The sequence below is a fragment of the Bradyrhizobium tropiciagri genome, assembly GCF_018130545.1.
Classification (GTDB): Bacteria; Pseudomonadota; Alphaproteobacteria; order Rhizobiales; family Xanthobacteraceae; genus Bradyrhizobium; species Bradyrhizobium tropiciagri_A.
Genome location: NZ_JAFCKF010000004.1, coordinates 197,501 through 254,121, shown reverse-complemented (window position 1 = coordinate 254,121; position 56,621 = coordinate 197,501). Strand labels below are relative to the sequence as shown.

Sequence of the window (56,621 nt, the reverse complement as noted above, 5' to 3'; positions counted from 1 at the left end):
TCGAGCGAACGGTTCTGCGCCGGATCGGGGTCGCTGGTGACGATGTCGCCGCGCTGCGAACTCTCGATCTCGAAGAGGATCTGCTGCGCGGCAGCGGCCGAGATTGCGCCGGACAGCACGCAGGCATTGCAGATGTCGGTCGCGCTGGCGCCGCGCTGCACGAAATCCTCCGACAGCTCCATCATCTCGATGAAGCGGTGGTTCATCACCGCAAGGCGACCATCGGCGGAGAACATGCACAGGCCGTGCGGCATGTTGTTGAGCGCGGTATCGAACTGGCCCGCCAGCGCCGCCTCGCGCTCCTTGGCGATCCAGGCATTGACGTAGATGCGCTGCAGGCTCGTGGTGAGGTGGCGGATGGCGCTGAAGAACACCAGGCTGAGCAGCGCAAGCGCGATGTGATAGGGACCGCCGACATACATCAGCCCGGCGATCAGGGGACCGATCGACATCAACAGATGCAGATGAAAGATCTGCGGCCGGCCGAAGGTGCGCCCGACCCCCGCCGAGGTATAGGCGACCACCGTGGTCACGCAGAGCATATGGGCCGCGGCATCGTTGGTCGTGACCAGGACGGCTGCGCCCCACAGGCCGAGCGCAATGCCGTAGGCGAGGCTGCCGATCCGGTAGCGCTTCTCCCAGGCCTCGGACTCTTCGACGGTGAGCCGGGAATTGCGCTGCTGGTAGCGGTACATCTGCCACGCGCGCGCCAGGCCCACCACGATGAAAAGCGGCACGCACAGCCAGGACAACAGATTGCCGGTGACGAACGCAATCACGGCGCCCGCAATGGCGGGGCCGAAGGCGCCGAAGATCATGGGCGCGGGGTTCATGAACAGGGAATCGACCAGCGCCGCGGAGATCGTCGGCGACATCGACTGGTCCGGTTCTCCCGTCTGACTTGCAAACTGCATTGTGAGAGCGCGCGTCCTTTTCAGCTCGCACTCTTACTGATGGCAGGTGAAGTCTTTCTGAGGGAACATCGTTAGCGAGTCGTTGCCGAAGCCAATCGGCTACCGAGATTCACAATAAGAAACAATGCGCTAGGTAAGAACTGCCGGTCGACCCCAGGGTTCCCCGGGGTCAGCCCTGCATGGCTCACGACAACAGCGGCGACCAGGCCGGGTCGGAGGCAAAACCCGGGGTCGGCACCCGCAGCTCGTTGCGCCCGGAGACGTCGATGGTGAACAGCGACGGGCCGCTGTTGCCGCCGGGATCGCGGAAGAACATCACGACGCGTCCGTTCGGCGCAAAGGTCGGGCCTTCATTGTGGAAGCCCGAGGTCAGGATGCGCTCGCCGGAGCCGTCCGGCTTCATGATACCGATCGCGAACTGCCCGCCGCCCTGCTTCGTAAACGCGATGTAGTCGCCGCGCGGCGACCACACCGGCGTCGAATAGGTGCCGTCGCCGAACGAGATGCGCTGCGCCGCGCCGCCGGTTGCCGGCATCACATAGATCTGCGGCTTGCCGCCGCGATCGGATTCGAAGCAGAGCCGCGTGCCGTCGGGCGCGTAGGACGGCGAGGTGTCGATCGCCGGCGTGTCGGTCAGCCGCGTCATCGACTTCGAGCGCAGATCCATCACGAACAAATTGGAGTTGCCGCCCTGCTGCAGGCTCATGATGACCCGCTGGCCATCGGGCGAGAAGCGCGGCGAGAACGACATGCCGGGGAAGTTGCCGACGATCTCACGCTGGCCGGTCTCGATGTTGAGCAGGTAGACGCGCGGGTCGCCCTGCCCGAACTCCATATAGGTGATTTCCTGGGTCGACGGCGAGAAGCGCGGCGTCAGCACGAGATCCGAGCCGCGGGTCAGATAGCGCACATTGGCGCCGTCCTGGTCCATCAGCGCGAGCCGCTTGACGCGGCGATCCGCCGAGCCACTCTCGTCGACGAACACGACGCGGGTATCGAAATAGCCCTTCTCGCCGGTCATGCGTTCGTAGATCTGGTCGGAAATGATGTGCGCGATACGGCGCCAGTATTCGGCCGAGGTGTCGTACTGCTGGCCCGCAAGCTGCTGGCCGGTGTTGACGTCCCAGAGCCGGAACTCCGCCTTCACGCGCCCATTGCCCTGGCGCGTCATGCGGCCGGTCACCAGCGCCTGTGCGTTGATGCTCTTCCAGTTGTTCAGGTTCGGCGGCGCATCGATATTGATCTGCTTCTCGAGATAGGCGGCCTGGTCGATCGGCGCGAACAAGCCGCTGCGCTTCAGATTGTTGGTGATCACCTGCGTGACGCCGACGCCGACTTCGGCATCGCCGGGCGTACCCGCCGCAAAATTCGGGATCGCGATCGGCACCGGCGCAAACTCGCCTTCCGGAATCTGAATTCGCTTCGGGCCAGCCTGCCCGAAAGCGCTCCGGGTTCCCGCAAGCGCACCGAGGGCCGCAATTCCGGAGATCATCTGTCGGCGGTCGAGGCGAAACATCATTGCACGCAAATCGTTGTTGTCGGTCATTGTCCGTAGACTTTGTTTGCTATTGGCCAAGCGACGCGGTCGCCCTCAGGTCTTCCGTTCTGTGAACACCGGCGCGAAATACTTCCATTCGTCGAAGAAGGCCGGCGGCAGTCTATACGGCTGGCATTCGATAATCGCCCGCAGCGCGCTCTCTTGATAGACGCGCAAATAGGGCGTTCCGGGCGAGCCTTCCGGCACCGGCGGCGCTTCGAGCTTGCCCTCGCGGTTCAGCTTGATCTCGAAAACGGCCTCGGTTTGCTGCGCCTCGATGCCGCCATAGGGCTTCTTCCAGCAACGCTCGACCTGCTGCTTGAACATCGCGCCCCAGGTCGCGGAGTTGTCGGCGGCCTTGCCCTTTGCCGTGCCGAGCGCGGCGTTGGCGTTCAGCGCATCACCAGTCATCGACGCTCGCGTCGGGTCACGCTTGTCGAGCAGTGCTGCGATCTTGCTCTGGTCGAACACGCGATCCTTTGGCTTCTGCTCCGGCGGCGGCTTGGCGGCCTGCTGAACCGGCTTCGGCGGCGGCTTCTTCTCTTCCTTCTTGATCGCTTCCGCGATCGGGTCGGGCTTCACCGGATCGGGCTTCTTCTCGACCGGCTTCGGCTCTTCCTTCGGCTTGTTCTCGACCTTCTTCGGCGGATCCGGCTTCTTGTCTTCCGGCTTCTCCACCTTCGGCGTCGGAGCCGGCGCGGTATCGGTCACGACCGGCGGCTTCTTGTCGTCGATCTTGCCGACGGCATCATCCATCGGCTTGGCTTCGGCAACCTTCTCGACCAGAGGCTTGGGATTTTCCTTCTTGCCGTCCTTCTGGCCGGCCATGGCTTTGGAGAGCTGATTGGCGTCGATCACGTCGACCGCGACCGTATCCTCTTCGGGCATCACGTAGGCCCTGGTCGAAAACGACACGAGGCCCCACCCGATCACGAGGACGTGCAGGACAATCGATGCCGCCAGAGTCTTGTCGACCTTGACCTTCAAATCAGGCTTCCCCGTGCCGCTTGCCGCACATGGTTGTTAGCCACCCTCCGGGATGATGACGATATTCGCCTTGAATCCCGCGGCCCGGACCTCGCCGAGCAATTTCATCATATCCGTGTAGCAGACGTCCTTGTCGCCACGCAGATAGACCACTTTTTCGGCATCCGACCGGGCATCTCCGATCGCCTTGATCTTGGCCGGAAAATCGGCCGCCGTGACCGGCGCATCACCCAGATAGAGCTCGACATTCGAGTTGCAGCCGCCGCCGGTGCGCTTGACCGACAATGTCAGCGGCGGCTGGTTCGACGAGATCGACTTGCCGCCGCTCGCGACCGGCAGATCGATGTCGATGTTCGACGTCATCAGCGGCGCCGCGACCATGAAGATGATCAACAGCACCAGCATCACGTCGACCATCGGCGTGACGTTGATCTCGGCCATGACCGGCTTGCGTCCGCGGCGGCGTCTGCCACCACCTCCGGACCCTGCCATGCTCATCGCCATGATCGCACACTCGCCAAAGTGACCATCATTATCTCAGCCCCTCTCGTCGATCTGACGCGACAGGATGGCGGAGAACTCGTCGGCGAACCCCTCCAGGCGGGCGGCCTGCCGGTTCACCTCCGAGGTGAACTTATTGTAGAAAATAGTCGCCGGAATTGCGGCAATCAGGCCGATAGCGGTGGCAAACAGCGCTTCCGCGATGCCGGGCGCCACCACCGCCAAAGAGGTGTTTTTTGAGGCCGCGATCGACTGGAAGCTCGACATGATGCCCCAGACCGTGCCGAACAGGCCGACAAAGGGCCCGGCCGAGCCGACGGTCGCCAGCACCAGGAGCCGCCGTTCCAGCCGCTCCACCTCCCGGGCGATCGAGACGTTCATGACCTTCTCGATTCTCGCCTGCAGGCCGGCAAAGGACCTCGATTGGCTCTCGAAGGAGCGCTTCCACTCCCGCATCGCCGCCACGAAACAGGCCGCCATCGATTGGGTCGGCTTGGCCGAGAGCGCCCGGTAGAGCTCCTCGATCGACTGGCCGGACCAGAAGGCCTGCTCGAACTTGTCCATCGCCCGCTTGGTACGGGCATAGAGCAGGATCTTGTCGATCGCGATTGCCCAGACCCAGACCGAGCAGGACAGAAGTCCCAGCATCACGCATTTGACGACCCAATGGGCCTGCCAAAACAATGCGATGAGCGACACATCGCTCGATGCCAGTGGCAGAGTTGACTGCGCCACGTCGGCGGGATTCATCGGCAATATCCTCTCAACGCAAGTGTCCCAATTCGGCGGGCCGCCAATCGGCACCCCTTCCACGGCCGCGCGCCCGGCGCGGCAAAACTGCGCGAGAGCCTCTTACATGTGTCGCATGGGGGGCCCGTCCAAAGCCGGGCCCTGCTTCCCCTGCCAACATGTCAAAACGAGGGCTTTTCACGCGTCATTCCGACCCTAACCAAACGCTAATCATGGTTAAGGCGAGGTTACCAAAGGGAAATTTGAAGGCCGGAAATGCCGCCGGCGGAGCCGGTTGGCGGGTTCCGGAAATGAACGGATTTCCCAGCGCATGAGGGTAGGCGCCGCCCCCACCGATGTCGTCCTGGCGAAGGCCGGGACCCATACGCCGCGGCGGATGTTGCCGACGGGACTCGTCGTTCCAGCACCGCGCAACCATTTGCAGCGGTGGTTATGGGTCCCGGCCTTCGCCGGGACGACACCGATTATGTTGCGCGGACCCCTTGGCGAGCCCCGGAATGACGATTCAGGTCAAATGCCTGATGATCGCGAGCCCGGCAAACAATCCCGCGATCGACAGCGCCACCGAGCCCGCGACATACAGCGCCGCCAGCCCAAGCTCACCGCGCTCATAGAGCAGCGCGGCGTCGAGCGAGAACGCGGAGAAGGTGGTGTAGCCGCCGAGGATGCCGGTCATCAGGAACAGCCGCCACGGCTGCGAGGCCTCGCCCTTGAAGGCGAGATAGCCGGCGATCAGGCCCATCACGGTCGAGCCCGTGATGTTGATGATGAAGGTGCCATAAGGAAATGCGGTGCCGATGCAGCGCGCGCAGGTGACATTGATCAGGTGGCGCAGCGTCGCGCCGAGACCGCCGCCGAAGAAGACGAGGAGATAGCTTGCCGCGTTACCCACCAATGCCCCCGTTGGTGTGTGGAGATGCTCGAGACGCGCTGCTCAAGATACACCCTCCCCTGGAGGGGGAGGGTCGGTTCGCATGAAGCGAAGCGGAGCGCGAAACGGGGTGGGGTGATCTCTCAGCACGGACTGTCTCACGCGCGGATAGACCGTCACCCCACCCCGCCGCTCATTTCATTCGCGTCGACCCTCCCTCTCCAGCGGAGGGCGAAGGGCCGTTCGTGAACTGCGATCAGGACGCTCAGCCGGCCTTGCCGAACAGCTCGTCGACATAGTCCCAGTTGACGAGGCTGTCGACGAACGCCTTCAGATAGTCCGGACGGCGGTTGCGGTAGTCGATGTAGTAGGAGTGCTCCCAGACGTCGACGCCGAGGATCGGCACCGCGCCGTGGACCAGCGGGTTCTCGCCGTTCGGGGTCTTGGCGATCTCGAGCTTGCCGCCCTTGACCTGCAGCCAGGCCCAGCCGGAGCCGAACTGGCCAACGCCGGCGGCGGCGAAGTCGGCCTTGAACTTCTCGAAGCCGCCGAGGTCCTCGTTGATCTTCTTTTCCAGCCGGCCGGGCAGCTTGCTGCCACCGCCATTCGGCTTCATCCACTTCCAGAAGTGGATGTGGTTGTAGTGCTGGCCGGCATTGTTGAAGACGGCCGCGTTCTTGCCGAACGAGCCCTTCACGATCTCCTCGAGGGACTTGCCTTCGAATTCGGTCCCCTTGATCGCGTTGTTGCCGTTGGTGACGTAGGCCTGGTGATGCTTGTCGTGGTGAAACTCCAGCGTTTCCTTGGACATGTAGGGCGCAAGGGCGTCGTGGGCGTAGGGCAGATCGGGTAGCGTGAAGGTCATGGGGTAATGTCCAACAGAGGGTGGGAGACTACACTTAACGGGCCCCCCTTATAGAAGGTTCCACGGCGGAGAAACACCGCATTTTCAGATCGTGTATGACAGATCGGCACAGCCCAAAGCAGACCCAAGGCGACACCCAGGACGGCGACGATGAGCATCGAAATCGACATTCTCAACGGAGATGCGTCATGGCAGCGCGCCGAGCCGCTGCTTCGGGCGGTCTGGAGCCCGGAGGTCATGCAGAACAAGGACTGGGCCGATATCAAATGGGCTCACGCGGATTTGCGCGTGCTGCTCGACGCGCCCGATGACAGCGGGCTGGCCTGCCATGTCGGTATCTACTTCCGGACCATCACCTGGAATGGCCACAAGGTGCATGTCGGTGGCATCGGCGGGGTCTCGACCCGCGAGGATTGCCGGGGGCGCGGCTACGCCTCACTCGCGCTCGACGCCGCCGTGCACACGATGCGTGCTAATGATGCGGTGAAATTTGCAATCTTATTCTGCGAGCCGCACAATTTCGCATTCTACCAGGCGCGCGGCTGGCATCCCTTCACCGGCGAAGTCATGTGCGAACAGCCCTCCGGGCCAATCCGCTTCGAGGCGATGGCGCCGTTCGTCAACGACATCGTCCGCGCACCGCGTCAGGGCAAGATCGACCTATGCGGCCTGCCGTGGTGACCCCTGCGCAAGCGCGGGTGGCGAGGACCAGCTCAAACCCATAACATGTTGATCATCATTTATTGATTACGAGCCCGGTTTACTGGCGTCGAATTGCAGTGCGCCCCCTCTCCCGATTGCGAAGTGAGCCGCGACGCATGAGCATTGATGCCTCGATCGACGACATCAGCCCCGCGGCAGCCACGCCCGCGGTGCCGGTCGATCATTTGCTCACCGCGCCGATCCTCCCGACGTTGCTGAAGCTCGCCCTCCCCAACACCATCGCCATGTTCGGCTCGACGCTGGTTGCAGTCGCGGAGACCTCCTATATCGGTCGGCTCGGCACCGAGCCGCTGGCCGGCATTGCGCTGGTGTTTCCGTTCGCGATGCTGACCCAGATGATGTCGGCCGGCGCGATGGGCGGCGGCGTCTCGTCGGCGATCAGCCGCGCGCTCGGCGCCGGCGACCGCGACCGCGCCGCCGATCTGGCGCTGCATGCGGCGATCATCGGGGCGTGCGCCGGATTGTTCTTCACCGTGATGATGCTGGGCTTCGGCCGCAACTTCTATGCGCTGCTCGGCGGCCGTGGCGGCGTGCTCGAACAATCGATGCACTATTCGCAGGTGCTGTTCTCCGGCGCGACCTCGATCTGGCTGGTCAACACGCTGGCCTCCGTCGTACGCGGCACCGGCGACATGCGGATTCCCTCGATGACGCTGATCACCGTATCGCTGATCCAGATCGCGGTCGGCGGCGTGCTCGGTCTCGGGCTGTTCGGTATGCCGAGCCTTGGCATGCGCGGCGTCGCCGCGGGCCAGCTCACGGCCTTCACATGCGGCGCGATCTTCCTCACCTGGTATCTCGCCTCCGGCCGCAGTCGGCTGAAGCTCGATTTCGCCGCGTTCAGCTTCCAGCGCGCGATGTTCCTCGACATCCTGAAAGTGGGCGCGATCTCCTGCCTGTCGCCTTTGCAGAGCGTGCTGACCATCCTGATCTTCACTAAGATCCTCGCAGGCTTCGGCACCGAGACGCTGGCCGGCTACGGCATGGGCTCGCGGCTGGAATTCCTGCTGATCCCGATCGCGTTCGCGGTCGGCGTCGCCTCGGTGCCGATGGTCGGCATGGCGATCGGCGCCGGACTGGTGACGCGGGCTCGCAAGGTGGCGTGGACTGCGGGCACGGTCGCCGGCCTTGTGGTCGGATTAGTCGGACTTGTTGTCGCACTGAAACCGACGCTGTGGATTGCGCTGTTCACCACCGATCCCGGCGTGACCGCGGCCGCCTCGTCTTATTTCGCGCTGGCGGGCCCGGCGTTCGGCTTCTTCGGCGTCGGCGTTTGCCTGTATTTCTCCTCGCAAGGCGCCGCCAAGGTCGGTGGACCGGTGCTGGCCGGGACCATCCGCCTGCTGCTGGTCGGTATCGGCGGCTGGTGGCTTGCTACCGTGAGCGCGCCGGCCTGGACGTTGTTTGCGCTGGTCGGGGCTGCGATGGTGGCGTTCGGCCTCGCCACCATCATATCGATCCGGCTGACCCGCTGGGGCTAACGATCGCAGCGCAGCCGAGCATTGCCTGAGCATGGCCATCCAGGACAACAGCAACAAAATTTTTCCGGGTGACGCGCGCCTGATCGCGCGAATATGACATTGCAGAAATCTTTCGACTTGTTATGCAGGCCGACCTTTTGGGGAACAGCCATGGCCTGCAAATTCGGATTCGTGATCGCAATCATCGCGACGGCACTCGCCGTGCCTGCCGCGCAGGCACAAAGCGCGCCCGAGCCTTTCGGCGTCTGGCAGACCCAGGCGGGCGACGCCCGAGTCAAGATCAGCAAATGCGGCGGCAGCATCTGCGGCGTGGTGGTGAGCCTGCGCGATCCGATCGATCCGATGACCGGCAAGCCGCAAGTCGACAACAAGAATCCCAATCCGTCGCTGGCCAACCGGCCGATCATCGGACTGCCGCTGTTCTCCGGCATGCAGCCGGCGGCCGCGGGCAAATGGTCGGGCCAGATCTACAATGCCGACGACGGCGGCACCTATGCGAGCAGCATCTCGGTGACCGGCGAGAGCACACTGCGCGTCGAAGGCTGCGTCGGCGCGCTGTGCGGCGGCGAGACCTGGACGCGGGTCGGGAAGTAATCCCTCACTGAACTCTGACGGCAAATGGACTGCGTCCCCTCTCCCGCTTGCGGGGGAGGCGCATCGCGTTTGCCGCTTGATCGAATTTACGCTGCGCGCGTCTTCAACACCGTGGCTGCCGAAGCGTAGCCGCCGCTTGCGCCGTCGATGAAGTGGACGTGGTCGGCGCGCATCGCCGACGGGGTGAAGCAGGTCATCATCGCGGCATCCTGCTCATGCAGGCCGTAGCGCGCGACGCCCTGCGCAGCGGCGGCGGCGAGGCGCTGCTCGAGCTCGGCAGCGAGCTCCGGCGTGCAATCCAGGATCATGCGTAGGCCGTCGTCGAACTTGCGGAAGTCGGAATTCTCGACCAGCTGTCGCAGATAGTTCTTCGGCACGAACTTGCCCACCGGGATATTGAACCGCATCAGCGTATAGGTCCACAGCGTGAACGCGAGCACCGTGGCACGGCGCAACGCGAGCGAGCCGCCGCGTCGTGCACGCGCCTCGTACTCCATCCCCTGCGGCGGCCAGCGCAACGGCGGGCCGCCCGGCGGCACCGGCCGGCCGGCATCGGGGCTCTTCTCGATGCGGACGACGATGTCCTCGATCACCTTGCGGAAGGCTGCGGGATCGGCGTCCTTCGCCGGCAGCACCAGCACCGACAGGATGACGCCGCGCGCCGACGGCATCACCTCGAAGCGGCAGGACAGGCCCGACAGATCCGGCTGCGTGCCCGGCGGCGCCGGCTCGACCGCGAACTCGCCGCGCTTCATCGCGGCATCGGCGTAAGCCAGACCACCGCCGGAGAACATCGCGTAGGAGAGATTGGCCGACGGCCCGAAGCGCGCGACTCGGACGTCGGCGCCCGCGGCGCGGATTGCAGCCACCGGCATCAGCGCCACCCGCAGCACCAGATCGAGGTCGTCACGCACCCAGCGTGCGGTCGCAGCCAGCGCCTCGCGGGCCTTGTCGAGATCGGCGGGGGAAACCGCGAAGCTTGCGCCATCGCCGCCGAACACGAAGGGAAATTCGCGGCCGTCCAGTGCATTGGTGACCGAGGCGACCACCGCGGCGCCGGCCATGTTGACCGCCTTGTAGCGCTGGGCCGCGATCGCCTTGGTCGACTCCACGATATCGGCGACGCCGACCGTCCAGTCATCGGGCAGCGGCGCATACAGCGCCGGATCCATCAGGCGCGCGAAGCCGCGAAACACCGGAATGCCGCCGTAGAAGATCTCGCTGCCGCCAGCCATCGCAACGCCGCCGTTTCCGCCCTGCTCAGGGATTCTCTAGCAGATACGCGGCAGTTTGAGATCGGGTTTTCCTCACTCATTTCATCGTCACCCCCGCGCAAAGGCTTCGCCTTCGCGGGGATGACGGTGATGGCAAGCTACGGCTGCCACCTCACGCCGCCTCGCCTGCCCGTCGCCACGGCGGAAACGGATCGCGCAATCCGGCCCAGGCCTGCGGGTCCATGCCCGGCTTGCCGGTGACGAGGCAGGCGTCGAGACGGCGGCGAATGTCGTCCTCGTTCATGGCGGAGCTGATGAAGACCAGCTCCTGCCGGCGGTCGCCATAGAGATCGTTCCAGCTTCGCTGCATCATCAGCCGCCAGTCCGCATGATCCGGCCAGCGCTCGCGCGGGATCGCCGCCCACCAGGAGCCGAGGCCTTCGGTGCGGACGATGGCGCCGGCCTGGCTCAGCTCACCGCACCAATCCGGGCGCGTTGCGATCCAGAAATGACCCTTGGCGCGGATCACGCCGCCCCAGCTCTCGCGCAGGAAGCCGTGGAAACGCACCGGATCGAACGGACGCCGCGCACGATAGACGAAGCTCGTGACGCCGTATTCCTCGGTCTCCGGCACGTGCTCGGCAAAGCCGTACAGCTCCTTGTGCCAGAGCGGATGCTGCTGCGCGCGCTCATAGGCGAAGCGACCGGTATCCAGCACGCGGTCGAACGGCACTTTTGCGAAATTCGCCTCGGCGAGGTCGGCGTCGGGATTGAGCGCGCGCACGATGGTGCGGGCAGCTTCGCGCTGCGCAGGCGTCGCGGCATCGACCTTATTGAGCACGACGACGTCGGCGAACTCGATCTGCTCGACCAGGAGATCGACCAGCGTGCGCTTGTCGCCATCGAGCGCCTCGCCGCGCTGGCTGAGAAAATCGGTCGAGGCGTAGTCCTTCAACAGATTGGCGGCGTCGACCACCGTGACCATGGTGTCGAGCCGCGCGACATCGGACAGGCTCTCTCCGTCTTCATCGCGAAACTCGAACGTTGCGGCGACCGGCAACGGCTCGGAAATCCCTGTCGATTCGATCAGCAGATAATCGAACCGGCCGCTCTCGGCGAGCGCACGCACCTCTTTCAACAGATCGTCGCGCAGGGTGCAGCAGATGCAGCCATTGCTCATCTCGACCAGCTTCTCGTCAGTCCGGGACAGGTTCGCACCGCCATCGCGCACGAGGTCGGCGTCGATGTTCACCTCGCTCATGTCGTTCACAATCACCGCAACCTTCAGGCCGTGGCGGTTGTTCAGGACGTGGTTCAGCAAAGTGGTCTTTCCAGCCCCGAGGAAGCCGGACAAGATGGTGACGGGGAGTTTTTGCATCGAGATCAAACAGTTGCTGGAGGGATGGACGGCGGCGGGGCATACGGCATTCGTTTTGTGTAATGTTATAACATAACATCAATAGCCGCAGCGCTTGTCAAGCCGTCACGTGCGCCGGACGAAGCCAGCGCCTGCCGTACGGCGGTGACGCAAAACAGGTCGGCGATTGTGTCCTGCTTCACGCGCCTGTCTTATCCAAGGTTGTAGTTTGGACGAGACACCCGCCCGAACCGAAAGGACCGCACCGTGACCCTCGTCTACGGATTCGTGAAGACCAAGATCACCTCCGAACCCAAAATGAAGGGATCCCACCACGGGCACGAGACGCAGTATCACCTGCACTGCAATCTCGATGTCGACGGCGGCCAATGGGATGTCGCGATCAATGTCGGCACCAACGACGCGGACGATCTGCTGAAATACAAGCTGGTGTTTGATTTCCGCCATCCGGTGATCCAGACGCTGGCGGCGGCAGACGCCGGCTCGCGCGAGCTGACCGGACAGAAGGCGCTGCCGGCGCTGGATTTCATGCGCAGCGACTTGCTCGCCAACACCGGCAAGTGGCGCGACAGCGACGTGATGGACAGCTCCGAGGATGTCGAGCCGGCGGCGTCACTGGCGCGGCTGTTGTCGCGCGCGCATCAGGAGGGTCGCGACGTCTACATCTTCGGCCGCTTCTACGAGCAGGGCGACGGCCTGCACGACGTCCATCTCAACCAGGGCTCGACCAAGGGCTTCATCCATCGCCCGGGCGATGATTCCAACGACCATAACGATATCTGGCAGGACGGCGCCGTGATGGTCGATCTCGGCGAGCCGGAATGGGCGGCGTATTTCGCCGCCTTCAATCAGCAGCTGGTGCCGACCGACGAGCTCGGCAATCCGCAACCCGGCGCCGCCACGATCAGCTGAGCAGCATACGAGCCGGGCGGCATGGCCGGCGCTGACGCCGGCCATCACGGCTATCTTGCCAGGCCGCGCAGCACGAGCTGGTTCATACGGCCAGCGAAAGCGGCGGGGTCGTCGGGCATCTCGCCGTCGAGGATCTGCGCCTGCTCGAACAGCAGCAGCGACAGATCCTTGGCTTGCGCGGTGTCGGTCGCGAGCGCCGCGACCAGCGGATGGCGCAGGTTGATCTCCAGCACCGGCTTGGTGATCTCGCCGCGATTCTGCTGGGCCAGCAGCCGCTCCAGCGCGCGGTCGCGCGCGTCGCCGCCGGCGACGAGGCACGATGCGCTCGCGGTCAGCCGCTGCGAGGCGCGGACATCGGAGACGCGCTCGCCGAGCGCATCCTTGATCACGGCGATCGTGGTCGCGGCATCGGCCTCGGGCTGGTCCTTTTTCTCATCCGCCTTGTCGTCGACGAGCGGGATCAGGCCGAAATCGATATCGCCCTGGCTCAGCGACTTCAGCGGCTTGCCGCCGAAATCGATTGGCGCCGAGGTCCAGAACGCATCGACCGGATCGGTCAGGAGCAGCACCTCGATGCCGCGGGCGCGGGCCGATTCCAGCTTCGGATTCGACTTCAGCCGCTCGACGCTGTCGCCGACCAGATAATAGATCTCGGTCTGGTTCGGCTTGAAGTCGTCGACAATCTGCTTCAGCGAGCGGTTCTCGCCCGACGTCGTGGTGAAGCGCGCCAGCGCCAGCAGCTTCTCGCGGCGCTCGAAATCCTCCCACAGGCCTTCCTTGATCACCGGGCCGAACGCGTCCCAGATCTTTGCAAAAGTCTCCGGCTCCTTCTCGCCGAGCGTCTCCAGCTCGCTCACGACGCGGCTGGTAACCGCTTTACGGATTTGCGCCAGCTGCGGATTGTTCTGCAGCATCTCGCGCGAGATGTTGAGCGGCAGGTCCTCGCTGTCGATCACGCCGCGGATGAAGCGCAAGTACGCGGGCAGCAGCTCGGCGTCGTCGGCGATGAAGACGCGGCGGACATAGAGCTTGACCTTGCCCTTGCGCTCGACCTGGAACAGGTCGAACGGCTTTTGCGACGGCGCGAACAGCAGCACGGCATAGGATTGCCGGCCCTCGGCGCGATAATGCAGCGTCATCGCCGGCTCGTCGAACGCGCCCGCGATCTGCTTGTAGGCCTGCGAATAGTCCTCCGGCGTCAGCTCGGATTTCGAGCGCTGCCACAGTGCGCTCGCCGAGTTGATCTGGCGCGGCTCGCCCTCCTCCGGCACCAGCAGGATCGGAAACTGGATGTTGTCGGAATATTCGCGGACGATGCGCTCGATCTCGTAAGTCTCGAGATATTTGGCGGCGTCCTTTTTCAGATGCAGCACGATCTCGGTGCCGCGCGCGACGCGGCTCGCGGCCTCCTCGCTCGCGCGGGCGATCTCGAAACCGCTGCCGCCTTCCGACGACCACACCCAGACTTCATCGCTGCCGGCGCGGCGGCTGGTGACGACGATCTTCTCGGCGACCATGAAGGCGGCATAGAAGCCGACGCCGAACTGGCCGATCAGGTTGGCGCCGTCCTTGGCTTCCGTCAGCTTCGACAGGAACGATTTGGTGCCGGAGCGGGCGATGGTGCCGAGATTGTCGATCAGCTCCGCCCGTTCCATGCCGATGCCGGTATCGACCACGGAGAGCGTGTTGGCTGCCTTGTTCGGCACGATCCTGATCTCCGGCGGCGTGCCGTCGGTGATCAGGCCGGGATTGGCGATCGCCTCGTAGCGCAGCTTGTCGCAGGCGTCCGACGCGTTCGAGATCAATTCGCGCAGGAAGATATCGGTCTCGGAATAGACCGAATGCACCATCAGGTGCAGCAATTCGGCAACCTCGGCCTGGAACGGCTGGGATTCGGCGGCAGCAGTGCTGGTCATGCGGAAACTCGGACAAACCTCAGGTGGCGGGAAAGCCCTGATATAGCGCGAACACGCCGGCTGGCAAGCCAAGCGCGGGGAACCGTCAGCCCGAGATGGCCGCAATATAGCGCTCGACCGAACGGTCGAACGCCGCCTTGGCGTCGGCGGCGATGTTCTTGCTCCACCAGGCGCCGTAGATCCGATCATACGCCAGCGGTTCGACCGCCCGCGCGATGCGGCGGACCGCCGATGCATTGAGCGGGATGTAGTTCGGATAGGAATACATGAAGCTGACCGAGCGCCGATCCATCGCGACCATCGCGATATCGCCGGTCAACAGCGCACCGCGCCCGTCGGCGCCCTTGCGCCAATGCAGCATGGTGGCGCCGGCGAAATGTCCGCCGCCGCGCAGCAGCAGGATGTCATCGGAGATGCGATGGCTGTCGCCCTGCCACGGCACGATCGACCGATAGGGCCGCGTCACCCATTGCGCGTCGTCGCCGTGCAGGTAGATAGGCGCGTTGTCGAACGCTGCGCTCCAGTCGGCGACCGCGCCATAATAATGCGGATGCGAGATCGCGATCGCCTTCAGCCCGCCGAGCGACCGGACATGCGCGATCGCCTCCGGCGTGGCGAGCGGCACGCAGTCCCACATCACACAGCCGCCGCGATCCGGCACCAGCAGCGCGCGCTGCCCGATCGCAAAAGACGGCTCGAGCGCCAGTCCAACGAGGCCCAGATCGTCGCGGCAGACCAGTTTGTGCCGCTGCGCGAGGTCCTCGCGCGTCAGCCAGGCCTGACCTTTCCAGTTCACATATTGCCGCTCGTCCTCGCAGATCGGGCAGGACGGCGGCGGCGCTGCGGTTTCAGGAAATTGCGCGCCGCATTGTTCGCAGGTCCAGAGGGGCATGGAGACCACATGCGTTGGGATGAAGCCGGTCCCCTGATCTACGTCAGCGGCGAGACGCGTTCAATGCTGCCGCCCCAGTTCCGTCTGCATCTCCGCCGGAGCAACGCCGAACTTCCGGCGGAACGCGCGGTGGAAATAGGACAAATCGTTGAAGCCGACCGTATAGGCGATGTCGCTGATCTTGCGGCCGGCACCCTGCCCGTGCAGCAGCAGCCGGCGCGCCAGCAGCAGGCGCTGCTCCAGGACGAATTCCGAGAACGTGGTGCCTTCGGATGCGAACAGCCGTTGGGCCTGCCGCGTGCTCAGCGCATTAGCCTGTGCGACGGCCTCGATCGTGAGCTTGCCATTGTCGAGGTTCTTCAGGACATCGGCTTTCATCAGATCGAGCCGCGCCTTCGCGATGCCATCCCGCGCCGCCAGCTCCTTCGTCTCGGCACTGCTGCCGAGCACGAGTCCGACCAGATCGGCGAGATGATGCGCCGCTGCCCGCTGGCCCGGCATGTCGAGGTCGCCGGCAAGTTCGGTACAGAGCGCGGAATAACGTTCGATCATCGCGCTCAGGGCCATATCGCGCCCGAGCGTTCGCGCCAGCTGCGTCTCCGCTGATGGCGCGACCTGGAGCAGGAGGCGCCGCGGAAACCGCGTCGTCGTAAAACTGCCGGACTGGGTGAGGTCGGCGGTGCCGACGATATTCATTTCGGTGAGGCACATCTGGCCGCGCCTGATCTCGATCGTCTTGCTGCCTTGTGTGACCTGCACCGTGCCGCGGGTCGCGAAGATCAGCACCAGATCGTCGCAGCCGTCGTCAAGCAGCGCGCGGGTCCGCGCAAAGCGGGCCGAGCCGCCGCGCGGCGTCGCGATCGCGACCGTGTGCAGCAGCGTGAATTCATTGTGGCAATCAATCCGGTTGTCGTCGGTCGGCCCGACATCGAGCCGGCAGAAGCCGCGGCAGATGCCCTCGCGCCAGGCCTCATAGGCCGGCCCCTTCGCCAGCCCGTGGTGGAAGATCGAGAACCGGTTGGGCACCTGTGTCTCGGACATGATCCGTGCTCCGAACGCCCGATCGATCAGAACGCTGACCCGATCGATCGTTTGCTGCCCGGCGTGCGCATGTCGTTCCTGTCCCTACGCTTGGCGCGACGGTCCACGACTCCGGCGGGGAGCCTGATACCACTCCGCCGATTGACGGTAAAGCTATTCACGAGATGCAACCCTATGATGCGAAGCGCGAAAGCCGGGAATAAAACGGCGCAGCAGTTTCGTGACGCCGCCCTGCCGTGGCTCGACGATGCCTATGCATTCGCCCAAATCCTGATGCGAACCGAGGCGGACGCCGAACAGGCCGTGCAGAACTGTTACCAGCGCGCGCTGCGCCAATTCGACGGCTTTCGCGGCACCGCCGTCCGGCCGTGGTTGCTCGCGATCCTCAAGACCGTCTGCCAGGAAAGACTTGGCGAAATGCTCGGCCGCCGGGGCGCGCCGACGCACGTTGCCGGCAATAAGGAAAATGGCACGCCAATGATCCGGCAACTGGTCGATGACCTGCCTGCGCCGCTCGGCGAAGTCATCGCACTGCGCGACGTGATCAACCTCTCCTACAAGGAGATCGCCGCGGTCACCGGCGTTCCCGTCACCACCGTGATGTCGCGCATCGCCGAGGCCCGCGGCCTGCTGCTTGCAGCATGGCGAGCAGCGAACAAGGCGCCGCCGCCCGCTGGCGGCGCGAGGCTGACGGTCCACCGCGCGAACGCCGTTTGAACCGCAGCCACGGCGCCCGTGCCGGGCGTACTATTGTGAACGGTTCGAGGTCCAACCCTTGTACTCGGCGATGTTGTCGCGGGTCACGAGTTTTGACGGCAACAGCTCGACGGTCGAAGCCGGCTTCTGACCGTTGAGCAGGCCGACGCCGATCTGTACCGCGCGGCGGGCCATGAAGAACGGATCCTGCGAGGACGAAGCCTGGATTTGCGGCGAGCCGGGATCCTTGAGCGCGGCCTCGATGTCGGGCGCGCCGTCGACCGCGGTGATGACGATGCCGCTGCGGTTCTGCTGGCGCGCGGCGAGGTCGGTGCCGATCGCCTGCGGATCGTTGATGGCGAAGATGGCGTCGATCTTGGCGAAGCGGGTCAGATAGCCCTGCGCCACGGTGAGGCCGCCTTCGCGCGAGCCCTTGCCGTCCTGGTCGCTGGACAGCACCTTGATGCCTGGGCTCTTGCCGAGCACGTTCTTGCAGCCGGTCACGCGGTCGATCACCGCGGAGACCTGCGGCCCATTCTCGATGATCACGTCGCCCTTGCCGCCGAGCTTATCGACGATGTACTGGCAGGAGATCTCGCCGGCCTGGACGTTGTTGGTGGTGACCGTGGCATCCGCGCCTTCGGCCGCGGTGTCGACCGCAACGACGATGATGCCGGCGGCCTGGGCTTTCTTGATCGCAGGCCCAACCGCCTTGGGATCGCCGGGGTTGAGCAGGATCAAATCGACGCCGGCGGCGATGAAATTGTCGATCTGGGTCACCTGCTTGCCGAGGTCGTACTCAAACCCGACCGTCGTGATCTTGACGTTGGGATTGGTTTTCTTCGCCTCGAACTCGGCCCCCTTCGACAACGCGACGAAGAACGGGTTGCCGAGCGAGCCCAGCGAGATGCCGATCGCCTTGAGCTCCTTGGCCGAGGACGGGGCGGCACTCAAGACAAGCGCTATGGCGGCGCCGGCAAGCGAGATCGACTTCAACATTGGCTTCCTCCCTGGTCTGCTTGAAGCTCCGCCACGTCGACCAGTGATCGCGACGAACTGACTTGTTTGGGCATGACCTCTTCGGAAAACCGCTTCACACTTTTCCGGATCATGCCCTAGGTGCGCGCCGAGCCCTGCAGCCGGTAGCGGTCGAGCGCCACCGCGCCGATGATCACGAGGCCCTTGATCACATACTGCCAGACGTCGGACACGCCGGTGAGGATCAACCCGTTCGACAGCACGGCGATGATCAGCGCGCCGACCAGCGTGCCCCAGATCGAGCCGATGCCGCCGACAAAGGAGGTGCCGCCGAGGATCACGGCAGTGATCGCATCGAGCTCGTAGGACTGGCCGAGCTGCAGGCCGTTGGCGGCGTAGAGCCGTGCCGCCTGCATGGCGCCGCCGAGACCGGCAAGCAGGCCCGACACGCCATAAACGAAGATCAGCACGGCCCAGACCTTGATGCCGGCGAGCCGCGCCGCGCTCTCATTGCCGCCGACCGCGTAGATGTGCACGCCAAGCACGGTGCGACGCAGCACCAGCCAGGAGACCAGGATCACGAGCAGCGCGATCACCCAGAGCCAGGGGATCGACAGCACGCCAGGAACAAGCGTCAGCGAACCATTGCCGATGAAGGCATAGGGAATCTCCGAATTGAACACCGTGGTGTCGGCACCCAGGAGGCGCGCCACGCCGCGCACCGCGGTGAGCGAGCCCAGCGTCACGATGAAGGGCGGCAGCCGCAGCAGTGCGATGAGGCCGCCATTGAGGATGCCGAAGATCGCGCCCGTGAGCACCGCGGCCGGCAGCCACAGCGCGCCGACATCGGGAAGCTTGGAGATGATCAGCCCGGCCATCGCCGAGGCCGCCAGGATAGAGCCGACCGACAGATCGATGCCGCCGGTGAGGATCACGAAGGTCATGCCCGCCGCCAGCACGGTGTTGACGGCAGCCTGCTGCACCACGATGCCGAGATTCTGCGCGGTGAAGAACCGGCCGTCCGACAGCAGATGAAAGCCGATGCACAGCAGCACCAGCACCGGCAGCATGCCGGCCGAACGGATCAGCAGCCGCGTGCGCTGACGCCTCGTCTCCTGCGCGGCAACGAGGCCGGGCGCCGCGGCGGCCTTCGCGGAAGCACCGTCATCAGGCATCGAGCTGCTCCATTCCGGTTGCGAGCGCCATGATCTGCTCCTGGTCGAGCGGCGTCGTCGCCGTCCGCTTGATCTCGCCGGCAAGCAGCCCGGCGCGCATCACGATGACGCGGTCGCAGATGCCGATGATCTCCGGCAAATCGGATGAGATCACCAGCACCGCTGTGCCCGACTTCGCAAGGTTGTCGATGATCGAATAGATCTCGGACTTGGCACCGACATCGACGCCGCGCGTCGGTTCATCGAGGATCAGGATCTTCGGCGTGGTCGCAAGCAGGCGCGACAACAACACCTTCTGCTGGTTGCCGCCGGAGAGGCCGCCTGCCGCAACGCGGATATCGGTGGCACGGATGGCCAACGCCGCGAATGCCTTGCTGGCGCGGTCGCGCGCCTTGTCGCGGTCGAGGATGCCGCCAAGCCTGGCATCGCGGCCCAGCACCGCGAGATTGATGTTGTCGAGGCAGGACATGTCGAGGAACAGACCGAGCGCCTTCCTGTCCTCGGTCAAATAGGCGATGCCCGCCTCCAGCGCCTCGCCGGGGTTGCGGATGTCGACCGTGCGTCCTTCGATCTCGACATGGCCGGCGATTTTTGCCGCGGCGCCGATGATCAGATGCGCAAGCTCGGTGCGGCCGGCGCCGACAAGCCCGGCGAGGCCGACGACCTCGCCGGCATGCACAGTGAGCGAGCCCCCCTTGACCCGCCGTCCGTCGGCGATGTTGACGGCCGCGAGCATGGGCGGGCCGTGCAGTGCTCGCGGATCATGCTCCTTCTTGTAGAAGGACGAGACGTCGCGTCCGACCATCAGGCGGACGATGGTGTCGGCGCGGATCTCCGGCTTGTCGAGCGAGCCGACCAGCGTGCCGTCACGGAGCACCGTGACCCGATCGCCGAGCGCATACACCTCGTCCATGCGATGTGAGATGTAGATGATGGCAAGTCCTTCGGCACGAAGCCGGCGGATCAGGCCGAACAACCGCTCGCTCTCGCCGGCCGACAGCGCGGTGGTCGGCTCGTCCATGATCAGGATCTTCGAGCGGGCGTGCAGCGCGCGGGCGATCTCGACGAGTTGGCGCTGGCCCATCGACAGACCGGCCACCAGCGTCGACGGCGCGAAATCCGCGCCGAGCCGTTCGAGGATCGGACCGATGGCGGCCTCCATCACCTCGCGCGCCAGCATTCCGAAGCGCGAGACCTCGCGGCCGAGATAGATGTTCTGCGCCACGCTGAGATTGGGCGCGAGCGACAGCTCCTGATAGATGATCGAGATGCCCGCCGCACGTCCGGCATGTGGGCCGTTGAAGCTGACGGGCTTGCCCCCGATGCGGATCTCGCCGCCCGGATCGGGCCGGTAGGCCCCCGACAGGATCTTCATCAGCGTCGATTTGCCGGCGCCGTTCTCTCCCATCAGCGCGTGGATTTCGCCGGGATAGACCGTGAGGTCGACGCCGCGCAGCGCCTTGATGCTAAAGAAAGACTTGGAGACCCGGCGCATCTCGAGGATCGGGTCGTTCATCCTGCCTCCCCACTGCATCGACGGCGTTGCGTCGCACCCGCAAGTTGTTTTCGGTTCCTCGCGCGCGTGGGCGCATTAAACAAAAGGCCGCTACGTAGGGCAATACCTTCCGATGATCACAAGACTGGAACCGGAGCGGCAAGGCAAAGCGAATTTTCACGATTGCGTCGCGGCCGAACGTTCGCCCATTCTGCTCGCCGGCGCGCAGCGCTCCTGATTGCGTCTGCGCCGGAGAAAGATTGTGGCATGAAGCTGTACTACGCGCCGGGCACGATATCGCTGATGCCCCATGTCGCCATGCTCGAGAGCGGTCTTCCCTTTGTCGGCGTCAGAGTCGATGAAGCAAGCAAGACGATGGCGGATGGCGGAGACTATCGAACCATAAACCCGCTGGGATACATACCGGCTTTGGTGCTCGATGATGGCAACGTCCTGCTCGAGGCAGCCGCGATCGTCCAGTACATCGCGGACCGCGACCCGACCGGAAGGCTCGCGCCATCGCACGGAACCCTCGAGCGGGCCAGGTTGCAGGCCTGGCTGAATTTCCTCTCCAGTGAGCTGCACAAGGGAGGTCTCGGCCCGTTGTTCTACACCGCGCTGGATGAGCGAGCGAGGGACGTTTTCCGCGAGCGACTGAGGGCGCGGTTCGCCTTTCTCGACCAACACCTCTCTAAGGGCTCCTATCTATTGGGCGAGAGCTACTCCATTGCCGACGTCGGTCTCTATGCGATGACAGGCTGGACGCCTCGCGTCGGCTTCGATATTGGCGCCTACCCGAACCTGGCCGCGCATTACGCCCGGATCGCCAATCGTGACGCCGTTCGTGAAGTACACCGGATCGAGGGACCTGTTCCGGCATGACCTCCAGACCATGAAATTCAAGGACGCGCTGACTTTGGTCAGCGCCGTGGCCGATACAGGCTGCGCCATTTCGGCAGCCGCTCTGCATAGGCTTGCGCAAGCGCGCGGTCGGGCTCGAACGTCTCGACGCGCGGCGGCGCGGTGCAGACGGCCTCGATCGCCTCGCCGCTGATGGCGAGGCGTCCGAGCCGCGCGGCGCCGAACGCAGCCCCGGTTTCGCCATCGGCAAAGCGATGCACCGGAATGTCGAGCACATTGGCGAGCACGGAAAGCCAGAACCGCGAGCGCGAGCCGCCGCCGATGGCATCGACCGCGTTGATCGCCACGCCGCTATCGGCAAGCACGTCGCGGCAATCCGCCAGCGCGAAGGCGACGCCTTCGAGCACCGCCTGCACGATCGCATCGCGATCGGTGCCGTGACTGATGCCGTCGAGCATGCCGCGCACATCGGGATCGTCATGCGGCGTGCGCTCGCCGGACAGATAAGGCAGGAAGTTGACCGGCGACGGCGCCGTCGGCTGCGCCCCGAGCGGCGCCAGCAATTCGGCCTCGGGCGTCCGCAGCAACCGCGCGATCCAGGCCAGGCACGACGCCGCCGAGAGGATTGCGCCGGCCTGGATCCACATCCCGGGAATGGCGTGACAGAAGGTGTGCACGGCGCGTTCAGGGTTGGTGGCGATCGTACCGGTCGGCGCCAGCAGCGCACCGGACGTTCCGAGCGAGACGAAGGCCGAGCCGTGACCGATCGCACCGATACCGATGGCGCCCGCCGGATTGTCGCCGGCGCCGCCGGCGATCATCGGCCGCTTGGTCATGCCCCAGCGCTGCGCGAGCTCGCCCAACAGCCGTGCCGACGGCGCGCAGCCCTCGACGAGACGCGGCATCTGGCGGCGCGACAGGCCGGTCGCCTCCAGCGCCGCATCGGACCAGCCCCGCCGCGCCGCATCGAGCCACAATGTTCCCGAAGCGTCCGAGATATCCTCGATCGCCTCGCCCGTCAGCACCAGTCGTAGATAGGCCTTCGGCAGCAGCACCAGCTTGGTCGCTGCGAAGATCTCCGGTTCGTGCCTGGCGACCCACAACAGCTTGGGCGCCGTGAAGCCCGGCATCGCCTTGTTGCCAGTGGTCGCCCGCAACGCCGGCCAACGCTGCTCCAGCTCAGCGCATTCCGCGGCCGAGCGTCCGTCGTTCCAGAGAATGCAGGACCGCAATGGCTTCCAATCGGCATCAAGCAACGTCGCGCCGTGCATCTGGCCCGACAGGCCGATGCCGACGACTTCAGCCAGTTCGGCCGGATGCTCCGCCTTCAGCGCGTCGAGCGTCGCGAACGCGGCGTCGACCCATTGCGCCGGGTCCTGCTCGCTATGGCCAGGATGCGGCGAGGCCACAGTCAGCGACAGGCTGCGGCTCGCCACCACCCGCTGCGCGGCGTCGACGAGCACGGTCTTGACCGCCGAGGTGCCGAGATCGATCCCGAGATACATGGCGCCTCGTGTCTATGCGATCACGGCTGGGCGAACGCCTGCTGCACCGACTTGGGATCGGTGATGCCGTTGGCGATCAGGAGTTCGAGCAGGACGCGCGCCTTCTGCGGATTGAGATCGAGCGAGACGGCAAAGCCGAGCTTGTCGTCCTCGACCTCGACATTGCGGTTGACATAGCCGGAGCCGACCCGGGTCGACCGCACCACGACGACGCCCTGCTTTGCCGCGGCCGCCAGCGCGTCGATCGCGCCCTTCGATGAGTTGCCGTCGCCGACGCCGGCCAGCACGATGCCCTTGGCGCCGCGCTTGACCGCGTCCTCGACCTCCGCGGCATCCATGTTGGCGTGCGAATAGATGATGTCGACCCGCGGCAGCGGCGGTGCGTCCGGCAGCTTCAGCTTGGCCCCCTTGGCTGGGGCCGCCGCCAGGAAGCGCAGCGATCCGGTGTCGACATAACCGACCGGCCCCGCATCGGGCGAGCGGAAAGTCTGGACGCTGGTGGTATTGGTCTTCTGCACCCAGCGCGCGCCATGGATGGTATCGTTGAGCACCACGAGCACGCCGCGACCGCGGGATTCCGGCGCCGAGGCGACCCGCATCGCGTCGTAAAGATTGGCCGGCCCATCGGCGCCGATCGCGGTCGACGGCCGCATCGAGCCGACCAGCACCACCGGCATGTCGGTGTCCAGCACGTTCTGCAGGAAGAACGCGGTCTCCTCCATCGTGTCGGTGCCATGGGTGATGACAATTCCGTCGACTTCCTTGTTGTCAATGGCGGCGCGGATGCGCTTGACGAGGTCGAACCAGACCTTGTCGTTCATGTCCTGCGAGCCGATCGAGGAAATCTGCTCGGCCGAGATCTGAGCGAGCTTGTCGATGCCGGGAATCGCCGCGATCAGGTTCGCCGCGCTGACCTTGCCTGAATCATAGGCATTGCCGGCGCGCGCGTTGGCCTGGCCCGCGATGGTGCCGCCGGTGCCGAGCACGAGCACCTTGGCCAGTGCGGTTCCGGAGGCCTGTTGTGCTGATACCGGTGAGGCCAGCCCGATCATCAGGGCGGCGGCGAGCCCGACGATCGTGCGTGTCGAATGGGTCGATCGAAGCGCGTGCAGCATCATTTCTTCCCCCAGTGACAAACCATCTACTCACAACTCGTGGTTTTGTCGCGCAAGAAATGGACAAACTTGCGGCGGAAACGCCGCCGGCAAGGTTTCGCGGCGATCTCGCCCGCGTCGTGTCATCCGGCCAGGGCCGCCTGGTTTTCCAGCGCGTGCCCGAAATCTTGACATCGCCGGGATGACATCGCACATTTTTCGAAGATTATTCGAATTTGGTGACGCCATGCATTTCGAGCTTCCCGACGATCTGCGCGTTCTGCAAGGCCGTCTGCGCGAGTTCGTGCGCAGCGAATTGCAGCCGCACGATGCCGCGATCGAGGCGACCGGCGTGGTGCCGGACAACGCGATAGCCGCGCTGCGCAGGATGGGATTGTTCGGCACCAACACGCCGAAGCAATTCGGCGGGCTCGGTCTGTCGATGCTCGGCAGCTGCATTGCGATCGAGGAGCTCGCGAAGGCGCACACCGCCTTCTACTATCTGAGCGGCGTCAACGTTCACATCGGTTCGAAGGCGATCGAGTTCTTCGCGCAGCCGGAGGTTCGCGACCGCTGGCTGCCCAAGCTCGCCAGCGGACGGGTGATCGGCGCCTTCGCGCTGACCGAGCCGAACGCCGGATCCGATGCCGCGCGGATCCAGACCCGGGCGCGGCGCGACGGCGATCATTACGTGCTCGACGGCCGCAAGACCTACATCACCAATGCGCCGGTCGCCGGCGTCTTCACGGTATTCGCCACGCTCGATCCGGCCCGGGGCGCGAAGGGCATTGCGGCCTTCGTCGTCGATGCGAAGACACCGGGCCTCGCCATCGGCCGCGTGGTCGAGATGGCCGCCGGGCGCGGCTCGGAGCATGCCGAAGTCATCTTCGAGGAGTGCCGCATTCCCTGCGAAAACCTGCTCGGCCAGGAGGGCGACGGATTCGCCATCGCGATGCGGTGCCTGGATGCCGGGCGCACGCATTGGGGCGCTTATTGCGTCGGTGCGGCGAGCCAGCTCCTGGACTACGCGCTCGACCATGTCTCCGAGCGCGAGACGTTCGGCCGCAAGCTGCGCGATCATCAAGGCATCGAGTGGCAGATCGCCGACATGGCAAGCGCGCTGCATGCCGCGCGCCTCGTTGCCTATGAGGCGGCGTGGCGTTACGACCAGGGCGACGCCGCCGCCCGCACCGCCGCGGCGGCGCTGTCCAAATATACCGGCGCCGATATGGTGCAGCGCGTCGCCGACATGACCATGCAGCTGTTCGGTGGTGCCGGTTATTCCAGGGACCTGCCGATTGAACGCATCTGGCGGGAAACACGCGTCGTCCGCATTCTGGACGGCACATCCGAGATCATGCGCCAGATCATCGCCCGCAACGCGTTCCGCAATCGGGAACGGCGGAACGCATCGATCCAGTGACAATCTTACGCTGTATGTCGCAGCAATAACGCTTGTGTTCCGATCCCGCTGCCTTACTGTTTTTGCGGGACGCGTGGAGACGAAAGTGGCTTCGGGGACGACGCTCAAGCTCAAGCAACAACGCAGCCGCGACCGGCGCGAGCAGATTCTCTCGGCGGCGACCAGGCTGTTCGGCCAGAGAGGTATCGACGGCACCTCGCTCACCGACATCGCTGCGACGGCCAAGGTGCCGCTCTCCAGCCTCTACGACTATTTCGAGGATAAGCGCGCGCTGGTGCTCGATGTGCCCGAGGGCAATTTCGAAGCGCTGTATCAGAAGACCGAACCGCTGCTGGTGAAGGGAGGCGATCCCGTCGAGCAGCTTCGCATCATCTTCCTGACCAACTTCCAATACATCAAGGACAACCCGAGCTGGGGCCGCGTGTTCTTCCTCGAGATCTGGCCGAGCGTGCTGGCGGCCGAGCCGCGGATCAAGAAAGCGGTCGACAAATACGCGCTGCGCTATGTGCAGCTGATCAGGCAGGCAAGCCGCGCCGGCATCTATCGCCGCAATCTCGATCCCTACACCGCGATGTCGCTGATGATGGGCGGGATGTGCCACCTCACCGCGGTCTGGCTGCTCTACGGCCGCAAATATGACCTGGTGAAGAAGGGCAGGACGCTGTTCACCACGCTGCATAACGGGTTCGTACAGCACTAGTCGCGAACGATTTGATCCAAATTCAGCGTTGTTTGCCCCGCGGTTGAGACGATCCTTTCCCAGAAACGGATACACAGCCGTCGAAATCCTGTTCTAGTATGACATCGCGGACACGTGGGCACTGGGGATGGGAGCGAACTGATGGACGTCAAGGCTGTTCTGCCGCCGCGTGGCCGCGACTACCGCCTCGATCTGCTGCGCGGCTTCGCCAACTGGGCGATCTATCTCGATCATATCCCCAACAACGCGGTGAACTGGATCACGCAGAAGAATTTCGGCTTCAGCGACGCCGCCGATCTGTTCGTCTTCATCTCTGGCTACACCGCGTCCTTTGTCTATGCGCGGATGATGCTCGAGCGCGGCACGGTGATCGGCACCACCCGCCTGATCAAGCGGGCCTGGCAGATCTATGTCGCGCACGTCCTGCTGTTCGTGATCTACATCGCCGAGATCGGCTATCTCGCGCAGCGCTATCACGACCCCAATCTGCAGAACGAGTTCAACGTCGCGGGCTTCATGCAGAACCCGGCGGAGACGCTCTATCAGGGCCTGATCCTGGCGTTCAAGCCGGTCAACATGGACGTGCTGCCGCTCTATATCGCGCTGATGCTGGTATATCCGCTGGTGCTGTGGGCGATGCTGCGGAAGCTCAATCTGACGCTGCTGGCCTCGTTCCTGCTCTATCTCGCCGCACGTCATTTCGGCTGGAATCTGCCGGCCTATCCATCCGGCACATGGTACTTCAACCCGTTCTGCTGGCAGTTCCTGTTCGTGTTCGGCGGCTGGTTCGCGCTCGGCGGCGCCAGCGAGTCGATCGATTTCATCCGCTCGCGCGCCTTCCTTTGGCTCGGTGGTGCCTATCTGCTGTTCGCAATGGTGATGACGCTGGCGGGCCGCTTCCCGGAGCTCGGTCAGGCGATGCCGCCCTGGCTCTATGACGCCTTCAATCCGAACGACAAGACCAACCTCGCGCCCTATCGCGTGCTGCACTTCATCGTGCTTGCCTTCTTCGTCACCCGTTTCCTGCCGCGCGAATGGGCGGGATACGAATGGCCGGTGTTCCAGCCGATCATCAAATGCGGGCAGCAGTCGCTCGAGGTGTTCTGCTCGGGCGTCTTCCTCGCCGTGGTCGCGCATGTGGTGCTGGTCGAGGTCTCCGGCAGCCTCTGGATGCAGATCGTGGTCAGCGTGGTCGGCATCGTGCTGATGACCGTGCTGGCCTATTACCGCTCCTGGTCGAAGAAGGTCGACAAGGCGCCGAAGCCGCCAGTGGCTACGACGGCGACGGCCGTCGCGAAGCCGGCGGAATAGCGCTTCGCAGGTGGCAGGCGCGACGGAGCCGGCCGCGCCTGAGAGCCGACGCGTTCGCTATTTCGCGAGCGGCTTGCCGGCCGTCTCCGGCGCCAGGGCGATCAACGGCAGGCCGATCACATAAATCAGCGACAGCATCGAGATCGCCAGCGGAAAGCTCCCGGTGCGGGCGGCGAGCGCGCCGATCAGCGACGGGCCGGCTGCGCCGAGCACGCGGCCCATGCTGAAGGCAAAGCCGGAACCCGAACCGCGCAGTGCGGACGGAAACATCTCCGGCAGCCAGATCGTGAACAGGCCGAACACGCCATTGGTGAAGAAGCCGAGCACCGGCAGCAGCACCATGAACAGCGTCAGGCTATCGAGCCATTCGATCGCGACCTCATAGCAGACCACGACGGAGATCAACCCGCCGATGAAGAACAGCACCGCGGTGCGGCGCCGGCTGCCGAGCCAGCCGGTGAGCCATGGTACAAGGAGGCAGCCGATCAAAGTGCCGACATTGGTGATCAAGCCAGCCACTGCGCCCATCTCCTGCGCATGCGCCGGCGTCGCGCCGGCTGCGACCAGCTTGGTCGCAATCACGGTGGGCGCCCAGAAGTTCGACGACCACAGGCCGAAGATGATGCAGGCCATCATCAGGGCGGCGGCCCAGGTGGTGCGCGCCTGATCGCCAGCAAACAATGCCGAGACCCGAGGCTGCTCGCGCGACGCGCTGTGTTCCGGCTCGGGAATGTTGCTGCGCAGATACGCAATCAGCAGCGCCGGCAGGATGCCGAGCAGGAACATGCCGCGCCAGCCGAGCGTGCTGCCGATCGCGAGCGTCACGGCGGCGGCGAGGAACAGCCCGGTCGGCGTCGCCGTGTGTAGCCATCCGGCGAGCCGCACCCGTGTGTTCTCGGGCACGGATTCCTGCAGCAGCGGCGTGCCCGCGGCCCATTCGCCGCCGATGCCGAAGCCGGCAACAAAGCGAAACAAGGCAAACATCACGATCCCGGTTGCAAGCCCGCACAAGGCCGTGAACAGCGAGTAGACCAGCACCGTCCAGCACATGATCCTGACCCGCCCGTAACGGTCGGCGGCCCAGCCCCAGACCATCGAGCAGGCCCAGCCCAGCATGAAGATCGAGAACAACAACCCGCCATAGATGCCGATATTGGCCTTGCTCGGCTCGATGCCGCTGGCCGGCAGCAGCTCGCTCAACGCACTGACCAGGATGTAGGCGTACATCGAGGAATCGAAGCCATCGAGCATCCATCCGAACCAGGTCGCCCAGAACACTTTTCGCGGCGACACCGCGCCAGGCGCCGCGACCGACGGCGCTACGGCATCAACGATGCTCTCAGTCATGTTTCCTCGCACGTTTCTTTTGTGCGGCGGACTATGACGAGGTTTGCGCGAGGGGACACCACCGGCAAACGGGACGGAGGTATCCGGCATGAGAATGGCGGCGCCGATCAGGAACCGACGCGCGAGTTTTCATCCGGCCTCGTGCACCTGACGGCCCTCGAACCAGGTCGAAAGCACCTTGGTCTGCGATAGAAGCTCGGGCGCGGTCGCGAACAAGTCGCGATCGACCAGGATGAAATCTGCCGACTTTCCGGCTTCGATCGATCCGGTGAGATCGGACAAGCCCATCGCCTGCGCGGCGTTGACGGTGTAGATGCGCAGCACCGTCTCGAGATCGAGGGCCTGCTCCGGCCAAAGCGCACCGTCATATCCGCCCCGCGGATTGCGGCGCGTGATCATCCCTTCGATTCCGAGCCAGGGGTCTGGATTGGCCACGACCGGCCAGTCTGATCCGGCCGCCATCAACGCGCCGGCGGCGTGGAAATCGCGAAGCGGCCAATAGCAGTCGGCGCGATCCTCCGGCAGCGCCGCACGGATGGCTTGCTGGATCGGGCCGGGATACCAGATGATCGGCGACAGGTCGGCCGCGACATCGAGCGCGCGGAAGCGCGGGATATCGGCGGGGGCAACGAAACCCGCATGCGCGATCTGGTGAGTAGCACCGGCGCCGTCTCCGGGCCCGTTGAAGCTGCGCACGACTTCGATGGCGTCGAGGGTATCGCGAACCGCGGCATCGCCGGTGCAATGCACCTTGACCCGCATCCGATGTTTCTCGGCCTTTGCGATCCACCGCACCAGATCAGGAATCGAAATCAAGGGATCGCCGCAAAAGCAGCAGCCTTGCAGGCGCGTGGCACGGTACGGCGTGAGCATGGCGGCGGTACGCGTCGTCGGCACGCCGTCCATGAACAGCTTGATGAAATCGGGACGGACGTGGCGGGTGCGATAGGTCTCCCGGCGCACGATCAGCGCGTCTCCGACGAGGTCGGCGCCCGACAGCGTCCGCTGCGCGGGCAGCGAGGCGACGCACCAGCCATTGAGCTCATTGGCGCGATCGAGCGCGGCCAGCGCCTCCAGGAACGGGAGCGTCGTCGTCGCATCCTGAAATGCGGTAACGCCGAAGCCATTGAGAATCTCAACTGCGCGGCGGCACGAAGCCTTGTTGCGCTCCGCAACATCCGGGATGCTTCGCTCGACCGCCTGCTCGGCGAGCCCCGAGGCTCGCTCCAGCAACAGCCCGGTCGCGGCCCCGGTCTCCACATCGCGAAGGATTTGACCGTCCTGGGGATCGGGGGTGCCTGCGTCGATCCCGATCAGCTCCAACGCACGAGAATTGACCCACCGGTTGTGCTGGCTGTCGTCGCGCAGCATCACCGGATGCGCCCCGGAAACGGCATCGAGCGCCGCCAGCGAACTTGCACGACCGATCATTTCGACCAGTTGGCTTCCCCAGATGCCACCAAAGACCCACTCGCCCGGTTTCGTCGTCGCGCATCGCGCGCGCACAGCTTCGAGCACCGCATCGAGCGGCATCGTCGGCAAGAGTTTCAATTCATAGAGGTCGGCTTGCCCGCCACGGAGATGGTGGTTGTGCACATCGACGATACCGGGCAGCAGCATGCCGCCGCCAAGGTCCACCATCCTGGTTCCGGGACCGGCCAGACCTTTGACGTCGAGATCGCGACCGACGGCAACGATCGTGCCGCCGGCCACCGCAATCGCCTCGGCGCGGCTCGCGGCGGCATCCGCCGTGAACACTTTTCCATTATGGAAGATCAATTCCGGCCGCATCATCGTGCTTGGCCCTCAGTGCGCCGACAGGATTCGCGGCTGCCGCGAGAAAACAGTGAGGCACAGAGCGTAGGCCGCGATTGCGGCGGTCTGCAGCCAGTAAAGCAGTGTGGACTTGCCGGCGAGAACGCTCTGCAACGCGTCGGAAAGGTTGACGGCGCAGAGACCAAGAACCGTGACCCAGATCGCAACCAAGGCGAAGACGACTTCACCCGAACGCGCGGCGGAGGCAAACAGGCAGATATAGGCCACCACCGCGAACGAGATGATCTTGTCCTGATAGGCGTAGTAGGGTGTATCGTAGTAGACAAACAGGATCGGCACCTTGATTCCGAAGAAGTGCGCCACCGCCATGCAGCAAAAATAGGCCACGCCGGCCCAAAGAAGCAGACTGAGAATGCGACCGCTCATCGAGTCACCCATGAAGGACCTTGCGAGATATTCCTGTCGGCAGGCTGGTTACGTCGCTCGCATCGTTTCATGGTCCCACATCAAACATGGACCAGCCAGACACATTAATTTCTGACCGAGGAAACCATGGCCTACCATCGCAAGCGCCCTGCCCCGGATCCCTGTCCCGTCGAGACGGTCCTCAAGATCGTCTCGGGCAAATGGAAGGTCCGGGTCCTTCATCTCCTTTCGCTCGACGAACTCAGCTTCGGCGAATTGCGCAACTCGATCGTGGGCGTTCGCCAGCAAGTCTTGTCCAGCCTGCTGCGGGACCTGATCGCCGACGGCGCGGTCCGACAACGCAAGATTTCATCCGAACGATCGATCTACGCATTGACGGAGAGAGGATTCGAGCTTGTTGCGCTGCTGACCCCCCTGGCCGAATGGGGAAACAATCTGCTCGCCGAACAGGGCGTTACGTGGCGACCGCCCGAGCCGCCGCGAAGCGCTCAGCACGGCGGCGGTGGCGAGAGCTGCCGGACATCGGAACGTCCGTCCGCGCAGAACGTACAACGATAGTTGCTGTCGACCCGCTTGCTTACCGGTTCCCGCGCCGGCTGACGTAGAACACGATCACGGCGAGCGGCACGGCGAGTGCGAGCCAGGAGGCCTGGTCCCAGATCCCGTCGCCGAGCAGCGCCGAGACCAACCCGAAGCCGATCACAGCAAAGATCAGCGCCGGCATGAGGAAGACTTGCGTGATCGAGCGTTTCGCGGCCGGCATCAGGATCGCTCCGCGCCCGCGACGAGCGGCTGGCCCGCCGCAACTGGTGCCGGCGCTTCTACTTCAGCAGCATATGCACGCGAGCGGGACAAAATCCGTTAAACCTTCGACTTTTTATGCAACGTTCCGCAACGCGCAGCCCTGCGATGGGACGCTACACCCGTTGCGTCGGGAAACATTCCCGATGACGGTCGCATCGTGGAAGCCGGTTCGGAAACGATTCCCGATATCCCGACACGTGACGACACGCAGCCTGCTGCCGCTCGCGGGAGGCGCGTGCAGTGGGCAAGTGCAAATCCGGCATCTGCACGCAACACGAGCTTGCCGAGATCATGCGGCCTTCGACCTGGCCGTGGCGTCCGGGTAGCGACACCGCGCCTGCCCGATCAGTGGGCTTCCAAATTGTCCACGTCCCGAGCCCTGTCTGGGGATGATGCCGCGGGTCGCTCGACGGGGCCCGATCGGCTTGTTAAGCCGCGTCTCCGCAAGGACAATTTGAGTCGGGGCACATGACCGTAGCGATCGAGATGGGACAGACGACGGCCGGCGCTTCGGCGGCCATCGACCTCGAGGAGCTGTTGGCCACGCGCCTGCTGGTGCAAGGCAATTCTGGTTCCGGCAAATCCCATCTGCTGCGGCGGCTCCTGGAACAGAGCGCCCCCTGGGTGCAGCAGACCATCATCGATCCCGAAGGAGATTTCGTCACGCTGGCCGAGCGATTCGGCCACCTCGTCATCGACGCCGAGGATCACACCGAGCGCAGCCTGCAGGTCGCCGGCGAGCGCGTGCGCATCCATCGCGTCTCCACCGTGCTCAATCTCGAGGGGCTCGACGCCGAGAACCAGATGCGGCGGGCGGCGGCTTTCCTCGGCGGAATGTTCGAGGTTCCCCGCGACCACTGGTATCCGATGCTGGTGGTGGTGGACGAGGCGCAGCTGTTCGCGCCGGCGGTTGCAGGCGAGGTCACCGACGAGGCGCGCAAGCTCTCGCTCGGCGCGATGACCAATTTGATGTGCCGCGGCCGCAAGCGTGGCCTTGCCGGGATCATCGCGACCCAGCGGCTGGCGAAGCTCGCCAAGAATGTCGCCGCCGAAGCATCCAACTTCCTGATGGGCCGCACCTTCCTCGATATCGACATGGCGCGCGCCGCCGACCTGCTCGGCATGGAGCGGCGGCAGGCGGAAGCTTTCCGCGACCTCGAGCGCGGACAGTTCATGGCGCTGGGCCCCGCGCTCTCGCGCCGTCCGCTGGGCCTGCGCATTGGCCCAACCGACACCCAGCCGCGCAACGCGGCGCCGCGGCTGATGCCGCTGCCTGAAGCGGCGCTGGAGGACGCACGCGCCATCATCCTCGCAGCCCCGCCGCCCGAGGCGGCCCGGTCGCCGCGCCGGGCGCCGGCACCGGACCTGCTCAGCCAATTGATGGCCGCCAAGCCGGCAGCACCGGAGCCGGATCCTGAAACCGCGGAGCCACCGCCGAGCGCCGAGCAATTGGCCGAGCGGCGTGAGCGGCTGGACCGGATCCTGCGCGCCATCCTCGCCGAGCCCGACGCGGGCTTCCGCGCCATCGGCGTGCTCTATCAGGAATTCGTGGTGCGCTGCCGGATCGAGGGACTCGGTGCCGTGGTGCCCGAGCTGACCGATTTCCGCCGTATGCTGACGCGCGCCCGCGCCGGGCTCGGCGCCGATATGGCGGAAGACGACGCGTGGCAGGACGTCTCGCTGCGTGCCGCCATCCTGCCCGAGGACATGCAGGGTGTCTTCATGATGATCGCCCGCGCCGCGAAGGAGGGCTGGCCCTGCCCGGGCGATGCCGCGATCGCCCGCGCCTACGGCACCCACTCGCTGCGTCGCGCCCGGCATCTCCTGACCTACATCGAGGAGCAAGGCCTGATCGTCTGCCAGCTCGACGGCGCCGGCCGGCGGATCGTGACCCTCGTCGAACTCGCCTGGGCAACCGCGGCCGCCGATCCGAATGCGGACGATGTGCCGGCGGAAGCGGCTTGCAGCAACTCAACGCTGTGATTGGAGCGGCGGGCAGCGAAGCGCACGATCCAGAAATGCAGCCCAACACGAAAAAAGCCCGCCGAAAGGCGGGCTTTTCATCTCTGCCGGTTAAAGAGATTTGGTTGCGGGGATAGGATTTGAACCTATGACCTTCAGGTTATGAGCCTGACGAGCTACCGGGCTGCTCCACCCCGCGTTAACCGTTGCGTGCCTTGCAGAAAGAGTGCCCGAACCTGCCGGCCAACGCGTCTAACGGCGCCGATCGATCCGTCCGGAGGGCTTCCTGAGAAGGCGACCCGGGCCGAAGCCGTCGGGTGCGGGGCGTATGTATCAATGTGAGGTCGGTTTGGAAAGCCCTGGATGCAGGTTTTTGAGGATTTTGTGACGTCCAAATCACCGGTTTTCCTGACAAAATTACCGCCGGGAACCGGGGCTTGCCAGACAGCGCGCAAAAGCGGAGCTTGGCGCCCAACAAAATCCGTCAAGGAAATGTCATCCAAGGGGGAACGCCAATGGACCGGCCATTGAAGAGCCCGGGGCTGTACGCGCTTGAGGAGACCTTCCACCGCCAGTTCGAGCTGTCGCGGAGCGAACCGGCGCCGACATCGCAGGCGCGGCTCGACCGGCTACGCCGCCTGCGCGCCGCGCTGACCGAAAACGAGGCGCGATTCGAGGCGGCGATCTCGGCCGATTTCGGCCACCGCTCCACCGTCGAGACCGCGATCGCCGAGACCATGCTGGTGCTCGGCGAGATCAAGCACGCGGCCAAGCACCTCAAGTCGTGGATGGCGCCGCAAAAGGTGCCGACCACCGTGCAGTTCGCGCCGGCGAAGAACCGGCTGATGCCGCAGCCGCTCGGCGTGGTCGGGATCATTGCGCCGTGGAATTATCCGCTGCAGCTCACGCTGGCGCCCGCGGTCGCCGCGATTGCGGCCGGCAACCGCGCCATCATCAAGCCGAGCGAGCTGGTGCCGCGCTTCGCCGAACTGCTGACCGAAGCGATCGAAAAGAAATTCGACGCCACCGAGCTCGCGGTCACCGATATCGACGACGACATCGCAAAAGCCTTTGCCGCGCTGCCGTTCGATCATCTGATCTTCACCGGCTCGACCCGGATCGGCCGGCTGGTCGCGGAAGCCTGTGGCCGCAATTTGACACCGGTGACACTCGAGCTCGGCGGCAAATCGCCCGCGATCGTCGACGGCTCCGCCGACATCGACGAGGCCGCGCAGCGCATCGCCTATGGCAAGCTGCTCAATGCCGGACAGACCTGCATCGCGCCCGATTACGTGCTGGTGCCGCAAGCCGCGGTGCAGCCGTTCGCAATGCGGCTGCAGGGCCACATGCAGCACATGTTCGGTATCGATCCGAAAAATCCGGACTACACCTCGATCGTCTCGGACCGGCACTACGCCCGGCTCGAGAGCCTGGTCGCCGACGCCGTCGCCAAGGGCGCGACCATCATGCAGCCGGCTGCTGCGAACGATCCCGAGTGGAAGGATCGGCGCAAATTCCCGCCGACCGTGATCGTCGATGCGACGCCCGAGATGACCGTGATGCAGGAGGAGATCTTCGGGCCGCTGCTGCCGGTGATGGGCACGCGCGACGCCTCAGAGGCGATCGCCTTCATCAACAAGCGCGACCGCCCGCTGGCGCTGTACTGGTTCGGCACCGACAATGCGGCCCGCGACGCGGTGCTGGCGCGCACGGTGTCCGGCGGCGTCACCGTCAATGATTGCCTGTTCCACTTCGCGCAAGCCTATCAGCCGATGGGCGGCGTCGGCGCGTCCGGCACCGGTGCCTATCACGGCGAATGGGGATTCAAGACGCTGACCAAGCTGAAGCCGGTGTTCTACCGCTCGCGCTTCAACCGGCTTGCCGATCTCTATCCGCCCTACGGCGCGAAGATCGCGCGGCTGGAGAAGCTGATGCGATTGTTGTCGTAGCCGAACGCCATTCCGGGGCGATGCGAAGCATCGAGCCCGGAATCCATCGCGCCGCGGTGACGCCGATAAATGGATTCCGGGCTCGCGCTGCGCGCGCCCCGGAATGACGATAAGGGGGAAACATACGTGACTGACGCATTCGATTTCGTGGTGGTAGGCGCAGGCTCCGGCGGCTGTGCGGTGGCGGGGCGATTGTCGGAGGATCCGGCGACCTCGGTGGCGGTGCTCGACGCCGGCGGCAAGAATGACAATTGGGTGGTGACCACGCCCGGCGCCATCATTCTGATGCTCTCGGGCAAGCTCAACAACTGGGCGTTCGACACCGTGCCGCAGAAGGGCCTGAACGGCCGCATCGGCTATCAGCCACGCGGCAAGGGCCTCGGCGGCTCGAGCGCCATCAATGCCATGGTCTATATCCGCGGTCATCGCGCCGACTACGACCACTGGGCTTCGCTCGGCAATACCGGCTGGAGCTACGCCGACGTGCTGCCTTACTTCAAGCGTTCGGAGCACAACACCGAACTCGACGGCGAATATCACGGCAAGGGTGGACCGCTCAACGTCACCGGCCTGCAGTCCGACAATCCGGTCAAGGAGATGTTCCTGCAGGGCGCGCGCGAGGCCCAGTTCCGGATCCGCGACGATTTCAACGGCGCCGAACAGGAAGGCCTCGGCATCTACCAGGTGACCCAGAGGAATGGGGAGCGCTGGAGCGCCGCGCGCGGCTACATCCATCCCCATATGGGCCGCCGGCCCAATTTGCGCGTTGAGACGCAGACACAGGCGACCCGCATCATCTTCGAGGGCAAGCGCGCCGTCGGCGTCGAATACATGCAGGGCAAGGAGAAGAAGGTGCTGCGCGCGCGGCGTGAGGTCATCCTCTCGGCCGGTGCGTTCCAGTCGCCGCAATTGATGATGCTGTCGGGCATAGGCGACGCCGCGGCGCTCGGCAAGCACGGCATCGCCAGCGTGCATCATCTGCCGGGTGTCGGCCAGAACCTGCAGGATCACCCGGATTTCGTGTTCGGCTTCGCCTCCGACGCACCTTATTTCTCGGGACTGTCGTGGAGCGGCATCGGGCGGATCATCAAGGGGATCGGGCAATACCGGCGCGAGCGGCGCGGCCCGATGACCTCGAACGTCGCCGAATGCGGCGGCTTCCTGAAGACACGACCCGATCTCGAAACTCCCGACATCCAACTGCATTTCTGCATGGCCATGGTGGAAGACCACGGCCGCAAGCCGCGCTGGGGTACCGGCTTCTCCTGCCATGTCTGTCTGCTGCGCCCGGCAAGCCGCGGCAGCGTCTGGCTGAACAGCGCCGATCCCCTCGCAGCCCCCGCGATCGATCCGAACTTCTTCGGCGAGGACAGCGACGTCGAGACCATGGTCGCGGGCTTCAAGATGACCAAGCGGCTGCTCGACGCGCCAGCGCTGCGCGCGTTGCAGCAGAAGGACATGTTCACGGCGGATGTCCGCACCGACGACGATATCCGCAGCATCCTGCGAGCGCGCTCCGACACCGTCTATCACCCGGTCGGCACCTGCAAGATGGGCACCGATGATCCGCTTGCGGTGGTCGATCCGAAGCTGCGCGTGCACGGGCTCGACGGCCTGCGCGTGGTCGACGCCTCGATCATGCCGACGCTGATCGGCGGCAACACCAATGCGCCGACCATCATGATCGGCGAGAAGGCCGCCGATATCATCAAGGCGGAGATGCGGATGAGTTTGTCTCCTTCGTCATTCCCCGGTGCGCAATTGCGCACCTGAGGGCGTGCGTCAGCGCGAGCCCGGGGACGACGCTGGGTGTGGCGAGCGCCGGCGATGAGGATGATTTCTTTACCGGCATCGAATAGGCCGGACATCGAGAGGTTGCCGAAAACGGACGATTGATCGCTACAATTGTCCTTGATGCGAGCCGATTTCATCAACCTGGGAACCGTAGGAGATCGAGGCAGGAAATCCTCATCCATGAACCTCTTCGACATCGTCGTGACCCTGGGGCTGGTGTTCGCAGTCGTCACCGGCTTCACCACCGGCCTGCTGCGCAGCGCAGTCACCATCCTGGCCTACCTCGTCGCCATGCCGATCGCGGTCGCGGTGCTGGCGATGATCGGGCCCCACATCGCGACGCTGCCGTCGTCGCCGTTTCCGCCCAATGGGGTGCTGCTGTTCGGCCTGTTCCTTCTGACCGGCGTCATCCTCGGAAAAATGGCGCGGACGATGCTCGACGACACCATCGGCGCGGAGATCGGGATCGGCGACCGGCTTGGCGGCGCGCTGCTCGGTGCGGTCAGGGTCGGCCTCGTCGTGACCACGCTGGTCCTGGTGTTCGATCAGCTGGTCCCACTGGCAAAGCAGCCGCAATTCCTCAACGGATCGCAATTGCGGCCGCTGTTCTCCGCGGCAGGACAGGCCGGATTCCGCTCTCTGCCGCCGGAAGCCACCATGGCGATCGAGCGGCTGCGGCGGGAGCAGCGGATCTAGCCGATTAAGTTGACCCGCCTGTTCCTGCCCGGCATGCACTTATGCATTGCACGTCCCTTATCGGCGCCGCCGAGCTTGGCTAGAATAACGCCATCAAACCTTTACAAACCGACCCGACATCACAGGGAGTGAACTCGTGGATCTTGGAATCAAAGGCCGCCGGGCCATCATCTGCGCATCGAGCAAGGGACTGGGCCGCGCCTGCGCGATCGCGCTCGCCAATGAGGGTGTGCATGTCACCCTGACGGCGCGCGGCGCCGAGGCGCTGAAGCAAACCGCGGACGAAATCCGCAAGGCGCATCCGTCCGTCACCGTCACCGAGATCGTCGGCGACATCACGACGGCGGCGGGACGCGAAGCCGTGCTCAAGGCCTGCCCCGAGCCGGACATCCTGATCAACAATGCCGGCGGCCCGCCGCCCGGCGATTTCCGCAACTGGACCCGCGACGACTGGATCAAGGCGATCGACGCCAACATGCTGACGCCGATCGAGCTGATCAAGGCAACCGTCGACGGCATGATGGCGCGCAAATTCGGCCGCATCGTCAACATCACCTCGGCCGCGGTGAAGGCGCCGATCGAGATTCTCGGCCTCTCCAACGGCGCCCGCGCCGGCCTCACCGGCTTCGTCGCCGGCCTGTCGCGCAAGACCGTAATCAACAATGTCACCATCAACGGCCTGCTGCCGGGCCCGTTCGATACCGACCGCCTGCGCGGTACCGCCAAGCCCGAGGCTGAAAAGCGCGGAATCTCGGCCGACCAGGTCCTGGCCGAGCGCGCCAAGCTGAATCCCGCGGGCCGCTTCGGCCGTCCCGACGAATTCGGCTACGCCTGCGCCTTCCTGTGCGGCGACAAGGCCGGCTTCATCACCGGGCAGAACATCCTGCTCGATGGCGGCGCCTTCCCCGGCACCCTCTAGTGCCGCCGATTTGAAGCTCCTGCACTGTATGCGGCAAGGCCGATTGGGAGCTTCAAATCGGTCAGGCGGCACTAGAGATTCATGAGTCTTCTAGCGCCCTCTTGCTTTCCGAAGTTCGCGCAAGAGGTCGCTGGACGAGTTCACGAACTTCGGAAAGGGCGCTAGATGAAAGCGGTCTGGTACGAACGAGCCGGCGCGGCGCCGACGGTGCTTACCGTCGGCGAGATGCCGACGCCCGATGCGGGGTCCGGCGAGGTCCGGGTTCGGCTCGAGGCCTCCGGGGTCAATCCCGCCGATGTCGGCCGCCGCAGCGGTAACTATCGCGCGATGGAATTCCCGCGCGTGATCCCGAACAGCGATGGCGCCGGGATCATCGACCAGGTCGGTGAAGGCGTCACACGTTTTGCCGTCGGCGACCGCGTCTGGCTGTTCAACGGCCAGCGCAATGGCCGTGCCTTCGGCACCGCGGCCGAGTACATCACGCTCGCCGACTATCTGGTGACTCCGCTGCCGCAGGACGTGTCGTTCGCGGCTGGAGCGACGCTCGGCATCCCCTGCATGACCGCATGGTGCGCACTGTTTGCCGACGGTCCGATCGCAGGGCAAACGGTGCTGGTCACCGGCGGCGCCGGTGCGGTCGGCCATTACGCCGTGCAACTGGCAAAATGGGGCGGCGCGCGCGTGATCGCGACCGTGAGTTCGCAGGTCAAGGACGCCGAGGCGCGGCTCGCCGGCGCCGACACGGTCGTCAATTACCGGACCGAGGACGTCGTCTCCAAGGTGATGGCCTTCACCGAGAACCGCGGCGTCGACCGCGTCATCGACGTCGATTTCGGCGGCAACCTCGCCACCACGCTGAAGCTCATGGCGATGAACTCGACCATCGCGGTCTACGCCACCAATGGCAACCGCACGCCCACGCTGCCGGTGCGCGAATTGATGGAGAAATGCATCACGGTGCGCGCGCTGGTGCTGTTCGCGCTGCCGCCGCCGCTGCTCGCGGCCGCGCAGGCCGACATCACGAAGTGGCTCGCCTCCGGTACCCGTGCGCACAACATCGCCGGCCAATTCGCACTATCGGAGACCGCCGACGCCCATCTCGCGGTTGAGAAGGGCGACAAGATCGGTACGGTGATCGTCGACTGCGCCAGGTAACAAGAGACAGAGAGGGCACGCCGCATGCAATGGACAATCGGCAAGGTCAAGATCACCAAAGTCGTCGAGCTGGAGACCGTCGGCAGCACGCGGTTCATCCTGCCGCTGGCCGGCCGGGAGGAGATCCAGAGCCTGCCCTGGCTGATCCCGCATTTCGCCAATGAAGATGGCCGACTGAAAATGTCGATCCATTCGCTGCTGGTGGAAACGCCGGAGCACCGCATCATCGTCGACACCGGGCTTGGCAACGACAAGCAGGGCCGCAACGTACCGACCTGGAACAACCGCAGCGATCCGTTCCTGGAGAAGCTGACCGCGGCCGGATTTGCCCCTGACAGCATCGACACCGTGCTGTGCACGCATCTGCATGTCGACCATGTCGGCTGGAACACGAAGCTCGCCGGCGGCAAATGGGTGCCGACCTTCGCCAATGCGCGTTACGTATTCGGCAGGACTGAATACGAGCACTGGCGCGACCATAGCGACGATCCGGCGCATGCCGCTGTTTTCGCCGACTCGGTGAAGCCGATCGCGGATGCCGGCAAGGCCGAACTGGTGCCGAGCGACCACCGCCTGACCGAGGAGATCACGCTGATCCCGACGCCGGGCCACAGCCCCGGCCACATGAGCATCCACATCAAGTCGGCGGGAGAGGAAGGGCTGCTGACCGGCGACGTCGCGCATCATCCCTGCCAGATGTATCACCTCGACTGGTCGTCGACTGCCGATTCCGACCAGAAGCAGTCAGCCGTGACGCGGCGCGAGCTGTTTTCGCGCTTTGCCGACACGCCGACGCTGGTGATCGGCGGGCATTTCAATGCCGGCCACATCAAGCGCGATGGCGATGCGTTCAAGTTCATCGCGCTGGGGTGATCGGCCCGAAATGGCCTTGAAATAAGGCTTGGCTGCAATGCAGCGGCCTCATGGCGGTTGAATTTCCGCCCGCGCTGTTCCATGAAGCGTGTCGAGGTATACCAGTAACAATCCTCAAGACATCGTAGGGAGTGATCAACATGAAGCTTGTTCGTTATGGCGAAAAGGGTGCGGAAAAGCCCGGTCTGATCGATAAATCCGGCCAGCTGCGCGACCTCTCGGCCCATCTGAAGGACCTGACCGGCGACGCCTATTCGCCGGAGTCGCTGAAGAAGCTTGCTGCCCTCGATCCCGCCTCCCTGCCCGCCGTCTCCGGCAAGCCGCGCTTCGGCGCCCCGGTCACCGGCATCTCCAAGTTCGTCGCGATCGGCCTGAACTATTCCGACCACGCCAAGGAAACCGGCAACCCGATTCCGTCGGAGCCGATCTTCTTCCTGAAGGCCAACACCGCGCTGTCGGGCCCGAACGACGCGGTCGAGAAGCCGCGCGGCTCGACCAAGCTCGACTGGGAGGTCGAGATCGCGGCGATCATCGGCACCCGCGCCAAGTATGTCTCGGAGGCCGACGCGCTGAACCACGTCGCCGGCTACTGCATCTGCAACGACGTCTCCGAGCGCAACTTCCAGATCGAGCGCCTCGGTCAGTGGACCAAGGGCAAGTCGCACGACACCTTCGGCCCGGTCGGCCCGTGGCTCGCCACCAAGGACGAGATCGCGGACGTGCAGAAGCTGTCGATGTGGCTCGACGTCAACGGCCAGCGTCGCCAGACCGGCTCGACCTCGACCATGATCTTCACCATGGCGAAGTGCATCTCCTACGTCTCGCAGTTCATGACGCTGCTGCCCGGCGACGTCGTCACCACAGGCACTCCGCCCGGCGTCGGCACCGGCATGAAGCCGCCGCAGTATCTCAATGTCGGCGACGTCGTGACGCTCGGCATCGAAGGCCTCGGCGAGCAGCGCCAGGAAATCGTCGCGGCTTGAGCGCTGCGCGTTTCTCCTGAATTCGTCATGCCCGGGCTTGACCCGGGCATCCACGTCTCAGGTCTTGTACGGAAGCAAAGACGTGGATGGCCGGGTCAAGCCCGGCCATGACGGAGGAAAGACCTTTCGCAAGGAATTCCCCCATGAAACTCACCTTCTCTCCCGCCTCCCCGTTCGCCCGCAAGGTGCGCATCGCCGCGATCGAGCTTGGCCTGATCGACAAGATCGAGTTCGTGCCGGCAACCGTTGCACCCGGCACGGCCAACGACGAATATTCCAAGATCTCGCCGCTGAAGAAGCTGCCGGTGCTGATCCTCGACCATGGCGACGTGATCCTGGATTCCTACGTCATAGTCGAATATCTCAACGAGATCGGCGGCGGCCGGCTGATCCCGGGCTATGGCCCGCGGCGCTGGCAGCTGAAGACCGATCACTCGCTGCTCAACGGCATGCTCGATTCCATGCTGCTGTGCCGCTACGAGAAGATGGTGCGGCCGCAGGGCTCGCTGTGGCAGGCCTGGTATGACGATCATTGGAACCGGGCCTGGGCCGGCATGGCGCGGTTCGAGAACCGGCCCGACGTGCTGAACGGCTCGTCGTTCGACATCGCACAGATCGGCCTCGTCTGCGTGCTCGGCTATGCCGATTTCCGCTTCGCCGATTGCGGCTGGCGCAAGGCCTATCCGAAGCTCGACGCGTTCTACCAGAAAATGCTGGAGCGGCCGTCAGTGAAGATCTCGGTGCCGCCTGCGGCTTAGCGGAGGAAGCCGGGGAGATGACGATGCGCGATCGCTTCCCCCGCCTCTCACGTCTCGGCGCGAGCCTCGCGCTCGCGTTGACGGCCTCGATCACCAATCTGAGGGCCGACGATATGACAACTCAACAAAAACAGCCCTGCGGATCGCCGGCTGCGCTCGACGACGGTTGGGTGATTGCCTCGCCTGACAGCGTCGGCATGGATGGCGAGCGGCTGTGCGGCATCGCCGCGCGGCTCAGCCTGCGCAGCACCGAGGTGCATTCGGTTGTCGTGGCACGTCACGGCAAACTGGTGTTCGAGCAGTATTTTGCCGGCCTCGACCAGCCCTGGGGACAACCAGAAGGCCGCACCGATTTCACGGCGACCACCAAGCACGACATGCGATCGGCAACCAAGAGCGTGACGGCGCTCTTGCTCGGCATCGCCATCGACCGCAAGCTGATCGCCAGCGCCATTGAGCCGGTGGTGAAATTCTTCCCCGAGCACCAGTCCGTGAAATCAGCCGGCTGGGACGAGATCACGCTGCACCATCTGCTGACGATGTCGTCAGGCATCCAATGGGACGAGACGCTGCCCTGGAACGATCCGAACAACGACGAACCGCATCTCGCCTTCGATGACGATCCAATCGGCTATGTGCTGAGCAAGCCGATCATAGCCCCGCCGGACACGCTGTGGACCTACAATGGCGGCGGCACCGATCTGCTCGGCAACATCATCGAGCAGGTCTCCGGCAAATCGCTCGAGGCATTCGCGCGCGAAGTGCTGTTCGGACCACTCGGCATCACCGATTTCGAATGGAAGACCTACAAGAACGGCAAGATCGCTGCCGCGTCCGGGCTCAGGCTGCGGCCGCGCGATGCCACGAAGATCGGCCAGCTCGTGCTCGACCACGGGCGATGGCAGGAGCAGCAGGTCGTCCCCGCTTTATGGATGGACCAGTCGATCATGCCGCACTTCCAGGCGGTCGGCTATTTCGGCGGCACGCTGTTCTATGGCCATCAATGGTGGATCGGGCGATCCCTTGCCGCGGGGAAGGAAGTGAAGTGGGCCGGCGCCTTCGGCTGGGGCGGCCAACGCATCATCGCCGTTCCCGATCTCGACCTTGTGATGGTGACGACGGCAGCCCAGTATGGTCAACCCAAGGAAGGCCTTGCGGCGATGGATATCCTGACCAACATCGTCATTCCCGCCGTGCGCGACGCACACTGACCTGATCCAAGGAATCACCATGAGCCTGAAGTTTTCAGCTGGCGATCTCACCATCCATCGCATCGTCGAGGAGGAAGGCAAGTTCCTGCCCGCGCACGACATGCTGCCCGGACTGACCCCCGAAGTGCTCGCCGAGAACCGCGGCTGGATGAAGGCCGCCGGCGCGCTCGACGACAGCGACACGCTGATCCTGGCGTTCCAGTCCTACATCGTGAAGACGCCGCACCACACCATCCTGATCGACAGCTGCATCGGCAATCACAAGCCGCGGCCGGGGCGGCCGACCTGGAACATGAAGACCGACGACAATTACCTGCGCGGCCTCGCGGCGGCGGGCTTCTCTGTCGGCGACATCGACTATGTGATGTGCACGCATCTGCATGTCGACCATGTCGGCTGGAACACACGGCTCGAGAACGGCCGCTGGGTCCCGACCTTCCCGAACGCGCGCTACGTGTTCGACAAGAGCGAGTTCGACTACTGGACCGAGACCAATGCCAAGGCGGAGGTCCCGCCCTTCGTCGACAGCGTGCTGCCGGTGGTCGAGGCCAGGCGGGCCGAGCTCGTCGGCAACGATTTTGCGATCGACGACCACATGCGGATCCTGCCGACGCCCGGCCACACCCCGGGCCATATCGCCTTCACCTTCGGCCGCGGCAAGGATGACGCGGTGTTTGCCGGCGATCTGATGCACTCGCCGATCCAGACGCATTATCCGGAGCTGTCGCCGAAATTCGATGTCGACCCGGTGCAAGCGGCGAAGACGCGGCGCAGCTTCCTGGAGCGCTATTGCGACACCGACACGTTGTGCTGCACCGCGCATTTCCCCTCGCCGACGGTCGGCAAGATCAGGCGGAAGGGCAACGGGTTCGTGTGCGAGACGGTGAAGTAGAAGCTTGCTCGCTTCACCCTTCCCTGGAGGGGTCGAGCCGTAGGGTGGGCAAAGCGAAGCGTGCCCACCTTCAAGCGCACGGTGCCAGAAGGGTGGGCACGTTCGCTTTCGCTCCCTTTGCCCACCCTACGCTTTCGCAACCTGCGCCGCTCAATCGAACAAGCTTGGCGTGTGGTTCACCACCGCACCTTCGATCTCAAGCATCTTCAGCTTGGTCACCACGCCACCATTGGCCGAGAAGCCGCCCGGCTTGTTGCCTGCCGCCAGCACGCGGTGGCAGGGCACCACGATCGGGCACGGATTGCGGCCCAATGCCTGGCCGACATCGCGCGACAGTTCGACGCCGCCGAGCTGCTTGGCGATGTCGCCATAGGTCACGGTCTTGCCCGGCGGAATCTTCCGCGCGATGTCGTAGACGCCGCGGTTGAACGCGGGCACGCCGTCGAGATCGAGCACGATGTCGGCGAGGTCATTCGGCTTGCCGGCCAACAGTTCGATCATGCCGTCGATCGCGTGCTGCACCTCGGCCGGCGGAGCCGCCTCGGTGACGTCGCCATTGCGCTGGGCAATCCGCTTGCGGGTCTTCTCCTCGGTGCCCATCGGCAGCTGCACGCCGGTGAGGCCGTGCTCGCCCCAGACGACACCGCAGGCGCCGATCATGGTCTCGAAGATTGCAAAATGCTGGCCGGTCATGGCTCGCTCCAGATGTTCCCTGATATCGTTGCTTCAGCTCACGGGTGAGCCTGCTGTTGATCTGAAATCTAGGCTTGGAGAATGTTGCTATCCACCCGAATTCCGTGGGAACTTGGGCTAAATCAACAACATCCCTGCCCTCTGCGAGCCCCCAATGCATAGCCTCCACGTCAACGGTTTCGACATGCCCTATCTCGATATTGGTCAAGGGCCGCCGCTGGTCTGCGTGCATGGCTCGCTGTGCGATTTCCGGATCTGGTCGGCGGTGCTCGGGCCGCTGACCCGGGCACATCGGGTGATCGCGGTCAGCCTGCGGCATTTCTTCCCGGCGCATTGGGATGGCGTCGGCGACACCTATTCGATCGCCCAGCATGTCGACGATGTAATCGCCTTCATCGAGAGATTCGACACCAGACCGGTCGACCTGATGGGGCATTCCCGCGGCGGCCATATCTGTTTTCGCGTTGCGCAGCGACGGCCGGACCTGCTGCGCAAGCTGATCCTCGCCGAACCCGGCGGCGAACTCGACGGCACGCTCGATCCCGATTTCAAGCCGGGCCCTTCGCCGCTGGCCGCGCGGATCGCGGCTTCCGCCGAGGTGATCGCCAAGGGTGACGTCGACGGCGGCCTGCAGATCTTCATCGACGCGCTCGAAGGCCCCGGCGCCTGGAAGCGGATTCCGGCAACCTCCAAGCAGCTGTTGCGCGACAACGCGACCACGCTGATCGGCCAGACCCGCGACCAGCGGCCGCCGTTCTCGAAGGCGGACGCCGAGGCGATCAAGACACCGACATTGTTCATCGGTGGTGCCAACACCAAAGGCATGCTGCCGAAGGTGCTGCACGCGCTTGCCGCCAATGTGCAGGGTTCGCGCACCGAGATGATCCCGGGCACCACGCACCCGATGTTCGAGCAGGCCCCGCAGCGCTACTGCGAGATCGTGCTGGAGTTTCTGGCGGCGTAACAGGTCCACCTCTCCCCTTGTGGGAGAGGCATAGGCCGCCTAGCGGCGACCGTCCTCAAGAACGCTGAAGCGAAGCTTCAGCTATGTCGCATCGACAGATGCGATCCGGGTGAGGGGCCTGTCTCCGCGGAGAGAGAGAACCCCTCACCCGGCGCGATGCCGCTGCGCTCTATCGCGCCACCCTCTCCCACAAGGGGAGAGGGTGCACCACCAGTGCGGCAAGATTTTCGATCACACCTTCCACGCGCCGACCGGCTGGCGCACGGCAACGTTCAACCGGTTCCAGACGTTGATCGCCGCAATACCCAGCACGAGCGACGCAAGTTGCTGCTCGTCGAAATGCTTGGCGGCCTCGTCCCATACCGCATCCGTCACCGGATCCTCGCGGTCGCTGAGCCGGGTCACCGCTTCGGTCAGCGCCAGCGCGGCGCGCTCGGCGTCGGTGAAATACGGCGCGTCGCGCCAGGCGCCGACCGCGAACAGCCGCTCGTCGGTCTCGCCGGCGCGGCGGGCGAGTTTTGGGTGCATATCGACGCAGACGCTGCAGCCATTGATCTGGCTGGCCCGCAGATGGACCAGTTCGAGCAGCTTTTCCGGCAGCGCCGGCTTGGTGCTCTCGCTGAGCGCCTGCAGCGCCTTCATGGCATCGGGAACAACCATCACCGGATGGTTCATGCGGGCTTTCATCATCTCACTCTCCTGATTTGCCTTTTGACGCCGCCGTGCCGATCTGTTGTCACATCGGCCCAGTTTCGTTCGTCATGGGCATGACGGAGCGCACCAAGGGAATGTGACCGATGGACGAGAAGAAATTTTTGGCGGAGCAGTTCGAGGCCAACCGACCGCGCCTGCGGGCGGTGGCCTATCGCATGCTGGGTTCGACCGCCGAGGTCGACGACGCCGTGCAGGAAACCTGGCTCCGGCTTGGCCGCACCGACACGGCTGCGGTCGACAATCTCGGGGGATGGCTGACCACGGTGATCGCGCGGATCTGCCTCGACATGCTGCGCGCGCGCAAATCGCGCCGCGAGGAGCCGATCGGTCCGCACGTGCCGGAGCCGATCGCGGACAATCCGTCCGAGCGCGAGTCCGAGATGGCGGACTCGGTCGGTGCCGCGCTGCTCGTGGTGCTGGAAACGCTGGCGCCGGCCGAGCGACTGGCGTTTGTGCTGCATGATATGTTCGCGGTGCCGTTCGAGGAGATCGCGCCGATCGTCGGGCGCACGCCCGCCGCCGCGCGGCAACTCGCCAGCCGGGCGCGGCGCCGTGTGCAGGGCACGCCGCCCGTGCCGGATGCCGATCTCAGCCGGCAGCGCGGCATCGTCGAGGCGTTCCTTGCGGCGTCCCGCAATGGCGATTTCGAAGGCCTGCTTGCGGTGCTGGCGCCGGACGTCGTGGTGCGCGCCGATCAGGCCGCGCAGCGGCTCGGCTCGCTGCCGGTGATCCGCGGCGCCGCAGCGGTTGCCGAAAGCTTCAAGGGACGCGCGCAGGCGGCGAAGCCGGCGCTGGTCGACGGCGAGATCGGCGTTGCCGTCATCCTCGGCGGCAAGCTGCGCGTCGTGCTCCGAGTCACGATCGCAGGCGACAGGATCGCGGCGATCGATGCGACCGCCGAGCCCGCAGAGATCGAAACATTGGATGTCGAGGTGCTCGATCACACCTGACGCGGCTGGAGGCAGACAAGTCGTGATGCTAGTCTCTCCCTGCATTCTATGCAGGGAGGACAATCATGAAACTATCCATCAAATTGCTCGCGTCGGCCGGCCTGCTGGCCCTCGTCTCGTCCTCCGCCCTTGCCGCCGCCGATGAGAAGCTGCGTGCGGCCGCCGAGCAGGCCCAGCCTGCCGTGATCGAGAGCCTGCACGACATGGTGCTGATCGAGTCAGGCTCCAGCGATGTCGAGGGCCTGAAGAAGATGGCCGACTACACCGAAGCGCGGCTGAAGGCGCTCGGCGCCAAGACCGAACGGCGCAAGACCACGAAGGGCGCCGGCGCCGACATGGTGATCGGCACCTTCGAAGGCACCGGCAGCAAGAAGCTGATGCTGATCGCGCACATGGATACGGTCTATGAGCACGGCATCCTCGACACCCAGCCCTACAAGGTCGACGGCAACAGGATCTACGGACCCGGCATCGCCGACGACAAGGGCGGCATCGCCGTCATCCTGCATTCGCTGAAGATCCTCAACGACGCCGGCTGGCGCGACTACGCAAGACTCACCGTCTCGTTCAATCCGGATGAAGAGGTCGGCTCGATCGGCTCCGGCGAGATCATCGCCGAGCTTGCCGACCAGCACGACGTGGTGCTGTCCTGCGAGCCGACGGTGGCGCCGCCGGTGGCCAAGAATGAAGGCCTGCTGCTCGGCGCCAGCGGCACTGCGACCGGCACGCTGGATGTCAAAGGCAAAGCCTCGCACGCCGGGGCCGCGCCGCAGCTCGGCCGTAACGCGCTGCTCGAGCTCGCGCATCAATTGCTGCAGACCCAGGACGTCGCGAAATCGATTCCGGGCACGCAGCTGAACTGGACCACCGCGAAGGCCGGCACCGTGCGCAACCAGATTCCCGATCACGCCAGCGCCGGCGCCGACATCCGCCTCACCATTCCGGACGGCGTGCAAAAGCTGCAAGCGGCACTCGACGAGAAGGTCAAGAACAAGCTGATCCCGGACACCGAAGTGAGCGTGAAGGTCGTCGCCGGCCGTCCGCCCTTTGTCGCTGACGATCGCGGCCGCGCGCTCGCGAAGCAGGGACAGGCGATCTATGCCGAGCTCGGTCGCACGCTCGACATTGCGGAGATCACCGGCGGCGCCACCGACGCCGGCTACGCCGCGCGCAGCGGCAAGGCGGTCGTGGTCGAAAGCTTCGGCCTCGCCGGCTGGGGCTATCACGCCCGCGACGAATACATCGACACCAACTCGATCGTGCCGCGGCTCTATCTGATGACACGCATCCTGATGGAGCTGGGCAAGGCGAAGTAGCGGAGCGCGAGCGCACAACGGCATCGCGTTGAGACAACCCCTCTCCGCCGACCGTCACTTGCGGGGAGGCGCGCTGCCAAAATATCGAAAACAACCCCATGCACAGTAGCCGGTGCTCGACGTGCGACCGGCACCTTGACGCATCGCTGAGCGATTGATGCTGGCTGATCAACGGACCCGATGCGAACGCCGGACGCGGTCAAATCTCAGAAAAACGTCGAACCATCAATTGCTTATCTCCATCGCGAATTGAAGCCTTGACCACTCGCACAACCGGCAGTAGCCTATTTTCGAATACGGAATTCCGTATTCCAAACTGGACTGATGGCATGATCCCGTTGGACCCGCTTCCGAACCTCATCGACCAGGTCTATGGGCGATTGCTCGAAGCGATCATCGATCGCTCGCTGCTGCCCGGCCAGCGCATCACCCAGAACGAGCTTGCCGAAAAGCTCGGTGTCTCCCGACAGCCGATTTCGCACGCGCTGCATCTGTTGCATCGCCAGGGTCTCGTCGCCGAGAGCGGCAAGCGCGGCTTCGAGGTGACGCAGCTCGATCCGCAGCGCATCCGCGAGCTCTATGAAGTCCGCGGCGCCATCGATGCGCTGGCGGCACGGCTTGCGGCCGGCCGGGTCAGGGAAGATTCCGCGGCACGCGCGCAGCTCGAGGCCGCGCTCGAAGCCGGACGCGCGATCGACAACCACGCGCCGCTGGCGTGCCTGATCGCGCTCGACGTCGACTTCCACAGCGCGATCTATCGCCTAGCCGGCAATTCCGCGATCGAGGAGATGATCACGCCGCAATGGCCGCATATGCGCCGCTCGATGGCGACCGTGCTCGCCGAGCTCGATTACCGCGACAGCGCCTGGACCGAGCACGAAACCATCGCCGCGCATATTTTCTCCGGCAATGCCGCTGCCGCCGAGGCCGCCGCGCTGGCGCATGCGCAGACGGCGGGGCGGATGACCGAAGAGAAGCTGAAGGCCATCGACGTGGCGGCGTGAACCGGAACGTCACGGCGCCGCAAGAACGAAGACCAATAATCAAAGGAGGAAGCACCATGAAACTGACCCAAGAGCAGATCGAATTTTTCCATCGCGAGGGCTGGCTGTTCCTGCCCGAGCTGTTCAGCCAGGAAGAGGTCGATTTCCTCGCCCGCGAGGCGGTCTCGATCTATGACGCCAACCGCCCCGAGGTGTGGCGCGAGAAGAGCGGTGCGCCGCGCACCGCCTTCGCCGCGCATCTCTACAACGAGGCGTTCGGCACCCTCGGCGCCCATCCGCGCATGATCGACCCGATCGAGCAGCTGTTCGGCGAGAAGGTCTACATGCATCAGTTCAAGATCAACGCCAAGGCGGCCTTCACCGGCGACGTCTGGCAATGGCACCAGGATTACGGCACCTGGAAGCGCGACGACGGTATGCCGGAGCCGCGCGCGATGAACATCGCGATCTTCCTCGACGAGGTGATGCCGATCAATGGCCCCCTGATGCTGGTGCCGCAGAGCCAGACCGCTGGAGACCTCAAGGCCTCGCACGATCTCGAAACCACGTCCTACCCACTGTGGACGCTGGATGAGGAGACGGTGACCCGCCTCGTGAAGCAGGGCGGCATCGTCGCGCCGACCGGCAAGCCCGGCGGCATGCTGATGTTCCACGGCAATCTGGTGCACGGATCGAGCGGCAACATCACGCCCTACCCGCGCAAGATCGTGTACCTGACGCTGAACGCGGTCTCGAACTACATCCGCACCCCGACGCGCCCCGACTACATCGCGCACCGCGACTTCACGCCGATCCAGACGGTCCCCGACGACGCGCTGCTGCGGCTGGCCCGTGCGCCGCGGCAGGCGGCGGAGTAAACCACAAGCCTGTCATTCCGGGGCGATGCGAAGCGTCGAGCCCGGAATCCATTTGACCGCACGGTTCGCAGTACAATGGATTCTCAGATGTGCAATGCACATCGTAGCTCTCGCTTCGCGAGCCCACAGGTGCGCAATTGCGCACCGGGAATGACGATTCCTGATATTTGTCGTCGTCCCAGATCGATCCCTTCGACCGTACCATTGGTAACCAGCACATGAACCTGCATCACCTCCTCAAAACCCGCGCCGCCGCCGGCAAGCCGGTGCGTGTCGTCCTGATCGGCGCCGGAAAATTCGGCTCGATGTTCCTGTCGCAGGTGCCGCATACGCCGGGGCTCGAGGTGCCCGTGATCGTCGATCTCGACCGCGACCGCGCGCGCGAGGCGTGCCGGACGGTCGGCTGGGACGATGCGCGGATCAGTGCGACCACCTTCACCGATGACGGCGCGCGCGCGATCGCCGGCGGCGCGTTCGATGTCGTGGTGGAAGCGACCGGCAATCCGGCGGTCGGCATCCGCCATGCCCGCGCAGCGATCGCGGCCGGCAAGCATGTCGTGATGGTCAATGTCGAGGCCGATGTGCTGGCGGGCCCGCTGCTCGCCGAGGAAGCGCGCAAGGCCGGCGTGGTCTATTCGCTCGCCTATGGCGACCAGCCGGCGCTGACCGCGGAGATGGTCGATTGGGCGCGCGCGACAGGCTTTCGCGTTGTCGCCGCCGGCAAGGGCACGAAGTACCTGCCAGCCTATCACGACGTGACGCCGGAAGGCGTGTGGCAGCATTACGGGTTGACCGCCGGCGAGGCGCAATCCGCCGGCATGAACCCGCAGATGTTCAACTCCTTCCTCGACGGCACCAAATCCGCAATCGAAATGGCCGCGATCGCCAATGCCTGCACGCTCGACGTGCCGTCGGAGGGGTTGCTGTTTCCGCCCTGCGGCGTCGACGATCTGCCACACGTGATGCGACCGCGCGACAAAGGCGGCGTGCTGGAGAAATCCGGCATCGTCGAGGTGGTATCGTCGCTGGAGCGCGATGGCCGTCCGGTGTTTCGCGATCTGCGCTGGGGCGTCTATGTGGTGCTGGAGGCGCCGAACGATTATGCGGCCGATTGCTTCAAGCAATACGGCCTCAAGACCGACGCGTCCGGCCGCTATGCGGCGATGTACAAGCCGTATCACCTGATCGGACTCGAGCTGAATATTTCCGTGCTGTCGGCGGCACTGCGCAACGAGCCGACCGGGCAGCCGCGCGGCTTCCGCGGCGACGTCGCATCGGTCGCCAAGCGCAACCTGCGTGCCGGCGAGATGCTCGACGGCGAAGGCGGCTACACGGTGTGGGGCAAACTGATGCCCGCCGCCGCCAGCCTCACCGCCGGTGCGCTGCCGATCGGGCTCGCCCATCGCGTCAAGCTGAAGAACGACGTCGCCCATGGTGCTGTCGTGCGCTGGAGCGATGTCGAGGTCGACGAGAGCAACGACACCATCAAGACGCGCAAGACGATGGAAGCCGCGTTTTCGCGGTGACCTCCCTGTCGTAGGCCCGGACGAAGCGGCTTCCTTCACCTCTCCCCGCGCTTTTGCGGGGAGAAGCGCAGGCCGCCTTTGGCGGTCGTTCTCAAGAACGCCGAAGCTGAGCTTCGGCTATGTCGCATCGAAGATGCGATCCGGGTGAGGGGCGAGGCACGCCGCCTAACAAGCGGCAAGGTGCTCGCCGGATGGATGCCCCTCACCCCGCCCTCTCCCCGTAAGCACGGGGCGAGGGGGACGAGAGAGCGCCGGCTGAATAACTACGGCAACAGCCGGCTCGCCTTCGCCAGCTTGAACCACTTCCGGAACATCACCTCGGTATCCATCATCTCGGTGAAGCCGGCCTGGTTGATCTTCACCGTCGATACGATCGACGGCGGACCGGATTCGGTCTGCCCGTAGCGCATGCTGTAATCGGCGTATTGGAACGAGAGGCCGACGAACTCCTCGAGGCCGGGCGCGATCAGATCGTGCTTCCTGCGCAATTCGTCCCACGTCGCGATCCACTTTGGATATTCCTGCGCCAGCGACAGCGGCACGTGCTTGCCCGGCGTCATCTCGAGCGCATCAGCGACCGCCGGCCAGATATTCTCCCAGGTGAAGACGTCGCCATTGGTGACATTGAAGGCTTCATTGCGCGCGGTCCCGGCCTCGCCAGACCAGGCGATCGCACGCGCCAACAGGTCGACGTCGACGGCCTGAGCGACGCGCGGCGCGCCGCCGGGATAATCCAGCGGCCTGCCCTGCGCACGCTGGACTGCCGCATAGACGCCGAGCGGCGGGATCAGATCCATCGCGCCGCCCATGGCTTCGCCGATGATCAGGACCGGACGCAGGATGCTCCAGTGCCAGCTTTTGCCGCGTTGCAGCTCGCGCAGGAAATTCTCCTGCGCCCAGTAGAAATTCGGCTGCTCATACATTTCCGAGCGGCCCTCGCGCGCCGGCACGGTGAGTGGCCGGACGTGCACGCCATAGGCCTTGGTGCCTTGCAGCAGTGCGACATGCTTGAGATCGGGTGCGACGGGTTCGAGCACGCCCATCAAATTGCGCAGCATCCGGTCGTTGGTTTCGATCTGCCCGGCATCGCGCCAGCCGTCGACCAGGCTGGGCGCTTCATAGAGCGCGGCATAGATCAGATGCGTTGCACCGCTGATTTCGGCCGCAGCGCGGCGGCAATCCTCGGCATTGGCGAGATCGATCGGCACGTGCCGCGCGCCGTAGAGCTCGCGCGGCTTGCGGCGCGACAGCGCGATGCGCTCACTATCGCCGGATGCGCCGAAGTGTCGCAAGGCGGCGTTGCCCACGAGGCCGGTCGCGCCGGCGACCACGACTTTCTTGTTGGCCATGTCCTTGAACTCCCATCAACTCACCTGCCTTGCGTAGCAGATCACAACAGGGCCGACAGGTATCAGATGAGACCGGGGGCGCCGATTCCCCTTCGCAACTGCAACGAAGGCAGCCGCTTGATTTCCGTCTGCAATCAATCATCCTGACCCGTGGAACCGAAAGCTCGGATTTCCACACAAGAGCCCGTCGAGGGCCACCGGACACATTCATCACAGCAACGTCGATCGATCGGCGAAGAAAGACGGCACCAAGATCGTTCCCTTGTCGAGGCATCGGCACAGAGGAGGGAATTGCATGAAGCGTCGTGATTTCTTGAAGGCAGGCGGCGTCGGGCTGGCTGCAACGGCCGTGGCTGCGCCCGCGGTCGCGCAATCGATGCCGGAGGTCCGGTGGCGGCTCGCGGCGAGCTGGCCGAAGGCGCTCGACACGCTCTATGGCGGCTGTGAATTCTTCTGCAAGCGCGTCGCCGAGATCACCGACAACCGATTCCAGATCCAGTCCTTTGCCGCCGGCGAGATCGTCCCCGGCTTGCAGGTGCTCGACGCCGTCTCCAACGGCACCGTCGAGATGGGCAACACCGCGCTGTATTATTACTGGGGCAAGAATCCGGCCTTCACCTTCGGCACGTCGCTGCCGTTCGGCCTCAACACGCGCCAGCACATTTCCTGGCTGCAATGGGGCGGCGGCAGCGAGCTGATCAACGACCTGCTCAAGGAATTCAACTGCGTCGGCATTCCGACCGGCTCGACCGGAGCCCAGATGGGCGGCTGGTTCCGGAAGGAGATCAAGTCGATGGCGGATCTGCAGGGGCTGAAATTCCGCGTCGGCGGCTTCGCCGGCACCATCATCGCCAAGGTCGGCGGCGTGCCGCAGCAGATCGCCGGCGGTGACATCTATCCGGCGCTGGAGAAAGGCACCATCGACGCCGCGGAATGGGTCGGGCCGTATGACGATGAGAAGCTCGGCTTCGTCAAGGTCGCGAAGTTCTACTACTACCCCGGCTGGTGGGAAGGCACCGGCCAGGGTCACAATGTGATGAACAAGGACAAGTGGAACGCGCTGCCGAAGCATTATCAAGCTGCGATCCAGGCTGCGTCCGAAGACACCTTCACCTGGGTCACCGGCAAATATGATGCGGTCAATCCGCCGGCGCTGAAGCGCCTGATCGTCGCCGGCGCGCAACTGCGGCCGTTCCCGCAGGAGGTGCTGGAGGCCTGCTACAACGCCGCCAACGAGATCTATGCCGATCTCGCCAAGAGCAATCCGCATTTCGGCAAGATGTATGCGAGCCTCTCCGCCTATCGCAACGAATCGCTGGCCTGGATGCAGGTCGCCGAACTCTCGTTCGACAGCTTCATGATGCGGATGCGCACGCGGACCTGAGTCGCTGGCATTCCCTGACAACAAAAAAAGCCCCGGAGAATTTCCCCGGGGCTGATTTTTGATTCAAGCCTGGTTCGGCTTGCGGCTCAGTTGTCGTCGCTGCCGCCGAACTCTTCCATCAGCTTGTCGTAGCTCTTGGTGACGATATCGATGTTGCCCTTGTTCTCGACCGCGGGCGGCGGCGATTTCAGGGCCTCGTTGAGGTCGGCGAGCGCGTCTTTCTTGTCCTTGGCCGACATTTTCTTGTCGGCCTGGACCTGGGCGATCTGCGCCTTCACCACGGCCTCGGGACCGACATACTTCTTGGTCTGCGGATCGAAGCCGCCGAGCACCAGCGAGATGTTGTCGACCACGCTGTTGTACTCGTCATAGCTGGCGAAGCCGTTCTTCTTGGCGATCGCCTCGAGCTGGGCGACGACCTTCGCATCCGGCTTGGCGTCCGGCGAGAGCTTGGCGGTGATCGGATCCATCTCCTTGGCCGCGGCGATCGCACCGTCGATCTGCT

General features: G+C 64.7%; 53 protein-coding genes and 1 tRNA gene (2 of these 54 running past the window's edge). 28 read left to right on the top strand and 26 right to left on the bottom strand.

Going from position 1 to position 56,621, the window contains the following annotated elements; genetic code table 11:
• The 7 genes from JQ616_RS18835 to JQ616_RS18805 all read right to left on the bottom strand — a co-directional run.
• On the bottom strand, positions 1–914 hold the beginning of the coding sequence (locus tag JQ616_RS18835) for an EAL domain-containing protein (RefSeq protein ID WP_212016786.1). The gene continues 1,411 nt to the left of window position 1, outside the view; the window shows 914 of its 2,325 coding nt (coding positions 1–914); it begins with the start codon at positions 912–914; its stop codon lies beyond the left edge, outside the window.
• Between the two features lie 184 nt (positions 915–1,098).
• The gene (tolB, locus tag JQ616_RS18830) at positions 1,099–2,433 is read right to left on the bottom strand and encodes a Tol-Pal system beta propeller repeat protein TolB (protein ID WP_212016784.1); all 1,335 of its coding nucleotides are present in this window, start codon (positions 2,431–2,433) and stop codon (positions 1,099–1,101) included.
• Positions 2,434–2,505: 72 nt separating this feature from the next.
• Positions 2,506–3,438: a protein TolA gene (locus JQ616_RS18825; RefSeq protein WP_212016782.1), complete on the bottom strand. Its 933-nt coding sequence runs from the start codon at positions 3,436–3,438 to the stop codon at positions 2,506–2,508.
• Between the two features lie 36 nt (positions 3,439–3,474).
• Positions 3,475–3,942 carry a biopolymer transporter ExbD gene (locus JQ616_RS18820; protein ID WP_028340645.1) on the bottom strand — a complete coding sequence of 156 codons (468 nt, stop codon included), beginning with the start codon at positions 3,940–3,942 and terminating at the stop codon, positions 3,475–3,477.
• Positions 3,943–3,975: 33 nt separating this feature from the next.
• Complete coding sequence (gene tolQ, locus JQ616_RS18815; RefSeq protein WP_016846954.1) at positions 3,976–4,689, bottom strand: protein TolQ; 714 nt, start codon at positions 4,687–4,689, stop codon at positions 3,976–3,978.
• Between the two features lie 505 nt (positions 4,690–5,194).
• Positions 5,195–5,581: a fluoride efflux transporter CrcB gene (crcB, locus tag JQ616_RS18810; protein WP_212016780.1), complete on the bottom strand. Its 387-nt coding sequence runs from the start codon at positions 5,579–5,581 to the stop codon at positions 5,195–5,197.
• 244 nt (positions 5,582–5,825) lie between these two features.
• Positions 5,826–6,425 carry a superoxide dismutase gene (locus JQ616_RS18805; protein WP_163152911.1) on the bottom strand — a complete coding sequence of 200 codons (600 nt, stop codon included), beginning with the start codon at positions 6,423–6,425 and terminating at the stop codon, positions 5,826–5,828.
• Positions 6,426–6,575: 150 nt separating this feature from the next.
• On the opposite strand from JQ616_RS18805, the gene JQ616_RS18800 reads away from it, so the two are divergent.
• The 3 genes from JQ616_RS18800 (at position 6,576) to JQ616_RS18790 (ending at position 9,223) form a co-directional block, all read left to right on the top strand.
• Entirely contained in the window at positions 6,576–7,106 is a 531-nt protein-coding gene (locus tag JQ616_RS18800; RefSeq protein WP_212016778.1) for a GNAT family N-acetyltransferase, read from the top strand.
• A 137-nt stretch (positions 7,107–7,243) separates the two neighbouring features.
• Complete coding sequence (locus JQ616_RS18795) at positions 7,244–8,629, top strand: MATE family efflux transporter (protein WP_212016776.1); 1,386 nt, start codon at positions 7,244–7,246, stop codon at positions 8,627–8,629.
• Between the two features lie 150 nt (positions 8,630–8,779).
• A complete protein-coding gene (locus JQ616_RS18790; RefSeq protein ID WP_212016774.1) occupies positions 8,780–9,223 on the top strand; it encodes a DUF2147 domain-containing protein in 444 nt (147 codons plus the stop codon).
• A gap of 86 nt (positions 9,224–9,309) precedes the next feature.
• On the opposite strand, the gene JQ616_RS18785 is transcribed toward JQ616_RS18790, so the two are convergent.
• Positions 9,310–10,458, bottom strand: coding sequence for a DUF3095 domain-containing protein (locus JQ616_RS18785; RefSeq protein ID WP_212016771.1), 1,149 nt, complete (start codon positions 10,456–10,458; stop codon positions 9,310–9,312).
• Between the two features lie 151 nt (positions 10,459–10,609).
• Entirely contained in the window at positions 10,610–11,815 is a 1,206-nt protein-coding gene (gene zigA, locus JQ616_RS18780; protein ID WP_212016769.1) for a zinc metallochaperone GTPase ZigA, read from the bottom strand.
• 246 nt (positions 11,816–12,061) lie between these two features.
• Between zigA and JQ616_RS18775 the strand changes: the two genes are divergently transcribed.
• Positions 12,062–12,727: a DUF2278 family protein gene (locus tag JQ616_RS18775; protein WP_212016765.1), complete on the top strand. Its 666-nt coding sequence runs from the start codon at positions 12,062–12,064 to the stop codon at positions 12,725–12,727.
• A gap of 50 nt (positions 12,728–12,777) precedes the next feature.
• Here the strand turns inward: JQ616_RS18775 and htpG are convergent, their stop codons facing one another.
• From htpG to JQ616_RS18760, 3 genes are all read right to left on the bottom strand, one after another.
• On the bottom strand, positions 12,778–14,643 hold the full coding sequence (gene htpG / locus JQ616_RS18770; RefSeq protein ID WP_212016763.1) for a molecular chaperone HtpG: 1,866 nt from the start codon (positions 14,641–14,643) through the stop codon (positions 12,778–12,780).
• Positions 14,644–14,728: 85 nt separating this feature from the next.
• Positions 14,729–15,535 carry an MBL fold metallo-hydrolase gene (locus JQ616_RS18765; RefSeq protein ID WP_212016761.1) on the bottom strand — a complete coding sequence of 269 codons (807 nt, stop codon included), beginning with the start codon at positions 15,533–15,535 and terminating at the stop codon, positions 14,729–14,731.
• A 60-nt stretch (positions 15,536–15,595) separates the two neighbouring features.
• Positions 15,596–16,576, bottom strand: a complete 981-nt coding sequence (locus JQ616_RS18760; RefSeq protein ID WP_249136985.1) for an AraC family transcriptional regulator — start codon at positions 16,574–16,576, stop codon at positions 15,596–15,598.
• A gap of 174 nt (positions 16,577–16,750) precedes the next feature.
• On the opposite strand from JQ616_RS18760, the gene JQ616_RS18755 reads away from it, so the two are divergent.
• Entirely contained in the window at positions 16,751–17,293 is a 543-nt protein-coding gene (locus JQ616_RS18755) for a sigma factor-like helix-turn-helix DNA-binding protein (protein WP_212016759.1), read from the top strand.
• Between the two features lie 30 nt (positions 17,294–17,323).
• On the opposite strand, the gene JQ616_RS18750 is transcribed toward JQ616_RS18755, so the two are convergent.
• From JQ616_RS18750 to JQ616_RS18740, 3 genes are all read right to left on the bottom strand, one after another.
• Positions 17,324–18,271 (bottom strand): ABC transporter substrate-binding protein, encoded by a 948-nt coding sequence (locus tag JQ616_RS18750; protein ID WP_212016757.1) that lies wholly within the window; start codon positions 18,269–18,271, stop codon positions 17,324–17,326.
• A gap of 116 nt (positions 18,272–18,387) precedes the next feature.
• The gene (locus tag JQ616_RS18745; protein ID WP_212016755.1) at positions 18,388–19,425 is read right to left on the bottom strand and encodes an ABC transporter permease subunit; all 1,038 of its coding nucleotides are present in this window, start codon (positions 19,423–19,425) and stop codon (positions 18,388–18,390) included.
• On the bottom strand, positions 19,418–20,941 hold the full coding sequence (locus JQ616_RS18740) for a sugar ABC transporter ATP-binding protein (RefSeq protein ID WP_212016753.1): 1,524 nt from the start codon (positions 20,939–20,941) through the stop codon (positions 19,418–19,420). The genes JQ616_RS18745 and JQ616_RS18740 overlap by 8 nt, the downstream gene beginning before the upstream one ends.
• A gap of 246 nt (positions 20,942–21,187) precedes the next feature.
• On the opposite strand from JQ616_RS18740, the gene JQ616_RS18735 reads away from it, so the two are divergent.
• Entirely contained in the window at positions 21,188–21,802 is a 615-nt protein-coding gene (locus JQ616_RS18735) for a glutathione binding-like protein (RefSeq protein ID WP_212016751.1), read from the top strand.
• 38 nt (positions 21,803–21,840) lie between these two features.
• Here the strand turns inward: JQ616_RS18735 and xylB are convergent, their stop codons facing one another.
• A complete protein-coding gene (xylB, locus tag JQ616_RS18730; RefSeq protein ID WP_212016749.1) occupies positions 21,841–23,286 on the bottom strand; it encodes a xylulokinase in 1,446 nt (481 codons plus the stop codon).
• A gap of 20 nt (positions 23,287–23,306) precedes the next feature.
• Positions 23,307–24,404 (bottom strand): asparaginase, encoded by a 1,098-nt coding sequence (locus JQ616_RS18725; protein ID WP_249136982.1) that lies wholly within the window; start codon positions 24,402–24,404, stop codon positions 23,307–23,309.
• Positions 24,405–24,582: 178 nt separating this feature from the next.
• Here JQ616_RS18725 and JQ616_RS18720 point away from each other — a divergent pair, with 178 nt between their 5' ends.
• The 3 genes from JQ616_RS18720 (at position 24,583) to JQ616_RS18710 (ending at position 27,814) form a co-directional block, all read left to right on the top strand.
• Positions 24,583–25,803, top strand: a complete 1,221-nt coding sequence (locus JQ616_RS18720) for an acyl-CoA dehydrogenase family protein (protein WP_249136981.1) — start codon at positions 24,583–24,585, stop codon at positions 25,801–25,803.
• Positions 25,804–25,888: 85 nt separating this feature from the next.
• Positions 25,889–26,503 (top strand): TetR/AcrR family transcriptional regulator, encoded by a 615-nt coding sequence (locus tag JQ616_RS18715; protein WP_212016747.1) that lies wholly within the window; start codon positions 25,889–25,891, stop codon positions 26,501–26,503.
• 141 nt (positions 26,504–26,644) lie between these two features.
• Positions 26,645–27,814, top strand: a complete 1,170-nt coding sequence (locus JQ616_RS18710) for an OpgC domain-containing protein (RefSeq protein ID WP_212016745.1) — start codon at positions 26,645–26,647, stop codon at positions 27,812–27,814.
• Between the two features lie 57 nt (positions 27,815–27,871).
• Here JQ616_RS18710 and JQ616_RS18705 read toward each other — a convergent pair whose 3' ends face one another.
• The 3 genes from JQ616_RS18705 to JQ616_RS18695 form a co-directional block, all read right to left on the bottom strand.
• Positions 27,872–29,161, bottom strand: coding sequence for an MFS transporter (locus tag JQ616_RS18705; protein ID WP_212016743.1), 1,290 nt, complete (start codon positions 29,159–29,161; stop codon positions 27,872–27,874).
• 129 nt (positions 29,162–29,290) lie between these two features.
• Positions 29,291–30,955 (bottom strand): amidohydrolase, encoded by a 1,665-nt coding sequence (locus tag JQ616_RS18700; RefSeq protein ID WP_212016741.1) that lies wholly within the window; start codon positions 30,953–30,955, stop codon positions 29,291–29,293.
• 12 nt (positions 30,956–30,967) lie between these two features.
• Positions 30,968–31,363 (bottom strand): hypothetical protein, encoded by a 396-nt coding sequence (locus JQ616_RS18695; protein ID WP_212016739.1) that lies wholly within the window; start codon positions 31,361–31,363, stop codon positions 30,968–30,970.
• 126 nt (positions 31,364–31,489) lie between these two features.
• Here JQ616_RS18695 and JQ616_RS18690 point away from each other — a divergent pair, with 126 nt between their 5' ends.
• A complete protein-coding gene (locus JQ616_RS18690; RefSeq protein WP_212016737.1) occupies positions 31,490–31,921 on the top strand; it encodes a winged helix-turn-helix transcriptional regulator in 432 nt (143 codons plus the stop codon).
• A 19-nt stretch (positions 31,922–31,940) separates the two neighbouring features.
• Here JQ616_RS18690 and JQ616_RS18685 read toward each other — a convergent pair whose 3' ends face one another.
• Complete coding sequence (locus JQ616_RS18685) at positions 31,941–32,126, bottom strand: hypothetical protein (protein WP_212016735.1); 186 nt, start codon at positions 32,124–32,126, stop codon at positions 31,941–31,943.
• A gap of 509 nt (positions 32,127–32,635) precedes the next feature.
• On the opposite strand from JQ616_RS18685, the gene JQ616_RS18680 reads away from it, so the two are divergent.
• The gene (locus JQ616_RS18680; RefSeq protein ID WP_212016733.1) at positions 32,636–34,150 is read left to right on the top strand and encodes an ATP-binding protein; all 1,515 of its coding nucleotides are present in this window, start codon (positions 32,636–32,638) and stop codon (positions 34,148–34,150) included.
• Between the two features lie 101 nt (positions 34,151–34,251).
• Here the strand turns inward: JQ616_RS18680 and JQ616_RS18675 are convergent.
• A tRNA-Met gene (locus JQ616_RS18675) sits at positions 34,252–34,328 on the bottom strand.
• A 316-nt stretch (positions 34,329–34,644) separates the two neighbouring features.
• Here JQ616_RS18675 and JQ616_RS18670 point away from each other — a divergent pair.
• The 10 genes from JQ616_RS18670 to JQ616_RS18625 all read left to right on the top strand — a co-directional run bounded on the left by JQ616_RS18670 (position 34,645) and on the right by JQ616_RS18625 (position 45,359).
• A complete protein-coding gene (locus tag JQ616_RS18670) occupies positions 34,645–36,078 on the top strand; it encodes a coniferyl aldehyde dehydrogenase (RefSeq protein WP_212016731.1) in 1,434 nt (477 codons plus the stop codon).
• 126 nt (positions 36,079–36,204) lie between these two features.
• On the top strand, positions 36,205–37,851 hold the full coding sequence (locus tag JQ616_RS18665; RefSeq protein WP_212016729.1) for a GMC family oxidoreductase: 1,647 nt from the start codon (positions 36,205–36,207) through the stop codon (positions 37,849–37,851).
• A gap of 201 nt (positions 37,852–38,052) precedes the next feature.
• Positions 38,053–38,568, top strand: coding sequence for a CvpA family protein (locus tag JQ616_RS18660; RefSeq protein WP_212016727.1), 516 nt, complete (start codon positions 38,053–38,055; stop codon positions 38,566–38,568).
• A 136-nt stretch (positions 38,569–38,704) separates the two neighbouring features.
• On the top strand, positions 38,705–39,487 hold the full coding sequence (locus JQ616_RS18655) for an SDR family oxidoreductase (RefSeq protein ID WP_212016725.1): 783 nt from the start codon (positions 38,705–38,707) through the stop codon (positions 39,485–39,487).
• A 165-nt stretch (positions 39,488–39,652) separates the two neighbouring features.
• On the top strand, positions 39,653–40,642 hold the full coding sequence (locus tag JQ616_RS18650) for an NADPH:quinone reductase (protein ID WP_212016723.1): 990 nt from the start codon (positions 39,653–39,655) through the stop codon (positions 40,640–40,642).
• Between the two features lie 24 nt (positions 40,643–40,666).
• Entirely contained in the window at positions 40,667–41,515 is an 849-nt protein-coding gene (locus JQ616_RS18645) for an MBL fold metallo-hydrolase (protein ID WP_212016721.1), read from the top strand.
• Positions 41,516–41,655: 140 nt separating this feature from the next.
• The gene (locus JQ616_RS18640; RefSeq protein ID WP_212016719.1) at positions 41,656–42,498 is read left to right on the top strand and encodes a fumarylacetoacetate hydrolase family protein; all 843 of its coding nucleotides are present in this window, start codon (positions 41,656–41,658) and stop codon (positions 42,496–42,498) included.
• Between the two features lie 143 nt (positions 42,499–42,641).
• Entirely contained in the window at positions 42,642–43,256 is a 615-nt protein-coding gene (locus tag JQ616_RS18635; protein ID WP_212016718.1) for a glutathione S-transferase family protein, read from the top strand.
• Between the two features lie 23 nt (positions 43,257–43,279).
• Positions 43,280–44,467 (top strand): serine hydrolase domain-containing protein, encoded by a 1,188-nt coding sequence (locus tag JQ616_RS18630; protein WP_212016716.1) that lies wholly within the window; start codon positions 43,280–43,282, stop codon positions 44,465–44,467.
• 19 nt (positions 44,468–44,486) lie between these two features.
• Complete coding sequence (locus tag JQ616_RS18625; RefSeq protein ID WP_212016715.1) at positions 44,487–45,359, top strand: MBL fold metallo-hydrolase; 873 nt, start codon at positions 44,487–44,489, stop codon at positions 45,357–45,359.
• A gap of 150 nt (positions 45,360–45,509) precedes the next feature.
• Here JQ616_RS18625 and JQ616_RS18620 read toward each other — a convergent pair whose 3' ends face one another.
• On the bottom strand, positions 45,510–46,052 hold the full coding sequence (locus JQ616_RS18620; protein WP_212016713.1) for a methylated-DNA--[protein]-cysteine S-methyltransferase: 543 nt from the start codon (positions 46,050–46,052) through the stop codon (positions 45,510–45,512).
• Between the two features lie 154 nt (positions 46,053–46,206).
• Here JQ616_RS18620 and JQ616_RS18615 point away from each other — a divergent pair, with 154 nt between their 5' ends.
• Complete coding sequence (locus JQ616_RS18615; protein ID WP_212016711.1) at positions 46,207–47,016, top strand: alpha/beta fold hydrolase; 810 nt, start codon at positions 46,207–46,209, stop codon at positions 47,014–47,016.
• A gap of 231 nt (positions 47,017–47,247) precedes the next feature.
• Here the strand turns inward: JQ616_RS18615 and JQ616_RS18610 are convergent, their stop codons facing one another.
• Positions 47,248–47,703, bottom strand: a complete 456-nt coding sequence (locus JQ616_RS18610; RefSeq protein WP_212017833.1) for a carboxymuconolactone decarboxylase family protein — start codon at positions 47,701–47,703, stop codon at positions 47,248–47,250.
• Between the two features lie 110 nt (positions 47,704–47,813).
• On the opposite strand from JQ616_RS18610, the gene JQ616_RS18605 reads away from it, so the two are divergent.
• The 5 genes from JQ616_RS18605 (at position 47,814) to JQ616_RS18585 (ending at position 53,383) form a co-directional block, all read left to right on the top strand.
• A complete protein-coding gene (locus JQ616_RS18605) occupies positions 47,814–48,680 on the top strand; it encodes a sigma-70 family RNA polymerase sigma factor (protein ID WP_212016709.1) in 867 nt (288 codons plus the stop codon).
• Between the two features lie 65 nt (positions 48,681–48,745).
• Positions 48,746–49,996 carry a M20/M25/M40 family metallo-hydrolase gene (locus JQ616_RS18600; RefSeq protein ID WP_212016708.1) on the top strand — a complete coding sequence of 417 codons (1,251 nt, stop codon included), beginning with the start codon at positions 48,746–48,748 and terminating at the stop codon, positions 49,994–49,996.
• A 329-nt stretch (positions 49,997–50,325) separates the two neighbouring features.
• Positions 50,326–51,000: a GntR family transcriptional regulator gene (locus JQ616_RS18595; RefSeq protein WP_212016706.1), complete on the top strand. Its 675-nt coding sequence runs from the start codon at positions 50,326–50,328 to the stop codon at positions 50,998–51,000.
• A gap of 56 nt (positions 51,001–51,056) precedes the next feature.
• A complete protein-coding gene (locus JQ616_RS18590) occupies positions 51,057–51,857 on the top strand; it encodes a phytanoyl-CoA dioxygenase family protein (RefSeq protein ID WP_212016704.1) in 801 nt (266 codons plus the stop codon).
• A gap of 218 nt (positions 51,858–52,075) precedes the next feature.
• On the top strand, positions 52,076–53,383 hold the full coding sequence (locus JQ616_RS18585; RefSeq protein ID WP_212016702.1) for an NAD(P)H-dependent oxidoreductase: 1,308 nt from the start codon (positions 52,076–52,078) through the stop codon (positions 53,381–53,383).
• Positions 53,384–53,646: 263 nt separating this feature from the next.
• Here the strand turns inward: JQ616_RS18585 and JQ616_RS18580 are convergent, their stop codons facing one another.
• Entirely contained in the window at positions 53,647–54,732 is a 1,086-nt protein-coding gene (locus tag JQ616_RS18580) for an NAD-dependent epimerase/dehydratase family protein (protein WP_212016700.1), read from the bottom strand.
• 295 nt (positions 54,733–55,027) lie between these two features.
• Here JQ616_RS18580 and JQ616_RS18575 point away from each other — a divergent pair, with 295 nt between their 5' ends.
• A complete protein-coding gene (locus JQ616_RS18575; protein WP_212016698.1) occupies positions 55,028–56,116 on the top strand; it encodes a TRAP transporter substrate-binding protein in 1,089 nt (362 codons plus the stop codon).
• A gap of 86 nt (positions 56,117–56,202) precedes the next feature.
• Here JQ616_RS18575 and JQ616_RS18570 read toward each other — a convergent pair whose 3' ends face one another.
• Positions 56,203–56,621: the 3' portion of a hypothetical protein gene (locus tag JQ616_RS18570; RefSeq protein WP_212016696.1), read on the bottom strand. Its footprint extends 190 nt past the window's final position; 419 of the gene's 609 nt are visible here — the last part of the coding sequence; the start codon falls outside the window, past its right edge; the stop codon is at positions 56,203–56,205.

What these genes read in the sequence shown, in the direction of transcription:
- JQ616_RS18585 (WP_212016702.1), top strand. Translation starts at nt 52,076, where the DNA reads ATGAACCTGCATCACCTCCTCAAAACCCGCGCCGCCGCCGGCAAGCCG.
- JQ616_RS18820 (WP_028340645.1), bottom strand. Translation starts at nt 3,942, where the DNA reads ATGGCGATGAGCATGGCAGGGTCCGGAGGTGGTGGCAGACGCCGCCGC.
- JQ616_RS18735 (WP_212016751.1), top strand. Translation starts at nt 21,188, where the DNA reads ATGAAGCTGTACTACGCGCCGGGCACGATATCGCTGATGCCCCATGTC.
- JQ616_RS18615 (WP_212016711.1), top strand. Translation starts at nt 46,207, where the DNA reads ATGCATAGCCTCCACGTCAACGGTTTCGACATGCCCTATCTCGATATT.
- JQ616_RS18690 (WP_212016737.1), top strand. Translation starts at nt 31,490, where the DNA reads ATGGCCTACCATCGCAAGCGCCCTGCCCCGGATCCCTGTCCCGTCGAG.
- JQ616_RS18805 (WP_163152911.1), bottom strand. Translation starts at nt 6,425, where the DNA reads ATGACCTTCACGCTACCCGATCTGCCCTACGCCCACGACGCCCTTGCG.
- JQ616_RS18720 (WP_249136981.1), top strand. Translation starts at nt 24,583, where the DNA reads ATGACATCGCACATTTTTCGAAGATTATTCGAATTTGGTGACGCCATG.
- JQ616_RS18625 (WP_212016715.1), top strand. Translation starts at nt 44,487, where the DNA reads ATGAGCCTGAAGTTTTCAGCTGGCGATCTCACCATCCATCGCATCGTC.
- JQ616_RS18600 (WP_212016708.1), top strand. Translation starts at nt 48,746, where the DNA reads ATGAAACTATCCATCAAATTGCTCGCGTCGGCCGGCCTGCTGGCCCTC.
- JQ616_RS18685 (WP_212016735.1), bottom strand. Translation starts at nt 32,126, where the DNA reads ATGCCGGCCGCGAAACGCTCGATCACGCAAGTCTTCCTCATGCCGGCG.
- JQ616_RS18640 (WP_212016719.1), top strand. Translation starts at nt 41,656, where the DNA reads ATGAAGCTTGTTCGTTATGGCGAAAAGGGTGCGGAAAAGCCCGGTCTG.
- JQ616_RS18800 (WP_212016778.1), top strand. Translation starts at nt 6,576, where the DNA reads ATGAGCATCGAAATCGACATTCTCAACGGAGATGCGTCATGGCAGCGC.
- JQ616_RS18680 (WP_212016733.1), top strand. Translation starts at nt 32,636, where the DNA reads ATGACCGTAGCGATCGAGATGGGACAGACGACGGCCGGCGCTTCGGCG.
- JQ616_RS18710 (WP_212016745.1), top strand. Translation starts at nt 26,645, where the DNA reads ATGGACGTCAAGGCTGTTCTGCCGCCGCGTGGCCGCGACTACCGCCTC.
- JQ616_RS18765 (WP_212016761.1), bottom strand. Translation starts at nt 15,535, where the DNA reads ATGCCCCTCTGGACCTGCGAACAATGCGGCGCGCAATTTCCTGAAACC.
- JQ616_RS18595 (WP_212016706.1), top strand. Translation starts at nt 50,326, where the DNA reads ATGATCCCGTTGGACCCGCTTCCGAACCTCATCGACCAGGTCTATGGG.
- JQ616_RS18610 (WP_212017833.1), bottom strand. Translation starts at nt 47,703, where the DNA reads ATGAAAGCCCGCATGAACCATCCGGTGATGGTTGTTCCCGATGCCATG.
- xylB (WP_212016749.1), bottom strand. Translation starts at nt 23,286, where the DNA reads ATGTATCTCGGGATCGATCTCGGCACCTCGGCGGTCAAGACCGTGCTC.
- JQ616_RS18660 (WP_212016727.1), top strand. Translation starts at nt 38,053, where the DNA reads ATGAACCTCTTCGACATCGTCGTGACCCTGGGGCTGGTGTTCGCAGTC.
- JQ616_RS18580 (WP_212016700.1), bottom strand. Translation starts at nt 54,732, where the DNA reads ATGGCCAACAAGAAAGTCGTGGTCGCCGGCGCGACCGGCCTCGTGGGC.
- JQ616_RS18650 (WP_212016723.1), top strand. Translation starts at nt 39,653, where the DNA reads ATGAAAGCGGTCTGGTACGAACGAGCCGGCGCGGCGCCGACGGTGCTT.
- JQ616_RS18705 (WP_212016743.1), bottom strand. Translation starts at nt 29,161, where the DNA reads ATGACTGAGAGCATCGTTGATGCCGTAGCGCCGTCGGTCGCGGCGCCT.
- JQ616_RS18700 (WP_212016741.1), bottom strand. Translation starts at nt 30,955, where the DNA reads ATGATGCGGCCGGAATTGATCTTCCATAATGGAAAAGTGTTCACGGCG.
- JQ616_RS18575 (WP_212016698.1), top strand. Translation starts at nt 55,028, where the DNA reads ATGAAGCGTCGTGATTTCTTGAAGGCAGGCGGCGTCGGGCTGGCTGCA.
- JQ616_RS18790 (WP_212016774.1), top strand. Translation starts at nt 8,780, where the DNA reads ATGGCCTGCAAATTCGGATTCGTGATCGCAATCATCGCGACGGCACTC.
- JQ616_RS18620 (WP_212016713.1), bottom strand. Translation starts at nt 46,052, where the DNA reads ATGACCGGCCAGCATTTTGCAATCTTCGAGACCATGATCGGCGCCTGC.
- JQ616_RS18740 (WP_212016753.1), bottom strand. Translation starts at nt 20,941, where the DNA reads ATGAACGACCCGATCCTCGAGATGCGCCGGGTCTCCAAGTCTTTCTTT.
- zigA (WP_212016769.1), bottom strand. Translation starts at nt 11,815, where the DNA reads ATGCAAAAACTCCCCGTCACCATCTTGTCCGGCTTCCTCGGGGCTGGA.
- JQ616_RS18725 (WP_249136982.1), bottom strand. Translation starts at nt 24,404, where the DNA reads ATGATGCTGCACGCGCTTCGATCGACCCATTCGACACGCACGATCGTC.
- JQ616_RS18760 (WP_249136985.1), bottom strand. Translation starts at nt 16,576, where the DNA reads ATGTCCGAGACACAGGTGCCCAACCGGTTCTCGATCTTCCACCACGGG.
- JQ616_RS18630 (WP_212016716.1), top strand. Translation starts at nt 43,280, where the DNA reads ATGCGCGATCGCTTCCCCCGCCTCTCACGTCTCGGCGCGAGCCTCGCG.
- JQ616_RS18785 (WP_212016771.1), bottom strand. Translation starts at nt 10,458, where the DNA reads ATGGCTGGCGGCAGCGAGATCTTCTACGGCGGCATTCCGGTGTTTCGC.
- JQ616_RS18590 (WP_212016704.1), top strand. Translation starts at nt 51,057, where the DNA reads ATGAAACTGACCCAAGAGCAGATCGAATTTTTCCATCGCGAGGGCTGG.
- JQ616_RS18695 (WP_212016739.1), bottom strand. Translation starts at nt 31,363, where the DNA reads ATGAGCGGTCGCATTCTCAGTCTGCTTCTTTGGGCCGGCGTGGCCTAT.
- tolB (WP_212016784.1), bottom strand. Translation starts at nt 2,433, where the DNA reads ATGATGTTTCGCCTCGACCGCCGACAGATGATCTCCGGAATTGCGGCC.
- JQ616_RS18755 (WP_212016759.1), top strand. Translation starts at nt 16,751, where the DNA reads ATGATGCGAAGCGCGAAAGCCGGGAATAAAACGGCGCAGCAGTTTCGT.
- JQ616_RS18645 (WP_212016721.1), top strand. Translation starts at nt 40,667, where the DNA reads ATGCAATGGACAATCGGCAAGGTCAAGATCACCAAAGTCGTCGAGCTG.
- JQ616_RS18635 (WP_212016718.1), top strand. Translation starts at nt 42,642, where the DNA reads ATGAAACTCACCTTCTCTCCCGCCTCCCCGTTCGCCCGCAAGGTGCGC.
- htpG (WP_212016763.1), bottom strand. Translation starts at nt 14,643, where the DNA reads ATGACCAGCACTGCTGCCGCCGAATCCCAGCCGTTCCAGGCCGAGGTT.
- JQ616_RS18745 (WP_212016755.1), bottom strand. Translation starts at nt 19,425, where the DNA reads ATGCCTGATGACGGTGCTTCCGCGAAGGCCGCCGCGGCGCCCGGCCTC.
- JQ616_RS18605 (WP_212016709.1), top strand. Translation starts at nt 47,814, where the DNA reads ATGGACGAGAAGAAATTTTTGGCGGAGCAGTTCGAGGCCAACCGACCG.
- tolQ (WP_016846954.1), bottom strand. Translation starts at nt 4,689, where the DNA reads ATGAATCCCGCCGACGTGGCGCAGTCAACTCTGCCACTGGCATCGAGC.
- JQ616_RS18670 (WP_212016731.1), top strand. Translation starts at nt 34,645, where the DNA reads ATGGACCGGCCATTGAAGAGCCCGGGGCTGTACGCGCTTGAGGAGACC.
- JQ616_RS18750 (WP_212016757.1), bottom strand. Translation starts at nt 18,271, where the DNA reads ATGTTGAAGTCGATCTCGCTTGCCGGCGCCGCCATAGCGCTTGTCTTG.
- JQ616_RS18795 (WP_212016776.1), top strand. Translation starts at nt 7,244, where the DNA reads ATGAGCATTGATGCCTCGATCGACGACATCAGCCCCGCGGCAGCCACG.